Origin of the sequence: Halorubrum vacuolatum, assembly GCF_900188065.1 — an archaeon.
In the GTDB taxonomy this organism is placed as follows: domain Archaea; phylum Halobacteriota; class Halobacteria; order Halobacteriales; family Haloferacaceae; genus Halorubrum; species Halorubrum vacuolatum.
Map to the genome: position 1 here is coordinate 163,164 of NZ_FZNQ01000004.1, position 57,180 is coordinate 220,343.

53 protein-coding genes, 1 tRNA gene and 3 pseudogenes (2 of these 57 running past the window's edge) are annotated in these 57,180 nt (G+C 61.2%); 29 read left to right on the top strand and 28 right to left on the bottom strand.

Annotation, left to right across the window (positions count from 1 at the left end; genetic code table 11):
• The 3 genes from CHB65_RS06360 to CHB65_RS06370 all read left to right on the top strand — a co-directional run.
• On the top strand, positions 1–2,757 hold the 3' portion of the coding sequence (locus tag CHB65_RS06360) for a glycosyltransferase (protein WP_089384217.1). 123 nt of this gene lie to the left of the window's left edge; only the last 2,757 of its 2,880 coding nucleotides appear in the window; its start codon lies beyond the left edge, outside the window; it ends in the stop codon at positions 2,755–2,757.
• Between the two features lie 111 nt (positions 2,758–2,868).
• Positions 2,869–3,378, top strand: coding sequence for a DUF5810 domain-containing protein (locus tag CHB65_RS06365; RefSeq protein WP_089384218.1), 510 nt, complete (start codon positions 2,869–2,871; stop codon positions 3,376–3,378).
• Between the two features lie 90 nt (positions 3,379–3,468).
• Positions 3,469–3,930, top strand: a complete 462-nt coding sequence (locus tag CHB65_RS06370) for a DUF5809 family protein (protein ID WP_089384282.1) — start codon at positions 3,469–3,471, stop codon at positions 3,928–3,930.
• Positions 3,931–3,990: 60 nt separating this feature from the next.
• Here CHB65_RS06370 and CHB65_RS06375 read toward each other — a convergent pair whose 3' ends face one another.
• A complete protein-coding gene (locus CHB65_RS06375; protein ID WP_089384219.1) occupies positions 3,991–4,374 on the bottom strand; it encodes an Hsp20/alpha crystallin family protein in 384 nt (127 codons plus the stop codon).
• Positions 4,375–4,581: 207 nt separating this feature from the next.
• On the opposite strand from CHB65_RS06375, the gene gap reads away from it, so the two are divergent.
• Positions 4,582–5,634 carry a type I glyceraldehyde-3-phosphate dehydrogenase gene (gene gap / locus CHB65_RS06380; protein ID WP_089384220.1) on the top strand — a complete coding sequence of 351 codons (1,053 nt, stop codon included), beginning with the start codon at positions 4,582–4,584 and terminating at the stop codon, positions 5,632–5,634.
• A 38-nt stretch (positions 5,635–5,672) separates the two neighbouring features.
• Here gap and CHB65_RS06385 read toward each other — a convergent pair whose 3' ends face one another.
• A complete protein-coding gene (locus CHB65_RS06385; RefSeq protein WP_089384221.1) occupies positions 5,673–6,938 on the bottom strand; it encodes a saccharopine dehydrogenase family protein in 1,266 nt (421 codons plus the stop codon).
• Positions 6,939–7,093: 155 nt separating this feature from the next.
• Between CHB65_RS06385 and CHB65_RS06390 the strand changes: the two genes are divergently transcribed.
• The gene (locus tag CHB65_RS06390; protein ID WP_089384222.1) at positions 7,094–8,317 is read left to right on the top strand and encodes a phosphoglycerate kinase; all 1,224 of its coding nucleotides are present in this window, start codon (positions 7,094–7,096) and stop codon (positions 8,315–8,317) included.
• Positions 8,318–8,577: 260 nt separating this feature from the next.
• Here the strand turns inward: CHB65_RS06390 and CHB65_RS06395 are convergent, their stop codons facing one another.
• The 3 genes from CHB65_RS06395 to CHB65_RS06405 form a co-directional block, all read right to left on the bottom strand.
• On the bottom strand, positions 8,578–10,251 hold the full coding sequence (locus tag CHB65_RS06395; protein ID WP_143420352.1) for an NHL repeat-containing protein: 1,674 nt from the start codon (positions 10,249–10,251) through the stop codon (positions 8,578–8,580).
• 318 nt (positions 10,252–10,569) lie between these two features.
• Positions 10,570–11,598, bottom strand: coding sequence for an AI-2E family transporter (locus CHB65_RS06400; protein WP_089384224.1), 1,029 nt, complete (start codon positions 11,596–11,598; stop codon positions 10,570–10,572).
• A 93-nt stretch (positions 11,599–11,691) separates the two neighbouring features.
• Positions 11,692–12,288: a DUF6149 family protein gene (locus CHB65_RS06405; RefSeq protein WP_089384225.1), complete on the bottom strand. Its 597-nt coding sequence runs from the start codon at positions 12,286–12,288 to the stop codon at positions 11,692–11,694.
• A 198-nt stretch (positions 12,289–12,486) separates the two neighbouring features.
• Between CHB65_RS06405 and CHB65_RS06410 the strand changes: the two genes are divergently transcribed.
• Complete coding sequence (locus CHB65_RS06410; RefSeq protein ID WP_089384226.1) at positions 12,487–13,725, top strand: NAD(P)/FAD-dependent oxidoreductase; 1,239 nt, start codon at positions 12,487–12,489, stop codon at positions 13,723–13,725.
• Between the two features lie 58 nt (positions 13,726–13,783).
• Here the strand turns inward: CHB65_RS06410 and CHB65_RS06415 are convergent, their stop codons facing one another.
• Positions 13,784–14,341: a response regulator gene (locus CHB65_RS06415; RefSeq protein WP_089384227.1), complete on the bottom strand. Its 558-nt coding sequence runs from the start codon at positions 14,339–14,341 to the stop codon at positions 13,784–13,786.
• Between the two features lie 219 nt (positions 14,342–14,560).
• Between CHB65_RS06415 and pan2 the strand changes: the two genes are divergently transcribed.
• The 5 genes from pan2 (at position 14,561) to CHB65_RS06435 (ending at position 18,732) form a co-directional block, all read left to right on the top strand.
• Positions 14,561–15,784, top strand: coding sequence for a proteasome-activating nucleotidase Pan2 (pan2, locus tag CHB65_RS06420; RefSeq protein ID WP_089384228.1), 1,224 nt, complete (start codon positions 14,561–14,563; stop codon positions 15,782–15,784).
• Positions 15,756–15,977 (top strand): hypothetical protein, encoded by a 222-nt coding sequence (locus CHB65_RS16780; RefSeq protein WP_143420353.1) that lies wholly within the window; start codon positions 15,756–15,758, stop codon positions 15,975–15,977. The genes pan2 and CHB65_RS16780 overlap by 29 nt, the downstream gene beginning before the upstream one ends.
• A 54-nt stretch (positions 15,978–16,031) precedes the next feature.
• Positions 16,032–16,409, top strand: a complete 378-nt coding sequence (locus tag CHB65_RS06425) for a DUF5811 family protein (RefSeq protein WP_089384229.1) — start codon at positions 16,032–16,034, stop codon at positions 16,407–16,409.
• A 101-nt stretch (positions 16,410–16,510) separates the two neighbouring features.
• Positions 16,511–17,803 carry a glucose-6-phosphate isomerase gene (locus CHB65_RS06430; RefSeq protein WP_089384230.1) on the top strand — a complete coding sequence of 431 codons (1,293 nt, stop codon included), beginning with the start codon at positions 16,511–16,513 and terminating at the stop codon, positions 17,801–17,803.
• Between the two features lie 104 nt (positions 17,804–17,907).
• Complete coding sequence (locus tag CHB65_RS06435) at positions 17,908–18,732, top strand: CPBP family intramembrane glutamic endopeptidase (protein WP_089384231.1); 825 nt, start codon at positions 17,908–17,910, stop codon at positions 18,730–18,732.
• A gap of 19 nt (positions 18,733–18,751) precedes the next feature.
• On the opposite strand, the gene CHB65_RS06440 is transcribed toward CHB65_RS06435, so the two are convergent.
• The 6 genes from CHB65_RS06440 to CHB65_RS06465 form a co-directional block, all read right to left on the bottom strand.
• A complete protein-coding gene (locus tag CHB65_RS06440) occupies positions 18,752–19,993 on the bottom strand; it encodes a DNA double-strand break repair nuclease NurA (protein ID WP_089384232.1) in 1,242 nt (413 codons plus the stop codon).
• Between the two features lie 61 nt (positions 19,994–20,054).
• Entirely contained in the window at positions 20,055–20,582 is a 528-nt protein-coding gene (locus CHB65_RS06445) for a metallophosphoesterase (RefSeq protein ID WP_089384233.1), read from the bottom strand.
• Positions 20,583–20,647: 65 nt separating this feature from the next.
• Positions 20,648–20,995, bottom strand: a complete 348-nt coding sequence (locus CHB65_RS06450; RefSeq protein WP_089384234.1) for a DUF4870 domain-containing protein — start codon at positions 20,993–20,995, stop codon at positions 20,648–20,650.
• Between the two features lie 12 nt (positions 20,996–21,007).
• Positions 21,008–21,898 (bottom strand): DUF7847 domain-containing protein, encoded by an 891-nt coding sequence (locus tag CHB65_RS06455; RefSeq protein WP_089384235.1) that lies wholly within the window; start codon positions 21,896–21,898, stop codon positions 21,008–21,010.
• A gap of 162 nt (positions 21,899–22,060) precedes the next feature.
• Complete coding sequence (locus CHB65_RS06460; protein WP_089384236.1) at positions 22,061–23,329, bottom strand: RNA-guided endonuclease InsQ/TnpB family protein; 1,269 nt, start codon at positions 23,327–23,329, stop codon at positions 22,061–22,063.
• A 412-nt stretch (positions 23,330–23,741) separates the two neighbouring features.
• Positions 23,742–23,812 (bottom strand) — tRNA-Gly (locus tag CHB65_RS06465).
• Positions 23,813–23,924: 112 nt separating this feature from the next.
• On the opposite strand from CHB65_RS06465, the gene CHB65_RS06470 reads away from it, so the two are divergent.
• The 4 genes from CHB65_RS06470 to CHB65_RS06485 all read left to right on the top strand — a co-directional run bounded on the left by CHB65_RS06470 (position 23,925) and on the right by CHB65_RS06485 (position 28,748).
• Complete coding sequence (locus tag CHB65_RS06470; RefSeq protein WP_089384237.1) at positions 23,925–24,335, top strand: hypothetical protein; 411 nt, start codon at positions 23,925–23,927, stop codon at positions 24,333–24,335.
• Positions 24,336–24,427: 92 nt separating this feature from the next.
• Positions 24,428–26,377, top strand: coding sequence for an ATP-dependent nuclease (locus tag CHB65_RS06475; protein ID WP_089384238.1), 1,950 nt, complete (start codon positions 24,428–24,430; stop codon positions 26,375–26,377).
• A gap of 61 nt (positions 26,378–26,438) precedes the next feature.
• Entirely contained in the window at positions 26,439–27,845 is a 1,407-nt protein-coding gene (locus CHB65_RS06480) for a M28 family metallopeptidase (protein WP_089384239.1), read from the top strand.
• 300 nt (positions 27,846–28,145) lie between these two features.
• Complete coding sequence (locus CHB65_RS06485) at positions 28,146–28,748, top strand: Rrf2 family transcriptional regulator (protein WP_089384240.1); 603 nt, start codon at positions 28,146–28,148, stop codon at positions 28,746–28,748.
• Positions 28,749–28,760: 12 nt separating this feature from the next.
• Here the strand turns inward: CHB65_RS06485 and truA are convergent, their stop codons facing one another.
• The gene (truA, locus tag CHB65_RS06490; RefSeq protein WP_089384283.1) at positions 28,761–29,732 is read right to left on the bottom strand and encodes a tRNA pseudouridine(38-40) synthase TruA; all 972 of its coding nucleotides are present in this window, start codon (positions 29,730–29,732) and stop codon (positions 28,761–28,763) included.
• A gap of 57 nt (positions 29,733–29,789) precedes the next feature.
• A complete protein-coding gene (locus tag CHB65_RS06495; RefSeq protein ID WP_089384241.1) occupies positions 29,790–30,242 on the bottom strand; it encodes a universal stress protein in 453 nt (150 codons plus the stop codon).
• A gap of 127 nt (positions 30,243–30,369) precedes the next feature.
• On the opposite strand from CHB65_RS06495, the gene CHB65_RS06500 reads away from it, so the two are divergent.
• Complete coding sequence (locus tag CHB65_RS06500; RefSeq protein WP_089384242.1) at positions 30,370–30,936, top strand: peptidylprolyl isomerase; 567 nt, start codon at positions 30,370–30,372, stop codon at positions 30,934–30,936.
• 115 nt (positions 30,937–31,051) lie between these two features.
• On the opposite strand, the gene CHB65_RS06505 is transcribed toward CHB65_RS06500, so the two are convergent.
• From CHB65_RS06505 to CHB65_RS06525, 5 genes are all read right to left on the bottom strand, one after another.
• Positions 31,052–31,852: an alpha/beta fold hydrolase gene (locus CHB65_RS06505; protein WP_089384243.1), complete on the bottom strand. Its 801-nt coding sequence runs from the start codon at positions 31,850–31,852 to the stop codon at positions 31,052–31,054.
• Between the two features lie 52 nt (positions 31,853–31,904).
• Entirely contained in the window at positions 31,905–32,459 is a 555-nt protein-coding gene (locus CHB65_RS06510; RefSeq protein WP_089384244.1) for a dihydrofolate reductase, read from the bottom strand.
• 2 nt (positions 32,460–32,461) lie between these two features.
• The gene (gene thyA / locus CHB65_RS06515; protein WP_089384245.1) at positions 32,462–33,490 is read right to left on the bottom strand and encodes a thymidylate synthase; all 1,029 of its coding nucleotides are present in this window, start codon (positions 33,488–33,490) and stop codon (positions 32,462–32,464) included.
• Between the two features lie 109 nt (positions 33,491–33,599).
• Complete coding sequence (locus tag CHB65_RS06520) at positions 33,600–34,328, bottom strand: HAD family hydrolase (protein WP_089384246.1); 729 nt, start codon at positions 34,326–34,328, stop codon at positions 33,600–33,602.
• Positions 34,325–35,113: an HAD-IIA family hydrolase gene (locus CHB65_RS06525; protein WP_218818919.1), complete on the bottom strand. Its 789-nt coding sequence runs from the start codon at positions 35,111–35,113 to the stop codon at positions 34,325–34,327. The genes CHB65_RS06520 and CHB65_RS06525 overlap by 4 nt, the downstream gene beginning before the upstream one ends.
• Positions 35,114–35,329: 216 nt before the next feature.
• On the opposite strand from CHB65_RS06525, the gene CHB65_RS06530 reads away from it, so the two are divergent.
• The 6 genes and pseudogenes from CHB65_RS06530 to CHB65_RS06555 form a co-directional block, all read left to right on the top strand.
• Positions 35,330–36,589, top strand: coding sequence for an MgtC/SapB family protein (locus CHB65_RS06530; RefSeq protein ID WP_089384247.1), 1,260 nt, complete (start codon positions 35,330–35,332; stop codon positions 36,587–36,589).
• 54 nt (positions 36,590–36,643) lie between these two features.
• On the top strand, positions 36,644–36,973 hold the full coding sequence (locus CHB65_RS06535) for a hypothetical protein (RefSeq protein ID WP_089384248.1): 330 nt from the start codon (positions 36,644–36,646) through the stop codon (positions 36,971–36,973).
• Between the two features lie 84 nt (positions 36,974–37,057).
• On the top strand, positions 37,058–37,852 hold the full coding sequence (locus CHB65_RS06540; RefSeq protein ID WP_089384249.1) for an SDR family oxidoreductase: 795 nt from the start codon (positions 37,058–37,060) through the stop codon (positions 37,850–37,852).
• A gap of 75 nt (positions 37,853–37,927) precedes the next feature.
• Complete coding sequence (locus CHB65_RS06545) at positions 37,928–38,275, top strand: cupin domain-containing protein (RefSeq protein WP_089384250.1); 348 nt, start codon at positions 37,928–37,930, stop codon at positions 38,273–38,275.
• Positions 38,275–39,111, top strand: coding sequence for a fumarylacetoacetate hydrolase family protein (locus CHB65_RS06550; RefSeq protein ID WP_089384251.1), 837 nt, complete (start codon positions 38,275–38,277; stop codon positions 39,109–39,111). Before CHB65_RS06545 ends, CHB65_RS06550 begins: the two co-directional genes overlap by 1 nt.
• A 98-nt stretch (positions 39,112–39,209) precedes the next feature.
• Positions 39,210–39,347, top strand: a pseudogene (locus CHB65_RS06555) (FAD-dependent oxidoreductase); the annotation flags it as partial.
• A gap of 670 nt (positions 39,348–40,017) precedes the next feature.
• Here the strand turns inward: CHB65_RS06555 and CHB65_RS06560 are convergent.
• From CHB65_RS06560 to CHB65_RS06570, 3 genes are all read right to left on the bottom strand, one after another.
• Entirely contained in the window at positions 40,018–40,404 is a 387-nt protein-coding gene (locus tag CHB65_RS06560; protein WP_143420354.1) for a hypothetical protein, read from the bottom strand.
• Between the two features lie 78 nt (positions 40,405–40,482).
• Complete coding sequence (locus CHB65_RS06565; RefSeq protein ID WP_089384253.1) at positions 40,483–41,304, bottom strand: IS5 family transposase; 822 nt, start codon at positions 41,302–41,304, stop codon at positions 40,483–40,485.
• Between the two features lie 255 nt (positions 41,305–41,559).
• A complete protein-coding gene (locus CHB65_RS06570; protein WP_089384254.1) occupies positions 41,560–42,567 on the bottom strand; it encodes an IS110 family RNA-guided transposase in 1,008 nt (335 codons plus the stop codon).
• Positions 42,568–42,826: 259 nt separating this feature from the next.
• On the opposite strand from CHB65_RS06570, the gene CHB65_RS06575 reads away from it, so the two are divergent.
• A complete protein-coding gene (locus tag CHB65_RS06575) occupies positions 42,827–43,057 on the top strand; it encodes a hypothetical protein (RefSeq protein WP_089384255.1) in 231 nt (76 codons plus the stop codon).
• A gap of 131 nt (positions 43,058–43,188) precedes the next feature.
• Here CHB65_RS06575 and CHB65_RS06580 read toward each other — a convergent pair whose 3' ends face one another.
• Together CHB65_RS06580 and CHB65_RS06585 are read right to left on the bottom strand one after the other, a co-directional pair.
• Positions 43,189–44,436: a pentapeptide repeat-containing protein gene (locus tag CHB65_RS06580; protein ID WP_089384256.1), complete on the bottom strand. Its 1,248-nt coding sequence runs from the start codon at positions 44,434–44,436 to the stop codon at positions 43,189–43,191.
• Positions 44,437–44,761: 325 nt separating this feature from the next.
• Positions 44,762–45,760, bottom strand: coding sequence for an IS110 family RNA-guided transposase (locus CHB65_RS06585; protein WP_089384257.1), 999 nt, complete (start codon positions 45,758–45,760; stop codon positions 44,762–44,764).
• Between the two features lie 488 nt (positions 45,761–46,248).
• Between CHB65_RS06585 and CHB65_RS17330 the strand changes: the two genes are divergently transcribed.
• The 4 genes from CHB65_RS17330 (at position 46,249) to CHB65_RS06590 (ending at position 50,117) form a co-directional block, all read left to right on the top strand.
• A complete protein-coding gene (locus CHB65_RS17330) occupies positions 46,249–46,407 on the top strand; it encodes a hypothetical protein (RefSeq protein WP_179213596.1) in 159 nt (52 codons plus the stop codon).
• A 6-nt stretch (positions 46,408–46,413) separates the two neighbouring features.
• On the top strand, positions 46,414–47,304 hold the full coding sequence (locus tag CHB65_RS16790) for a hypothetical protein (RefSeq protein WP_143420355.1): 891 nt from the start codon (positions 46,414–46,416) through the stop codon (positions 47,302–47,304).
• 392 nt (positions 47,305–47,696) lie between these two features.
• Positions 47,697–48,995 (top strand): bifunctional DNA primase/polymerase, encoded by a 1,299-nt coding sequence (locus CHB65_RS16795; protein ID WP_143420356.1) that lies wholly within the window; start codon positions 47,697–47,699, stop codon positions 48,993–48,995.
• A gap of 306 nt (positions 48,996–49,301) precedes the next feature.
• Positions 49,302–50,117: an IS5 family transposase gene (locus tag CHB65_RS06590; RefSeq protein ID WP_089384258.1), complete on the top strand. Its 816-nt coding sequence runs from the start codon at positions 49,302–49,304 to the stop codon at positions 50,115–50,117.
• Positions 50,118–50,788: 671 nt separating this feature from the next.
• On the opposite strand, the gene CHB65_RS16800 is transcribed toward CHB65_RS06590, so the two are convergent.
• Together CHB65_RS16800 and CHB65_RS06595 are read right to left on the bottom strand one after the other, a co-directional pair.
• Complete coding sequence (locus tag CHB65_RS16800) at positions 50,789–51,259, bottom strand: hypothetical protein (RefSeq protein ID WP_143420357.1); 471 nt, start codon at positions 51,257–51,259, stop codon at positions 50,789–50,791.
• Positions 51,260–52,080: 821 nt separating this feature from the next.
• Positions 52,081–53,349: a tyrosine-type recombinase/integrase gene (locus CHB65_RS06595; RefSeq protein ID WP_089384259.1), complete on the bottom strand. Its 1,269-nt coding sequence runs from the start codon at positions 53,347–53,349 to the stop codon at positions 52,081–52,083.
• Positions 53,350–53,395: 46 nt separating this feature from the next.
• Here CHB65_RS06595 and CHB65_RS06600 point away from each other — a divergent pair.
• A pseudogene (locus tag CHB65_RS06600) lies at positions 53,396–53,860 on the top strand (FAD-dependent oxidoreductase); the annotation flags it as partial.
• A 13-nt stretch (positions 53,861–53,873) separates the two neighbouring features.
• Here CHB65_RS06600 and CHB65_RS17335 read toward each other — a convergent pair.
• Together CHB65_RS17335 and CHB65_RS06605 are read right to left on the bottom strand one after the other, a co-directional pair.
• Positions 53,874–54,020 carry a hypothetical protein gene (locus CHB65_RS17335; protein ID WP_179213597.1) on the bottom strand — a complete coding sequence of 49 codons (147 nt, stop codon included), beginning with the start codon at positions 54,018–54,020 and terminating at the stop codon, positions 53,874–53,876.
• Positions 54,021–54,080: 60 nt separating this feature from the next.
• On the bottom strand, positions 54,081–54,311 hold the full coding sequence (locus CHB65_RS06605; RefSeq protein WP_245809915.1) for a hypothetical protein: 231 nt from the start codon (positions 54,309–54,311) through the stop codon (positions 54,081–54,083).
• 446 nt (positions 54,312–54,757) lie between these two features.
• Here CHB65_RS06605 and CHB65_RS06610 point away from each other — a divergent pair.
• A pseudogene (locus CHB65_RS06610) lies at positions 54,758–57,180 on the top strand (LAGLIDADG family homing endonuclease) (its annotated part continues 3,013 nt past the right edge of the window); the annotation flags it as partial.

The following is a 57,180-nucleotide window of genomic DNA, read 5'->3' on the forward strand; positions in this document are numbered from 1 at the left end:
GTCGGCGGGGGTGTATTGGTCGCCTCCGCGCTCGCGACCGCTTGGCGGGTCACCCGGCAGCGGGCCGCCAGACCGATCGGCGGCCTCGCCACCATCGTCTTTGGGACGGTCGCCGTCCTCGCCTCGATCATCGTCGCCGTGGGGCTGCTTCCGGCGGAAGTTCCCTTCAGCGTCACCGTCGTCACCCTGGCAGCCGGGGCACAGGCGTTTCTGCTCGCGATCGACGTCCGGCTCTCGGGGGCCTCCCGGGCGGAACGCGTCGCGGTTCCCTTCACCGGCCACCTCGCCGTCCTCGCCGCCTCGGCGCTCATGTTGGAGCCCGGGCTCCACGAGCCACGGGCCGCCTACCTCGCGTATGCTACCGGCTTCGGGGCGCTTTCGCTCCACGCGTTCTGGATGTACCAGCGATCAGAAGGGATCTCCCCGCCGCTCCCCGGTACGACGCCGGGCTACTGGGAGGGAATACTCCTCGCGGCGCTCACCGCCGGCGTGCTCGCGACGGCCGTCGTCGCGCTCACGCTGGGCCCCGACCCCTTCGTCGCGATGCCGTGGGCGCTCCTCCCTGCCTCGGTGGTCGTCGGGGTCGCCGCGATCCTCACGCTCGCCGTCCTCTCGACGGCACCCAACCCGCCCGTCGCCTTCGGCTTCCTCTCGGGGGAGGTGGCGACCGCCATCCAGCACGCCCTCGTCGCCATCGTCCTGTTGAATACGCTCGTGATGTCCGGGGTCGTCGTCGATCAGACCGCTTTCAGCGTCGTTCTCGCGGTCTATCTCGGGTTGCTCGTGATCGGTGTCGGACAGGAGTACTGGATGGTCGCACACGCCCGGCGTCGGCTTCGCCGCCGCGACCGGGAGGAGCCACCTGAGCCCACCGTCGACCCCTTCGGCCCGGAGCCGACGGTGACGGTGATCATCTCCGCCGCGAACGAGGCGGGTGTCCTCCCCGAAAGCCTCGATCACAACCTCGAATCGCTCCCGGACGTCCCCGTCCTGTTGCTGCCGGCCGCGAACTCGACGGATGGAACCGTCGAACTCGCTCACGAATATGCCGCCGACTACCCCGAGCGTGTGCGGGTCATCGAGGGGACGAGCGGATCGAAGGCGGGCGACCTCAACGCCGCATGGGACCACGTCGACACGCCGTTCGCGCTGCTGCTCGATGCCGACGAGACCGTGGATTCCGACTTCCTCACGCGGGCGATGGCATATCTCGAGGAACATCCCGAGGTCGGCGTCGTGCAGGGGCGAAAGGTGGCGAAATATCCGGACACTGGCCGATTGGCGCGGTTCGTCACCGCCGAGCGTCAACACAGTACGTGGGTCGAACACCCGTTCCTCGCTGACGTCTTCGGTGCCGGTCACTTTGCGGGCTCCGCGGCCGTGTTCCGGCGGGAGGTTCCCCCGGCGGTCGGTGGGTGGTCGACGAGTCGGCTGACGGAGGATATCGACCTCACGCTTCGGCTCCTCACCCGGACGGACTGGCGGGTCGGCTACGACCCGTGGATGGTCGCCCGCGAGTTCAACCCGGACAGCACGGGTGCGCTTATCCGCCAGCGTGTCCGCTGGGCCCGCGGGTGGGCACAGGTGACCGCCGCACACCTCCCGCGGGTGATCCGGTCGTGGCGCACGCTCGGGGTCCGTCGGGTCGTCGGGCTCACGTGGTTGCTGTTCACGGCCGTGAGCGCGCCGTTTTACACCGTGTTTCCGGTGCTGTTCGTTCTGGCGGCCGTCGGGTGGGGCGTGTCGCTTCCGACCCTTCTCGCGGTCGGACTCGCGGTCGTCCTCTTTCCGGCGCGTGGGATATCCATCGGCTATGCGACCCTCCGCGACCCCGAGATTCACCTTCCGCGGACGCCCCGACGGGTCGGCGGGATGCTGTTTAACGCATACCTCTGGATCCCTGTCGGTTGGGTCATTCAGCTTCACTCGCTCTATCTCCAACTCGCCGGCGCACCGACCCGGTGGCACGTGACGAAAAAGCAGGGTCAACAGGAGTACGTACGAAAGAGCCGTCGACCTCCGGCCTCGTCGACCCCTGTGGCGTCCGAATCGGCGCGGGCGGACACGGTACAGGAAACGCAACCGGCGGACGCGTTGCAAGCGGCTAACGGCTCGGCCGGTGATCCCGAGACGGTCCCCGAACCCGCCGTCGCCGACTCGGGTGAGGGATACGCCTCCCGGTCGAACGCGCGACGCGCCGTTTCCAGGGTTCGGAAACACGCGGAGATGGCGGCGCTCCTTCGGCCGGACCCGGCCGGGTTCGTGATCCACCGCGAGGAGGGTCGCTGGCGCTGGCGGTTGGTTTCCCGCAACGGCCGGATCCTCGCGGAAAACCCGGAGGGATACGCCGCGCGGGCGAGCGCCGTCGGGTCGGCGAAACGGTCCCGTGAGGGGATCGACGCTGACACCGTCTCGGTCCTCGAGTCGAACGACGGCACCTATCGCTGGCAGGCCCGCGCGAAAAACGGTACGCCGCTCGTCCGTTCTGTTCGGCGGTTCGGGACACCGGCGGCCGCGTTGGACGCCGCTGAGCGTGTTAGTGCGCGGATCGTGGAGGCCGACCTCGTCGTTGCGGCCAACGCGACCTTCGAGGTCTATCAGGACGCGGGCGGGGAGTGGCGCTGGCGACTCCGCCATCGAAACGGGAACATCCTCGCCGACTCGAGTGAAGGGTATGCCTCCCGGTCGAACGCGCGACGGGCCGCCGAACGACTCCGGACCATGGCCCCGAACGCGTCCGTTCAAGTGCTGGCGTAATCCGCCGATCCGATCGGCGGTGGACCTCGGCCGATCAGTGTGTTAGGCGTGATCTATTTTGTCCGACGCTCCGACGCAGATTTAGGATCCACCGCCCTACGGACGGCCGTCATGGGATACGCCTGCCCCGTCTGTGTCACCCCCCAGCGCGACGGCGAGCACCTCGCACACCACCTCGCATTCACGGCGATGCTCCACGGCGACGACCACGAGGAGTGGCTGGACGAGCACGTCCCCGGCTGGGGGGAGATGGACCCCCCTGGGCTCGCCGAACGGGTCGTTCCCCACGCCGAGTCGGCCGAGTATCCCGAGGTCTTCGAGGACACCGTCGACCGCGGCCGTCCCGACCTCGGAGTTGCATTCGACGGGCAGGACGGGCACGCCGGCCACGGCGGTCACGCCGGACACTCGGGGGCGGCTCACGGGGGCGACCGACACGGTGTCGACCCGGCCGCGCTCGATCCGGAGGCGGCCGCCGCCGTCCGCGAAGCACGGGAACTCACCGAACGGATGATCGACGACGCCGCCCCCGATGACCCGGACGATTCGGAGGGCCCGGCGGACTCGGAGGGCCCGGAGGATCCGAACAACTCGGACGACGCCGACGCCAGCGACCGCTGACCCCCAACGCAACTCCCTTGTCCGTGCCCTCCCCACGACGCACACATGACCGATGAAGCGCCCACCGAGGGATCAGTCGGCGACCTCGCCATCGAGACGCGGGGTGTCCTCGCCCCGTCGACGGCCGAAGAGGCGGCTCGCGAGTATGGGGAGGCCGGCCCGGCCGCGCAGGTCGTCGTCCGCGAGACGGCGAAGGCGATGGCGTTCGACGCCGCCGAGTACGACGAGCGCGTCACCTCGGACGTTATCGAGACTGCACGTGACGCGATCTTCGCCGAGTTACTCGTCGTCAACGTCGCCGACCGCTCGACGTTCGAGGCGTGGCTTGAACGGAGTCAGTTCGATCCGGACGACGTCGTCCTGCTCGGCGGCGAGAACGTCGACGGGGTGGTGTGGCATCCGGTCCCCTTCGCGGAAACCGTGATCGCGGCGACGTATCACGAGGCGGTCGACGCCGCGGTGTCGACGCTTCGTCGGAACGCGTTCGGGCGGGTGTACCGGGGGGTATTCGCGGAAGCGGATGGCGGCGAGAAGGGTTCGCGTGTCGACTGAGGGGATATAAACGTAGCCGGTGGAGAGCGAGGGACCTGTCGACGCCGTCCCGATCGGTAGTTAAATAACGTCGATGGAGGCGGAGTCGTCGTCGCGGTCGAACTCGACCTCCAACACGCCGTTGTTGAACGTGGCGCTGCCGGAGTGTTCATCGACGGGCACCGGGAGGTCGACGGTCTCGTCGTATTCCCGCCGGTCGGACGCCGCGGAGATGGTGAGCGACTCGCCGTCACACTGGAGCGAGAGCTGCTCTTTCGAGATGGCCGGCAGGTCGGCGACGAGCCGCACGGATTCCTCGGTGGTGTACGCGTCGACGTGCGTCTCCGAGCCGAAGCCGGCGTCCTCGGTTCCCGCGGCGGGACCGCCGCCCGCCATCTCGTTCATCATCCGTTCGATCTCCTCGAAGAAGTCCCCGAACGGATCCTCACGGTCGTCTCTATCCATGCTCGTCGGAACGAGCGTTGTCCGGATAAGCCTTCTGTCCGTGTTATCAGTTACCGATATTTCCGTCGCCAGCGGCCGGTCGCACGGTCCACGCGTCGGATCGGTTTCACCTGTCACCCCGCTCGCGCGGACGGATCGCGAATCGTCGATAGTGATATACGCGCTCAGCCGTCCGAATTTAAATAGTTGGGATGCACTTATCCGAATATGAGTAAATCGTATCTCGCAGCGGGTGACGACGTAGCCGACGACGAGGTCGTCCGCGTCGGATTGAACGGTTTCGGACGGATCGGGCGAAGCATCCTTCGGGCGGTGTGTGAGAGCCCGCGGATCGAACTCGTCGCCATCAACGACGTGATGGACTTCGAGGACATGGCGTACCTCGCGAAGTACGACACCGTGATGGGTCGTTTCGACGGCGTCGAGCTCGACGGCGACGCCTTGACCGTCGGCGGCACGTCCGTCGACCTGTTCAACGTGCAGGACCCCGCCGACCTCCCGTGGGGCGAACTCGACGTCGACGTCGCGCTCGAATGTACCGGCGTCTTCCGGACGAAGGCGGAGGCGAGCGGTCACCTCGACGGCGGCGCGGACAAGGTCGTCATCTCCGCCCCTCCGAAGGGCGAAGAGCCCGTCAAACAGCTCGTCTACGGCGTCAACCACGACGAGTACGACGGCGAGGACGTCGTCTCGAACGCTTCCTGTACGACCAACTCCATCACGCCCGTCGCGCAGGTGCTCGATGCGGAGTTCGGTATCGAAGCCGGGACCCTCACGACCGTTCACGCCTATACCGGCTCCCAAACGCTCATCGACGGTCCCAAAGCGAAGAAGCGCCGCGGCCGCGCCGCCGCCGAGAACATCGTCCCGACCTCGACGGGCGCGGCGGGCGCGGCGACGGTCATCCTCCCGCAGCTGGAGGGGAAACTCGACGGGATGGCGATGCGCGTCCCCGTCCCGAACGGCTCCATCACCGAGTTCGTCGTCAGTCTGGAGGAGTCGGTCGACGCCGAGACGGTCAACGCGGCCTTCCGCGACGCCGCCGATTCCGGCCCGCTCGCGGGTGTGCTCGGCTACACTGACGACGAGATCGTCTCCAGCGACGTGATCGGGCTACCGTTTTCGAGCTACGTCGACCTTCAATCGACGAACACGATCGCGGACGGGGAGCTGTTGAAGGTGCTCACCTGGTACGACAACGAGTACGGCTTCTCGAACCGGATGCTCGACATGGCCGCGTTCCTCGTCGACGAGTCATAAGCGAAGTCACCGTCCCGAGCGACCCACTCGGGCCAGTTTTATTCCCTCCCCTCAGCGGCCTCGCGTACATCGATCGTGAACCCGACCGCGCGGAGCCGTTCGACGAGCGGCAACCCGATCCCGGCGGCGGGCGTCATCACGCCGCCGTCGAGCGGCGAATCGACTTCCTCGCGCGCGAGACACATCGCGGCCTCCCCGAGCATCTGCCCGGTCGCGCCGTAGCCGGGGTCCCGGTCGGCACCGAACTCGGCCTCCACGGTGAACGTTCCCTCCGGTGCCGTCCCCCGCCCACGGAGGCCGACCGTGAACCGGCCCGCGTCCGCCTCCGCCCTCGTCGGTCCGGTCCCGGGCTCCGGGAAGACGAATCGCCGGATCCCATCACGGAGGGGACCGACCGACATCGCCCCCGAAAAGAGGCCGAGGCCGCCGGCGATAGCCCCGGCGGTGACTGCCCCGACCGGGCCGGTTCCGGTCGGTACCGTCTCCGTGCAGTCGAACTCCCGCCCCCACGGGTAGCCGAGCAGGGCGTTGCTTCGCCTGAGGACGCGCTCGTTCACGGGGGCCATCGGCGACGGCGCGGTCCATGCCCCGCGAAGCGGATCCCACCGTGGAAGGCGCTGCTCGCCGGGGTCGACGCCGCTCCGCTCGCCGGCCGGCGCGAGCGAGTACGGATTTCGGAGCGTCCGCTCGGCGAGTGGGTCGGTCGCGACGGCCTCGAACAGCTCCCCGAAACTCGCGAGCGTTCCGCCGCTGACGCCGCCTTCACCCTCCTCCAAGTAGATCCGAACCGCCTCACAGGGCGCGCCGAATGTCTCGACGGCGAACGACTGGAGCAGAAGCGTACCGAGGTCGGCGGGCACGGAGTCGAACCCGCAGCTGTGGACGATCCGCGCGCCCGTTTCGGTCGCGACCTCGTGAAACCGGTCGATGCTCTCGCGGACCCAGTTGACCTCGCCGGTCAGGTCACAGTAATCGGTCCCGACCTCGGCACACGCCGCGACCAGGGGCGTGCCGTAGGTCGTGTAGGGCCCGACGGTCGTACAGACGACCCGTGTCTCCCTGGCGATCTCCCGCATCCGGTCGGGATCGGTCGCATCGCCGATCACGGTGGGGATCTCCTCCCACGCATCCGCCCGCTCCGTGAGGTCGTCGACGAGCGTCCCCAGTCGCTCCCGGCTACGCCCGCCGACCGCCAACGAGAGCTCATCCGGCGTGTAGCGCTCGGTCAGATGCTCGGCTACGAACCGGCCGGCGACGCCCGTTGCGCCCCATACCACGACGTCGTGCGTGCGGTCGTCCGACATTCGATTCCCCGTAGGACCGGCGGACGGGTAAACGACGCGGGCGAGCCGGGACGAACGCCGGACGTCTCACCGATGGTGGGTGGAACCCTCACGGACGATGGGTGCTGATCGACCGTCTCAGGGCCTTTTTGTAACCTGCCGACGATCGGACGGGTATGTCCACCTTTAGGACCATCGACGACCTTCCCGCCGACTCGCGGGTGCTCGTCCGGCTCGATCTCAACTCGCCGATCGAGGGCGGCGAACCGCAGGACAACCGCCGGTTCGAACGGCACGCCCGAACCGTCCGCGAACTGGCCGAGGCTGGCCACCGCGTCGTCTGTCTCGCCCACCAGGGTCGTCCCGGGAGCGACGATTTCACCTCCCTGTCGGGTCACGCAACGATCCTTTCCGGACATCTCGACCGCGACGTGGGGTTCGTCGCCGACACCCACGGCGAGGACGCCATCGCGGCCATCGAGGCGCTTTCCGCCGGCGAGGTGCTGCTGCTCGAAAACACGCGAATGTGTGACGACGAACTGCCCGAGGCGGAGCCCGCCGAGAAGGCCGAAACCGCCTACGTCGAGGCGCTCGCGCCGTATTTCGACGCGTACGTCAACGACGCCTACTCGGCGGCCCACCGCAAACACGCCTCGCTCGTCGGGTTCCCACTCGTCCTCCCCGCCTACGCCGGACGCGTGATGGAGACGGAGTACGAGGCGAACACCGCCATCGCGCGGAAGTCGTTCGACGGCCCCGTCACGATGGTCGTCGGCGGGACGAAGGCGACGGACGTGATCGGCGTGATGGACGCGCTGGAGGGCACGGTCGACCGGTTCCTGCTCGGTGGCGTCGCCGGCGAACTCTTCTTGCGCGCGGCGGGGCACCCGGTCGGCGTCGACCTCGAGGGCATGGACCTCTTCGACGACCAGTGGGAAGCGAACCGCGAGCTCGTCGAAGGGATTCTTGAGGAGCGCGGCGAGGAGATCCACCTCGCGGTCGATCTGGCCTACGAGGACGACGACGGCGAGCGTGCTGAACACACCCTCGAGGAGATCGACGAGAAGCGGGTGGGTTATCTCGACGTCGGTACGGAAACCGTCGAGGCGTACGATCCCCTTATTAGGGAGTCGGATGCGGTCTTCGTGAAGGGCGCACTCGGCGTCTTCGAGGACGAGCGCTTCTCTGTCGGCACGGTCGGCGTGCTCAAAGCGATCGCCGAGACGGACTGTTTCTCGGTCGTCGGCGGTGGCGACACCTCACGAGCGATCGAGATGTACGGTCTCGATGAGGCCGACTTCTCACACGTCTCCATCGCCGGCGGCGCGTACATCCGGGCACTCACCGGAAAGTCGCTTCCGGGTGTCGAGTTGCTTCAGGCGTCGGCGGACGGAGACTGATCAGCGGCGCTTTCGAAGGCCTCCGGCTCCGGTGAATCGCCTCGGGGTCAAGCCCCGGGGCATTCTCCTTGTATTCTGTAAAAGTGTTCGTGGTCGCCGGGTATCGCGTCCGCATTCCGGGGCGCGAATATGGCACGACCCTGGGTCGATCGATCGCAGCGATGACCGCTGATCGATCGCGGCGATGATCGCTCGAACCGGGGTCCGCGCCGCCGTGAACGAGCGTCGGACCGTCCCTCCCGCTCACGTCACTCGACGGACTACTTCGATTCGCCGAAGGCGTTGATCGAGCAGCCCTCGTTGTTGAGCCCGTCGAGCTCGTGTGCCAGCGCGAGAATCTCTTCGCGGTCCTCGGTCGCCAGCGCAGCGTTCACTTCCGCGATCAGCTGCGGGGCGGTCTTCGGGTAGTTGACGTCCTCGTGCTGGATGTTCAGCAGGCCGGCGGTCGCGGCGCGGAGCAGGATCTGCTGGGCACCGGGCACGCCGGGGCCGCCGCCGCCGCCGAGCGCCTCGTAGAGCGTCATCTCGGTGAAGTCGACGGTGTTTCGACCGCGTCCACCTTCATCGACCGCCAGCTCGAAGACCTCGGAGACCAGATCTGACGGCCCGTAGGTGTCGTCGTCGGTCCAGACCTCGTTGCGGTAGGCTGGCTGTTTCCAGAAGCCCGGCGTGCACCCGGACGGGTCGCGCACCTCCACCTGGATGGTGAAGTCGCCGTACGCGTACGGTCGTTCGCCGACGCCGATCCGTGCTCCCGCGTCGTCGCCGATGACCTGTCCGAGCGAGCCGTTGTCGAGGCCGTCGCTCCGGAGGATCGACCAGACCCTGTCCTCGGGATCGACCGCGAGGCCGATCGGCGGGGTCTCGTCGCCGTCCGCGATGGAGACGACCTGGTCGACCTCCTCGTCCTCGGGGTCGAAGCCGACGGCGAAGCCGTTGTCGGCGGTGACCCAGACGAGCCCGTCGTACTCGACGATGCCGCGGAACTGCAGGAGGTCCTGGTCCGTTTTGTCGTTCAGGTCGTAGTGGAGCCACTCGTCCCCGTCGAATTTCGACAGGAATCGTTCTTGGCCAGCATTGCCGAAGTTCGTCATCGCCGAGACCCAGACGTAGCCATTCGCGTCGACGAAGACTGAGTAGGGGTTGCTGTCATCGCCCTCTGGCTCGTATTCGAGGTTTGTTACCTCGCCGCTCGAGGCGTCGATCGTCAGCACGGCAGCGACCCCGTCGAACGGACTCGAGTCGCGGCACGAGAGGTAGAGCGTCCCGTCCTGGTAGTCGGCGTCGTACGGCGTGTACGGGCTGACATCGATCTCGTCGCCATCCGGCTGGAGGCCGTCCGTCTCGTCGTAGGTGTACTTCTGGACGTACTCGCCGCCGTAGAAGCCGACCCAGATGTCGTCGTTCTCGTCGACGGTGACCGTCCGAGGCATGTCACCCTCCCCGCCGATCACCCAGGACTGCGTTCGGACCTCGTCGTCGAAGTCCAGGATCGTGTCGTGGTCGTCGGAGGTCGTGACCCCCGGCTCGCCGCCCTCCCTGGCGATCCGCACGAGGCTCGACTGCAGGTCGCCGCCGCCCGCACCGGTTCCCGAGTTGGGCACCCAGGCGTTGCCCTCCGAATCGAGGTCGATCCGCGAAACACGCCAGGCGGAAGGACTGGCCGCGCCGGCCTCGTCTCCCGTGAGCGTGCTATATCGGGCGATCGCCGTCTGAGCGTCCAGATCCACCTTTGAGACCGTCGCCTCCTCGGAGTTCGGGATGAAGGCGATGTTCCCGATCACGACGATCTCGTTGTCGCCGTTGGTGGCCATGGCGCTCCCGGTCAGTCCCGTCCCGAGCGCGCCGATCGCGCCCATCGCTCCGATACCTTTCAGCACCGCGCGCCGGTCGATTCTCCCCCAGTGTGTGTCGTTTTGTTGTCTCTGCTGCATATTATGTCCCCTCCACCCCAACGGTGAGAAGCGAGTGATAATGGTTTTCAAAATATATAAATTAGTATGTATAAATCAACTGTAATTTGTCATGTGGAGATGCTCGTAACTCACGGACCGGTACGGACCCACGACGCTAGCACACGTATCAATAATCGGATATTCCTCGTCGCGTTCGATCCGATGCTGCCGATCACACGCCCATGGTGGCGAGCGCTGCCGATCACAAGCCCATCGTGGGATGGATCTCGATGGGGTGACTCTTCCACACGACAGTAGCGCCCGACACGTCCCGCGGGATTCGGCGGAGCCGAACGCTCACATCGCGTCGTAATCCTCCCGGAACGTCTCCAGCGTCGCCGCGAGCACGCCGATGACGATCGGGCCGACGAAGAGCCCGGTGAAGCCGATGGAGTAGATCCCGCCGAAGACGCCGACGAGGATGATCCCAGGGTTGAGGTGTGCCTGTTTATCGATGACGATCGGCCGGGCGTAGTTGTCGACCATGGAGACGACCGCGATCCCGTAGAGGGCGAGCAGCACGCCCGCGGTGGTCTGGTCGACGACGACGACGAGGTAGATCGCCGCCGGGCCCCACACGAGAAACGCGCCGATGAGCGGGAGCAGCGCGAGCACCGCCATCACGAACGTCCAGAAGACGACGTTTGGGATCCCGGCGAGCCAGAGGCCGATCCCGGCGACGACGGCCTGTAGCAGCGCGACCGAGATGTGGCCGATGACGACCCCCCACGTCGTCGCGTCGATCTTCGTGAACAGGTCGTCGGTGACGTCCGCCGGGAGGGGGATGATCGACCGAAGCCACGCGACGAACTCCGGGCCCTCCTGCAGGACGTAGTACACCAAAAAGAGGACGAGCGCGATGCCGAGCGACGCGCGCAGTGCGCCGGAGAAGAAGCCGCTGACCCCGCCGAAAAGCGTCTCGAAGAGGACGTCACCGGCCTGGGTGAGCCACGTGGTGATGTCGACCTCCTCGCCGGTCACCTCCGCCAATCGTTCCTCGATGGCGACGATGTCGAGGTCAGTCTCGCCCGTGGCGATAGCCGTGAGATCCCGGACGAACACCAGCGAGATATACACGAGTGGCAGGATCACGGCGATAATGGAGGCAAGAATGAGCGTGATCGCCGAGATCATCGACGCCATCCGTTCGGAGATCCGTGTATCGGTCCCGTCGATCCGATCAGTCAGCCGGGCGTGTAACGGATAGAGCACGTACCCGAGGATCACCGACGCGATCACGTACTCGATGAACGGAAGGATGATAAAGAGGGTGAGGAGGGCGACCGCGCCGATGAGCAACAACAGGAACGACTGTCCGCGGTTCATGACGGTGGGTCAGCCGCCGCCGCCAAAAGGATGGGTGCTGTGGAACGGTCGGCCGATCACTGTACGTCTCGTCCGCGGCCGTCCGGCTCGGCTTCAGGCGGACGCCTCCTCCTCGTCGAGGCCGGGTGCCGCCGCCGGATCGACCTCCTCGGGCTCCTCCAGACCGCCACCTACGAGGGTCTCGCCCTCCTCGGTCTCGACGTAGACGTCGTCGGCGAATCCCGCGATCGCGTTCTCGTACTCCGGCGTCTCCAGTTTCTCCGGGGTTGCGGGCGCAGCGGCGATCCCCTCGGCGGGTCGGAACTCCCCAAGCGGATCGTCGATGGTGATCCCGTAGCCCGTAAAGAACTCCTCGTATCGTCGGTAGTGTGGCTCCAGCTCGTCGCCGGGGATCTCCATCATCTCCGTCCAGCCATGGTTGAAGAAGTCGAAGTTCGCCTGCACGTGGGTGATCTCGCGGGCCTCGGCCTCCGGGAAGCCGGCCTCCAACGCGGCGACGTAGGTGTCCATCGTCGCATCGAAGAACGAATCGAGGTGGGCACGGCGTTCCTCGCGACGCGCCTCGTCCGCCTTGTTCAGGAATATGCTCGTGTGGAGATCGACGAGTTTGTCGTTCGCGACGTCGCCGATGACCGGCGTGGTCAACGCCTTCTTTGCGGCCCAGTGGCGGATGTTCTGCCGGATCTTCATACCACCGTTCGGGCCCCGAGACTATTGAATGTGTGGCGAGCGGGTCGGGTCCAGGGTGTGCGCTCGCCGGCGTTCAAGCGGGACGCCGCCGGCGAGGACGACCCCTTAAACGATCGGGGAGACCCCGCATGAGGATGATCCTCATGATCGTCCGCGCGGATGACAATCCACATTACCCCTCGATTCAAACGGCCGGATATGAGTGAGTCGTACGTGATCGTCGGCGACGGTATCGCGGGGGCGTCCGCGGCGGAGACGCTCCGTGAACGGGCCCCGGAGGCCGAGATCACGATCATCACCGACGAGGGCGAACCCCTCTACAACCGGATCCTGATAAAGGAGTTCGCCAAGGGGAAACTTCCCGAAGCACCGATCTCGATCCACGACGAGGACTGGTACGCCGACCACGACGTCGACCTCCGCCTCAACACCGTCGTCGTCGATGTCGACGTCGAAAACGACGTCGTCACGACCCATGAGGGCGAGGCGATCGCCTATGACAAGCTGCTGCTCGCCATCGGGGGGACGCCACAACAGCTCCCCGTCGAGAACGCCGACGCCGACGGTATCCACCACTTCTGGACCTTCCAGGACGCCCGGGGAATAAAAGAGAGCGTCGAGGCGGCGGAACGAGGTGTCGTCGTCGGCGCCGGGCTGCTCGGCATCGACTTCGCGGCCATCTGTGGCGCACAGGACGTCGAGGCGAAGTACCTCATGCGCGGGGAGGCGTGGTGGCGCTACGCCCTCTCGAAGGAAGGTGCGTCGATCATGCACGACGCGATGTCCGAGCGGGGCGTCGAGCCCGTCTTCGGCTCCGGCGTCGATCGCTTCGAGGTCGACGACGACGGCCACGTTACCGCGGCCGTCGATCCCGACGGAAACCGCTATGAGTGTGACTTCGCCGGCATCGCCATCGGACTCGATTTCAACACCGAGCTCGTCGAGGACACGCCGATCGAGGTCGACAACGGCATCGTCGTCGACGAGTTCATGCGCACCAACGTGGACAACGTCTTCGCCGCCGGCGACATCACCCAGTTCACCGACCTCATCCTCGATGAACGCGGGCAGAACGGCGCGTGGGGCTCGGCGAAGGAGCAGGGCACCATCGCGGCGCGGAACATGGTCGAGTACGGCTCCGAGCCGTTCGTGTGGGTCTCCTCGTACTCGATCACCCACTTCGACTTCCCGTTCCTCTCGTTTGGCCACCCGACGCTCGGTGACGACTCGGTCGAGGCGACGACGGGCGAGGGCGAGTGGCGTCGGGTCGCGTTGAAGGACGGCCGGATCATCGGTGGCGTCCTCATCGGCGACCTCTCGCCGCAGTCGGCGTTTAAAAAGTTGATGCGTGAACAGCGCTACGTCGGCGACCAGACCGACGTGCTGATGCAGCCGGGGTTCTCGGTCGACGACCTCGCTCCCCAGACGGAACCGTAACTCCGATACCTCAAACCGGACCACGGTCAGGGGCACGCAAAACGGAACCGTCGCGGCGTTAACTCAACGCTTCCGCGAACGCGTCACGGGCCGAGAGCCGATCGAGCGTCTCATCGACCTGCTCACGCACCGCCTGAAGCTCATCGGTGAGCCGATCGTACTCCTCCGTGCCGGTGTTACCGGCGGCCTCGAGGGCTGCCTTCTTCGAGGCGAGCGCGAAGAACCGCTGGCTCCGTTCGTCGTACTCCGTTCGCTGGAGCAGGACCTCGATGAGCGTCACGAGGTCCTCTTTGGTGACGGGTTTGGTCTTGTAATCGTCGAAGGGCATCTCGACGATGTCGCCTGCCGGTTCGACGGCGGTCAACATCGCCACTCGGGCGTCGTATCCCTCGTCCCGAAGCGCTTCGAGCACCTCGTGGCCGGACATCTCCGGCATTCGACGGTCGAGCAGGACGGCGTCGACGTCGTCGTCCATCCGTTCGAGCGCCTCCTCGCCCCCGGTGGCAACCCGCACCCGATAGTTGCTCGAGAGGTAGACACGATACAGCTCGGCGAGGTCCGGCTCATCGTCCACGACGAGAACGGTCGCGTTCTCGCCATCACCGGAATTATTCATCGCCTTCCGTGTGCTGTCAGCCCGTTTCCGTCCCGTTGATCGAGGACCGTCGACCCGGGCGCGATCCGATCGCTCATGTCTCCCGTTACGGTATTCACAATATAAATCCCTGCGATCCGATTATCGCATTCGATATCTAGAGGATGTCAGGCCGGCCCGCTCGGCCGGTGACGTGACCCAAAGGCACATTTAGCCCGGTGTCCTATATCGGTTCAACGAATGTCACACAGCCCCTCACTGCCGGACCGCCCCCGTCTGGAGCTCGATCCGGAGATGAGCGAGGCGGAACGGCTCGAGGCGATCCGCCAGCACTACCGCCGGATCGTCCAGGTGAACGACGAGCTGCAGGCTCGCCTGGAGGACGCACAGGGGCGCCGCGGCGACCTCAAATCCGACGTCGACAAGTTGAAACGCGAGAACGAGGTGCTCAAGACCTCCTCGCTGTACATCGCATCCGTCGAGGAGGTCTTAGAGGACGGCGTCGTGATCAAACAGCACGGCAACAACCAGGAGGTGTTAACGAAGACGGCCCGGCGGTTCGACGCCGATCTCCGGCCGGGAGACCGGGTCGCTATCAACGACTCCTTTGCCGTCCAGCAGGTACTCGATGACGAGACGGACTCGCGTGCGCAGGCGATGGAAGTCACCGCCTCCCCGGACGTTACGTACGCCGACATCGGCGGCATCGACGAGCAGATCCGGGAGGTACGCGAGGCGGTCGAGGATCCGCTCGAGAACCCCGAGCAGTTCGAGGCGGTGGGCGTCGACCCGCCGAGCGGCGTCCTGTTACACGGCCCGCCGGGGACGGGCAAGACGATGCTCGCGAAGGCGGTCGCCAACGAGGCGGACGCGACGTTCATCAAGATGGCCGGCTCCGAGCTCGTCCGCAAGTTCATCGGCGAGGGCGCCCGGCTGGTTCGTGACCTCTTCGAGCTCGCCGCCGACCGCGAGCCGGCCGTGATCTTCATCGACGAGATCGACGCGGTCGCCGCGAAACGGACGGACTCGAAGACCTCCGGGGACGCCGAGGTCCAGCGGACGATGATGCAACTGCTCAGCGAGATGGACGGCTTCGACGAGCGCGGCGAGATCCGCATCATGGCCGCCACCAACCGCTTCGACATGCTTGACGAGGCGATCCTCCGGCCCGGCCGGTTCGACCGCCTCATCGAGGTGCCCGAGCCCGACGCCGAGGGTCGCGTGCGTATCCTCGAGATCCACACGTCCGAGATGAACGTCGCCGACGACGTCGACGTCGCGGACGTCGCCCGCGAACTGGAGGGGTACAGCGGCGCGGATATCGCCGCGTTGGCGACGGAGGCGGGGATGTTCGCCATCCGCGATGACCGTACGGAGGTCCACCGCGTCGACTTCGAACAGGCTCGCGAGAAGCTGCAGGACGCCGAGGCGACCGATGACCTCGTCCTCAACTACCAGTACTGAGTCCGATCGCTTGGTTGTCACGGAGCCCTGTGCCCGTCCGATCGGTCGGCACGTCCGCGGTCCGCGTCGCGAGCGGCGTCGGGGCCGCCGATACGGGATGGCCTCGGATGGAAAGACGACGGCGGTCGTCATCGCCGCCTACGGGGAGTCGAAGCCGATCCTGTCGGGTCGCGACGATCGTCTCCGGCAATAGCCCCGATCGCCGACGCCTTTTTGAGGTGGCTTCGCATATAGTGGGTAATCCCTTATGAACGGCAACAACCCGTACGCTGGGCCGCCGGGCGTTATGGATGCGGGCGAGCCCGCCGCCGTCGACCTCACGCCGGAACAGGAACAGCGGCTCCGGCGGACGGTCGCCGGCATCGTCGCACGCACGGAATCGTACCTGCCCGACAGCTACGCGGTCGGCTCGGAGCTGTCCGTCGGCGCCGACGGCCCACAGGCGACCGTCGCGGTCAACCCACCTGCCGGCCACCCCGTCTCGGCCGGCTTCTCGCCCGATGCCGACGAACTCGACGCGGGGATCGCCGACAGCGACGCCGACGAAGTCGCTCGCGGGCTCGCCGCCAGCGCGGCCGTCCAGGTGATGAGCGCCGTCGACGACGTGACGCCGACCGCGAAGTGACCGTCCGACCGACTTCCTTCTCCTGTCCGTTATCCGACCTCCCTCCTCTGCCCGTTGTCCGAGTGACTACCCTTAAGAAGCCATCGCCCGCGTGAACGGGTATGGACGTCGACATCGGCAACGCGCTCGGGACGACCCCCGGGCTCACGGAGGAGACGTTGGAGCGACTCGACGACCGGGTTGCGAGCGCCCACGAGCGGATCGCTCGCGGGATGGACGCCGACGAGTTCGGCTACGCCTCGTTGACGCTTCCGGAAACGACGGATCCGGAGGCGATCCGCGAGGCGACCGACGCGTTCGAGACGCCGTCCGCCGTGCTCACGGTCGGCATTGGCGGCAGCGCGCTCGGCGCGGGAACGCTCTCGGATGCCCTCCCGAGCGACGTCGACGCGTACGTCCTCGATAACGTCGACCCGGACGACGTGAAGCGACTGCTCGGGAGCCTCCCGCTCGATGACGTCGTGATCAACGTCGTCTCACGCTCGGGGACGACCGCGGAGACGCTCGCGAACTTTCTCGTCGTCCGCGACGCGATGGACCGCGCGGGCGTCGACTGGACGGAACGGACCCTCGTGACGACCGGCGAGGAGGGGAACCTCAGACGGCTCGCCGACCGCCACGACCTGCCGGCGCTCGACGTTCCCGAGGGCGTCCCGGGCCGGTTCTCGATGCTCTCGACGGTGGGGCTCGCGGTCGCGGCGCTACAGGGGTACGACGTGGAGGCCGTCCTCGCGGGCGGCCGAGACGGGATGGACGCGCTGTCAGGGTCACTTTTCGAGTCGCCGGCGTACGCCTACGGGGCCACGACGTACGCGCTGGCCGAGCGCGGCGCGCTGACGAACGCCGTGATGCCGTACGCGGAGTCCTTAGAGACGTTTGCCGAGTGGTTCGCCCAGCTGTGGGCCGAGAGCCTCGGGAAGGACGGGCTCGGCCAGACCCCCGCCCGCGCATTGGGCGCGACCGATCAGCACTCCCAGCTCCAGCTCTACCGCGCCGGTCCACGCGACAAGCTCGTGACGGTGATCCGGCCGACCGAGCGCGCCGAAGTCCCGATCCCGGAGACCGACCTTGAGGGACTCTCGTATCTCGGCGGGTCGTCGCTCGGGGACCTGCTGGACGCGGAGTTCGACGCGACGGAGGCGAGCCTCGCCGAGGCGGGCGTCCCGAACGTCCGGATCGAGGTCGACCGCGTCGATGAGCGGGCGCTCGGCGAGCTGTGTTACGGGATGGAGGCGGCCTGCGTGCTCTACGGCGAGTTGGCGAACGTGCCGACGTTCACCCAGCCCGCCGTCGAGTGGGGCAAGCGGGCCGCCCGTGGGCTGCTCGGTGGCGGCGAGTTCCCCGAGGCCGACGCGGTCGCGGAGAAACGCGAGTTGCGGATCGAACGCGGCTGAACTGGAGCGACCGCGGTTGCACCGACTCGAACGCGTCACGGCCGCTTCACGGACCGCTTCACCGTTTCGGAGCGTTAAAACGGCCGTGTGCGGTATAGTAACCGATGAGCGACGATCCCGGTGTTCGGCCGTCCGACACCGACCGGCCGACCACCGCCGAGAACGCGGCGGACGCCAGCGGCGGCGCTGCCGCTGATGCCGACGCCACGGCCGATCCGGACACGCCCGTCAACGGCTTGGTCCGGCTCGCCCTCGCCGCCTTCGCCGTGGTTTTCGCGCTGCTCGTCGCCTCCGCGGTCACGAACCCCGTCTCGTCGCTTGCGGTGTCGTTCGGGGTCGTCAGCGAGGGGACGAACGCGTTTCAGATCCTCCAGACGGTCGTTCAGTTCGGCGGCTTCCTGCTCGCGACGCTCGGCTACCTCGCGCTCACGTCCGAGTGGGGGCTGCTTCGGCTTGACCGGCCGTCTGCGCGTGAGGGTGGGCTCATCGTCACCGCCGCGATCGGGTTGCTCGCGTTACAGTATAGTGCCCTCTTCGTGCTCGCGGAGATCGGCGTCACCACCGGACAGAACGTGGCGGTGGTGCCGGCCGGCGACCCGGCGACGTACTATCTCGCCATGATCGTCGTCTCCATCCTCGTCGTGGGTCCCGTCGAGGAGTTCCTCTTCCGCGGCGTCGTCCAGGGCGGGCTTCGCCGGGCGTTCGATGCGGCTCCGGCCATCCTGCTGGCCAGCCTCATCTTCGGGTTGATCCACTTCCCCGCGGTCGCCGGAACCGACATCGAGCGGCTCGCGTACGTCGGGGTGGTGATCGGCCTCGGCTGTGTGCTCGGGTACCTGTATGAACGGACCGACAATATCCTCATCCCCGGGCTCGCCCACGGCCTGTACAACGCGGCCATCTACGCCGTGCTCTGGGCGGGCGTTTGAGATCGCTCGTGCAGTCCGCTCAGTACGGCTCTTTCCCCCACCGGCGGTCGTCGTAGGTCGACTGTTGTTCGCTGTCGAACCGCTCCTCGAACTTTCGCCGGAGCGCCGCCTTCTCCTCGGCGCTGATCCGCGCCAACGCGTCGGCCTTCGCGACCGCCTCCGGCGGCCCGCGGGTCGCGGCGACCTCCGAGAGGACCTGCCGGGTCAGCCGGTCGCGGGTTTCCGCGTCCCGCGTGAAGCCGTAGGGTGCCTCCAACTTGTAGGTCACGTCGGTTCGGGGGTCATACAGGACCATGAACGTCGGCTCGTAGACCGCCGGGTCGTGCTCGCGTGCGACGCCGAGGGCGTCCGCGTCCGCGGCCATCGTCCCGTCCGCCCCGCCGCGGCTGTGAAACCACGTGGTGAACGTGAACGCGTCGTCGAGCCGTTCGCCGTCGGCGCGGCGTTCGAGCAGCGCGGTGAACAGCGCGGTGTCGTCGGGCCAAGGCGGTTCGAGCCCCTTGCGGGCGAGCGTCCGAACGATCGTCCGGCTGGAGGGGTTCTTCACGAAGCCCGCGAGCGGCACGTCGCGGTCGAGGAACCGCTCGACGAGGCGGACGTAGTTCTCGACGATCGCCCGCGGCTTCGCCTCCCGGGCGATCTCGCCCAGTTCGGCGTCGCGTTCGCCCCACGTGAACAGCTCCTTCGGATAGATCGGCCCGTCGAGGACCAGCAACTCCTCGACACGGTCTGCGTGATCGAGCGCGTGGGTCCCCTCGGCGAGGTAGAGCGCGAGCGCGTGGACGACGCCCTCGGCGTAGCGGTTCACGCGCGGGGCGTGCAGCACGCGCTGGCGGGTGTGGCCCGCATCGCGGCGCGTCCAGTCGCGGTCGAATCGGACGCTCGAGTCGCCCGCGTGGACGGTCGCGACGATCGTCCGATCGCGGTGGCACTCGAGGTCGCTCGGGCTCACGGCCATGGCCGCGTGGGCGACGTCGACGACGAGCCCGTTTTTAAACGTCGTCGGGTTGATCGTCCCGGAGTCGAGGCCGTGGACCGTTCCGAACGGTCGCTCCGCGAGCGCAACGTCGTCGATGTCGGCGATCCGGCGCTCGTGTTCGCCAACCGGTTCGATCACGACGCGTCCGTCGTGGTACAGTTCCGGGATCCAGTCCTCCCAGACGGTTCCGACGAGGTCCGTGTGGTCCGTGGCGTCCACGTCCGTCGCGATGTCGTACGCGAGTTGGGCGATGTTCTCGACGTGGATCGGGTCGAGCGTCACGTCCCGATAGCCGTCCCCGGCGCACAAAAACGGGTCGGGTGGTCCCGTGGCTCGATGTCGATCATGGGAGCTCGTGATGAGTCACCGCATCGGCACCAGCCTCGCCCGTCTCAAGCGTGGCGACCCGAAAGACGTCGTCGGCGCCCGCGACGGGGATGGGGAGTCCACCGGGATTCACGCGGACCGTCCCGTTTCGCTCCTCGACGCCGTGAGCGTGCGTGTGTCCGTGAAGGACGTAGTCGTAGCTCCCGCAGTCGACGAGCGCGTCGACGACGAGGTCGCTCGTGCCGTGGACGACGGCGATCTCCACGGGACCGTCCGCGTCGCCGTCAGTCCCGAACGAGAGCGCCGCCGCCTCGCCGTGATACGTGCCGAACGATTCGACGGCCGACTGGACGTTCCACTCGCCGTCGTTGTTGCCGCGGACGGCGTGAAACGCGAAGTCGGCGTCGAACGGTGCCACCGAAAACGGCGCGACGAAGTCGCCGCAGTGGATGACGGCCTCGACGCCTTCGGACTCGAACAGGTCGACGGCGGCGTGAACCGCGTCGAGGTCGTCGTGCGTGTCGGAGACGATGCCGATCTGCATGATCGGTCGTGCGTTCGGCGGCCGTGTTGATAAGTGACTGCGTGGGTTCGGCGCTCGCCGGGATCTCAGATCAGATCGAGCGTGATCGGGTAGCTCCACGCCTCGCCGTCGGCGGCTTTGACCGTCGCGATGATGATAAAGATCAGATCGAGGATCGGAAAGAGGATCAGCCCGACGATCCCGATCACGGCGATCAACAGGATCAGCGAGATGACGATGTAGATCGTGAACATGATCTGCCAGTTGAGCGCGTTGCGGGCGTTCTCCTTGACGAACGCGTCGTCGGTGACGAAGTAGACGACGAGCGGGCCGAATACCCAGGTGAACAGCGCGAGCACGTGCGTGATGGCGGCCATCGTCGTGTTCCCCGACGTCGTCGCGGCGGGAGCCGCCGTGGAGGGCGTCTGTGACATATCACGCACGAATCACGACGAGTATATAAAGCCGTCGTCCGATCCGGTCCCCGCACGCGATGTCGGCTCGGCGGTATCCGTTGTATCCGGATCCGCACCCTCCGTATCCTTCGCATCCGCGTCGATGAGGGCCCGATAGAACAGGACCGAGAAGACGAAAAAGACGGTCACGAACAGCGTCGTCCAGACGACCGACACCCCCGAGATGAGCAATATCGACTCGAAGTCGGGCATCGGAGCCGGCTCGCCGGGTTCGGGAGCCGGCGGAAAGACGGCCATGATCAGCGCCCCGAACAATCCGCCAAATACCCCGCCGAAGACGATCGAGACGAGGGCGTATCCGACCATCGAGCGCAGATTGTGTCGCACGACGTGAACGCTTCGGGAGAGGCCGTCGACGGCGCCGACGCCCTCGATGACGATCGCGTGTGCATAAAAGTGGAGCGCGAACAGCACGATCAGAAACAGGAGCACGAGGCCGATGACGACGATCCCCGCCATGATCGCGCCGGCACCGCCGGCTCCGAACGCGACGATGAACCCGACGATCGCCGTGATGGCGATGAGAAACCCGAACCCGAGGCTGATCGCGAAGAGGAACAGGTACGCGAGCAGCACCGAGACGTAGAACTGTTTTGCGTGCCGGAGGAACCGTCCCATGGACGTTCGGACGCCGGTCGCGGCGTCGTTCGCCATGCCGATCGTCCCACCGTAAAAGAACGGGGTGACGAACGCGAAGATGACCGTCCCGAGCAACGAAGCGACGATCGAGAGCGATGGCTCAAGCGTCTCGGTGAACAGCTGTGGTAGCTGGAGGACGCCGAAGATCGCCATGGGGACGAACAGGATCGGTTGATCACGAAGCAGCCGTGGCGTGGCTCGGAGGGCTTGGCGGAGGGCCATGCACGAACCTCTCCGGCATCGTATATAAGTGTCCGTCCTCGGGTGAACCGGACGCGTCAGCGGGGGTGTCGGGGCAGCGCGGCGAGCACGACGAGCAGCGCGACGAGTGCGTATTGACATCCTCCCGCGCCTGAAGACGCGGGAATCCCGAGCGTTGGGATATTACGGTTCGCAACCCACCTGTTCGCTCGGTGCGAAACGCCCCGAGGTTTGATTGAACAGATAGGCTACTGGCCGTGCCAAACGGCCGTTACTCATATCCCCCGTTGGAGGACTCTGAGTTATCTTTCTGCGAATGTTCACCGCACCGTTCACATCTGCGTTCATCGTCGCTCCGCACGACGCGCAGACGTACAATCCACGCTCCACACGATTCGCCTCACGCTTCCGTCCACAGCACGAACACGTCTTTGACGTGTCCCGCTCGCTTGTTCGATCAACGAGGATACCGTGTTCTTCGGCCTTGTATTCGAGCAACCGAGTGAAGCGGTCGAACTCCCATCCGTGGAGTTTCTTGTTTCCACGTCTCCCCCAGTTCCGCGAATCGCCGTTCTCGTCCTCACGAATCTCACTCAACTCACCGATGGCGATCCGACCGATCTCGTGGTCGATGCACTGATCTACGACGTGTTTGGCGAGGGCGTGGAGAAAATGGTCTTTTCGACGAGACAATTTCTGTCGGGCGCGGAGCGCACGACGTGATGGACCGTTCTCGCCCTCCGTGTCGTACTCATCACGGGTGAAGTAGTGCTTGTCTTGCTTCAGCACGTTCCCCGGATACAACTCGGTCTCTCCGTCATCGTAGGCTATGGCAAGGTAGTTCTTGATACCGAGATCGATTCCAGCCGTGTTGTCACCGGGGGCGTCCTCAACGGGGATTTCGACCTTGCAGACGAGGTGGAGTTCCCAGCGGTCGCCGTTCCAGACGGCTCGCACTTGCTGGATGTTCTCCACAGTCACGTCCGGTCGTGTTTCATACTCTACAAGGATGAAATCCGAGCGGTGATTCTTCAGGTTGAACCCCTTGCTCAGACGGAGCTTATTGTGTTTGGAATCGTGCTTGATGCCGTTCTGCTTCCACGTCACGGTGGAACGCGGGTGGTTGTCACCTCGCTTTCGGTATCCCGGCGGATTCGCATTCGAGTCGCCGTTCTTGCGCTTTCTGAACCATCCGGTGAACGACTCAGCAAGCTCTTCAAGAAATCGCTGACTTGACTGCGAATGGAGGTCACTATATCGTTCGTGGTCTTTTAATTCGCGCTTGAGGTCGGCTTCGGACGGGATCTCGCCAGTGTCATCCCATTCTTGGCGGATGTAGTAGCGGGCGACGTTCCACAGTTTCGAGGCTGAGTGCCCGCAGTCATCGAGGTCGCCACTCACCTGCTGATGATTGACGATTTTCGCTCGATAGGTGCGGGTGGTTTCCAGCATCGGACTGTGTCTTTAAACACTTATGAAGAATAGCATATTAAAAACAACGACCGAGACGGGGAATATCCGGACTTGCTATCAACGGTGGATGGAGTAGAATAGTGTCGGATTCATCCTGCGTTAACGAGACCGAAGGTCTCGTTCGCACACCAGAAATCAAAGATTTCTGGGGACGCCTGAAGGCGCAGGTATTCTCCTTGTTTTCGTATAAATGCGCCGTCAGGGAATCACGCGAACGAAGTGCGTGTGAGTACGGACGGGGAACGACTGAAAGGAGTGCGCCGTCCGGGAATTGAACCGGAGGAAGCCGTTCCGGGCGTGCGGCCTCGCTTCGCTCACCCGTTCCGGGGCTGCGGCTTCCAGGGTTCAATTTCCATGGCGATTTCACTCCCCACGTTTGTTCGTCGTGAAATGCGCCGTCCGGGAATTGAACCCGGGCTAGTGGCTTGGGAAGCCACTGTCCTACCACTGGACCAACGGCGCGCACACGACCGTATTGGACCGCTCCACTTCAACGTAGCGCTTCCGGGGTCGGACCATACCTTACAGAGTTGGTGTATCACTTATGTTCATATGACCTCCATTTTCACCCTGTATGCAACGAATCGCTGACGATCGACGTGAGATCTACGTCCACCCCGGAGCAACCGTCGACGACCTGCCGATCACCGACGAGGTACCGATCCCCCCGGTGGCGAAGGCGGATCCGTTCGTCCCGGACAACATGCAGGACCCGAAGATCTACACCGGCGACGTGATCGCCGGAGTATCGAACGGGGAGGTCGCCTTCGTCGAACTGATCGTGGATAAGCTCGAGGACGGAGTGATCGTGGCCCCGCTCGACCGTGGGATGCCGACGTACATCCCGGACAACCTGTTCAGCGCGCGGATATTGCGTGCCGACCGGATGCACATCTTCGAGGCCATCGGGACGGAGGTCGAACCGCCGGATGTCGAATTCGACATCACGAAGCTGGAAACGCCCACGGAGGAGCGCCCGCGATAACCCGCGAGGGACGGCGCTGATCCGTCCCCCGAGCGGCCGGCTGCCGCGTCCAGTCGCGCCGTCGACCCTTCGATTCATCAGATACGACACCAATGGACCTCCAACACGTTCGCGTTCGAAACTACAAAAGCATCGACGACACCGGATGGGTCGAGATCGACGATCTGACCTGTCTGATCGGCAAGAACGAATCGGGCAAGACCGTCTTCATGGAGGCGATCGAGCGGCTATCGCCCGCCTACGGATCGGCCACGTTCGATCCGGCTACCGAGTACCCGAAACATCGGTGGCCGACATATCGCCGGCGACACGAGTCCGATCCCGACCCGGTGGTGAGCGCGCGGTTCGCCATCGACGAGGAGGAACGCGACCGGCTGCAGGAACGACACGCACGGCCGGTGGATGGGACCGTCACCGTGACCAGGGACTACGACGGTCGGCTGCGGTGGGACCTTGCGGTCGATGAGGCCGCCTACATCGACGACTTCCTCGCCGAACGGGAGCTTCCGGACGCGGTGCGCAACGAGGCGATGGAGGCGGCGTCGATCGCCGAACTCGAGGCCACGCTTCGACGGATCGACCCGGAAACCGCCGGGATCGACGAATCGGCACTCGAAGCGGTGATCGGCACCGTCCCGTCGACCGCCGATGAGTTGGCCGACCGGATCGGTTCCGACCTGCTCGCCGAGTCGCTTCCGGCGATCCAGTACGTGGGTGAGTACGCGACGTTGGATGCGCGGATCGATCTCGACGCGTTCGCCGAACGAGTCGATTCGGGGGACCTCACCGCGTCCGATCGGGCGTTCGAGGCGCTCTGTACCGTCGCGAACCTCGACCGCGAGACGGTGCAGGAGGACGACCCGTCCGAGGTGCTCACGGAGTTGGAGTCGGCGTCCCGGGAGGTCAACGAGGCCGTCGCCCGCTACTGGAGTCAGTCGGATGATGTCGGCGTCAGGCTTCGGCTGGCGGACGAGGGGGAGGTGATCGAGCTCCGCGTCGAGAACCTCGATCACGGCGTCACGGTTCCGTTCGACCGGCGCTCCCGTGGATTCCGGTGGTTCTTCTCGACGGTCTGTACGCTCCTCGCCACCCGCGATCTCGACGACGACCGGATCCTGTTGCTCGATGAACCCGGGCTTCATCTCCACCCGAAAGCGAAACGTGAGTTCCGTCGGTTCCTCGATTCGGAACTCGCCGGCACGGGAACGGTGATGTACAGCACGCATTCGCCGTTCATGATCGACACCGATCGGGCCTATCGAACGAAGGCGATCGTGAAGGATCCGGATGGGGGGACCCACGTGGTCGAAGCCCCGGGGACGGCCGACGACTACACGCGGTTTCCGCTCCGAAGCGTGTTCGAACTGGACGTGATGGAGACGGTCGTCGCCCGGTCCGAGCTGCTGTGTGTCGAGGATGAAACCACGTACGAATACCTGTACAACGGCTTCGAGCTGCTCGAGGGAACGGACGCGACCGTTCTCGACAGGCGGTGGACGACGCTGCCGATCGGGTCGCTTGAAAACACCGATACCGTCCGAGCCGTGTTCGACGCAAGCGACGGCGAGGTCGCGGTCCTTCACGACGGCCGGTCGATCGACGGCTGGAGTCCCCCGGTGGACGCGAAGACGGTGCCGCTCGGATCGTTCGTGAACGTCGATGGCACGGCGACGATAGAGGACCTGCTTTCGGAATCGTTCTACCTGACGGTGGTGAACCGTGCCTATGCCGCTGCGCTCTCCGCGGCGGACTGTCCGGAGCGGCTCACCGCGGAGGAACTCGCGTCGGTTCGATCGACGGGGCCGATCGTCGAACGCCTCTCGGCGTACTTCGAGGCGCACGACGTCGCCGGCGGGACGTTCGACCGGGCCGTTCCGTCACGGTATCTGCAGGCGAACCGTGAGGAGTTCGTCGACGTGGTCGATATGGACACACGGAAGACGTTCAGCTCGCTCGCCCGACGCCTCAACGGCGAACTCGAGTCGATCGGCCGGCCCTCACGCCGGAGCGGTTCGTTCCTCGATTCGCTGCTCGGTCGGTGACCTCCCGGGCACGGGTCACCGCCTCCCGGACGTTTATTCGACGTGACGCGAATCCGTATCCATGAGCACGGAGACCGACGTGTTGCGGGACCGGATTCGAACGCGGGCGACGACGCTTGCGGCGCCGCTGGGCCGAGCGTGGACCGACGATCGGCCGTGGCGGTTGCTCACCGACCTCACCGCGATCGGGAGCCGAATGGCCGGCAGCGACGGGGAACGTCGGGCGGCCGAGGTCGTTGCGGCGGCGATGCGGGAGGCAGGTGTCCGGGACGTGCGAATCGATCCCTTCGAACTGTCGGCGTGGGAGCGCGGCGGAAGCGACCTCGAGCTAACGGTGCCGCGGGAGACGGACGCGGGATCGGCGCCGACGACCAGGCGGTTCGAGACGGTGGCGCTCCCGTACTCGCCGGCGGGCGCCGTGAGCGGCGAACTCGTCGACGTCGGCTACGGCACGCCGGAGGAGATCGACGCCGTCGATGTGGCCGGACGGATCGCCGTCGCCTCGACCACCACGCCACCGGGTTCGCGGTTCGTCCACCGGATGGAGAAGTTCGGCTACGCCGTCGAGCAGGGTGCGGTCGGCTTCGTCTTCGTCAACCATCTCGACGGGCAGCTACCGCCGACCGGGTCGCTTACGTTCGGGGCGGAGGCCGACGCGGTCGCCGTCGGCGTCTCGAAGGAGAGCGGCGCGTGGCTTCGCGAGTACGCGAGCAATACGTCCGGGCCGGTCGCGACGGTCGACCTCTCGGTGTCGGCGCGCACCCGACCCGCCGAGAGTCGGAACGTCGTCGGCCGTATCGGCCCGGATACCGACGAACGACTCCTTCTCGTCGCACACATCGACGGCCACGACATCGCGGAGGGCGCGCTGGATAACGGCTGTGGGATCGCGACTGCGGTGACGGCGGCCGGGATCCTCGCCGACGCGGAGCTCCCGATCGGCGTCGACGTCGTCGGGGTCGGCGCCGAGGAGATCGGCCTGCTCGGGGCCGAACGGCTCGCTGAGACGGTCGATCTCGAGACGGTGAAAGCCGTGATCAACGTCGACGGGGCCGGGCGCTTTCGGAACCTCGTCGCGCTCGCACACGACTCATCCGCGATGGAGCGGGTCGCGGACGCGGTCGCGGAGGCGATCCGCCAGCCGATCGAGACGCGGATCGAGCCGCATCCCTTCTCGGACCATTGGCCGTTCCTTCGGCAGGGGGTCCCCGCCGTCCAGCTCCACAGCGACTCGGGTGAGCGTGGCCGTGGCTGGGGACACACGCACGCGGACACCCGCGACAAGATCGACGACCGAAACGTCCGCGAGCACGCGATGCTCACGGCGCTTCTCGTCGCCGAACTCGCCGACCCGGACCGGGAGGTCCCGCGACTCGATCCGGAGTCGCTGATATCGTCCTTCCGCGAGGCGGAGTTCGAGGTCGGGATGCGGGCCGCCGACCTGTGGCCCGCGGGGTGGGATGGGTGATCCGTGGCCCGCGGGGTGGAGGCTGAACTGACCGAGGGGGATGGATGAAGCGGGCCGACCCGGATACCTGACTGCATGGCGAACGCGACCGGTTTCGAAGGACCGAGGCGTCCCCGTCCCTCGTGGTGCATGGATGATCACCGCTCGTGCGCCGGGAATCCACCTTTACGACAAACGTTCTCTGAAACCCCTCATAACTTGATGTTTTTGTTCTTTTGAATCAGAAAAGAACACTACTACACCATATAAGGCATTTTAACCAAACGTTTATACACGAGAATCGGTTCGATCGGATCACGTATGTCGACGCTTGAACTGAGTGCGAGTCAGAAACGTATCCTCACGGCGCTCGTGAACCGTTCGGACGGGGAGGAAGTGGTCCGTGGGAAAGACATCGCGGCGGCGATCGATCGGAACCCCGGCACGGTACGGAACCGGATGCAGTCGCTCACGGCGCTCCAGCTCGTCGAGGGGGTTCCCGGCCCGAAGGGCGGCTACAAACCGACGACGAAGGCCTACGAGACGCTCGACGTCGATCGGATGGAGGATCCGGCGCGGGTACCCATCGAGGTGAACGATCGTCCGGTGCCGGGCGTGAACGTCGAGGGGATCACCTTCGGGGCCGTCCACAACCCCGACGTCTGTCGTGCGGAGGTGAGCGTTCGCGGCGCGCTGGACGGCCTCTCGGAGGGGGATCGGATCGCGCTCGGACCGACGCCGACGGTCGGGCTCCGCCTCGATGGCGTCGTCGACGGCGTCGACCCCGTCGATAACGTCCTCGTGATCGAGATCGTCGGGATGGCGCTGGCCGACGCCGATGTCGACGAACGGGGAGCAACCGACACCGCCGTCGAGACGACCAGCTACGCCGACGCCGACGTCGTCGCCGGCGACGCCGACTGACCGAGCCCTCGATCACTCCCCGCCGCGGTCGGCCATCACGTCACCGATCCGGGACCGGATCGCGCCGGAGACTGCGGCCGTACGGAGCGCTTCACGTCGTCGCTCGCGGAAGGCCGCACGGGCGGCCTCGGCGGCCTGCTCATCGAGTTCGAATCGAACCCCTTCGTAGGCGACGTCCCACAACACAAGCGGCTCGGGCTCCGCCGGCCCGACCCCGAGATGCCCGGGAAGTGGATCCGGATCGAGGACCCGGTCGAGAAACGGGAGATCCGCCCGGCCGGTGGCGACGAGGCGTGCCACAGCGACGAGACGACGGACGAGCGCGCGCGGGAAGCCGTCGGCGGTCACCTCGATCACGAGAAATCGCCCCTTCCGGGTCGCGCTCGCGTCGATCGTCCGAACCGTGCCGCGTTCGTCGGTCGTGAGGTTTCGGAAGTCGTGGGTTCCAGCGAGCCGCGACAGCGCCGCCCGGAGGCGTTCCGGGTCGACGACCTCCGTCTCCTCCACGTTGCGGTGGTCACCTTCGACCACGTTGCGGTGGTCACCTTCGACCACGTTGCGGTGGTCTCCACCGTTCACGTTGTGGTGGTCGCCACCATCCCCATCCCGTGGCGCGTCGAGGTAGTACCGATACGTGCGCTCGACCGCCCGGTGGGTCGCATGGAAGTCATTGGGCACGTCAGCGGCGGCCCAGACTCGGATCGAATCGGGAAGCCGGCTGTTGAACGCGCGCGGACGCAACCAGTTCGGGGCGTCGAACGCGACGGTCTGTGCGACCGCGGAGACGCCGGCATCGGTCCGGCCGGCGGCGGCGTAGCCGTCCGGGGTCGCGTGGGTCGGTCCCGAACCCCGATCGACGACCCCGAGGTCGGCGAGCGCGCCGAGGAGCGTTCCCTCGACGGTCCTCGCATGGGGCTGGCGCTGAAAGCCGGCGTATCTTCGGCCGTCGTAGGCGACGCGGTAGGCTCGTCGTCCGTCCGCGATGGTCCCCGGATCCGGTGGGTCCTCCCCGCGGGTGGGTGTACGGCTCACAGTTCCCGCTCACGCGTCCGGGTCATCCACCGTTCGGCCCTCTATCGGGACCGTCACCACCGGCACGGGCGAGATTCGAACGATCCGCTCCGTCACGCTCCCGAGGAGCACGCGTCGGAGCCCCGTCTTGGCGCTCGTCGACAGTACCACGAGGTCGGCGTCCGTCGCGTCGATCGCGTTCTCGATGGCGTCGACCGCGCCGTCGTGAACGATGCCCCCGGTTACCTCGATGTCCGACACCTCCAGCGCCTCGACGACCGACTCGACACGCTTCCGGGCCCGTTTTTCGACCCGCTCCGCGAACGAGCCGCTTCGGCGTCCCTCCTCGGTCCGTTCGAGCGTGTCGACTGCACACACCACGTGGACGGTGGCGTCGTATCGTTCGGCGAGGCTCCTCGCGTGCGGGATCGCGGCGGTCGATTCGCCGTCGGGAGCGACCGGCAGGAGAAGAACGTCGTACATGCCGGTCAGTGAATCGCGGACGGCAAAACGGTACCGGCCATCATCGGCGACTCGATGGCGGCCGCGGATCGTCCCGTGGCCGACACGGATGCGCAAGGTTTTCCGGGCGCCTCCCGTGAGTCGAGGTATGCCACGTTCCGTGCAGAACCCGGAGAACCCGCAGGTAACCCTTCATACGAACCACGGCGACATCACGATCGAGCTGTTCGCGGACCGTGCGCCGCGAACGGTGGAGAACTTCCTCGGACTGGCCCGACATGACCCCGCCGCGGACGACGACCCCGCCCCCGACACGAACACGTGGGAGGACCCCGAGACGGGCGAGATCCGCGGCGACTCGCTGTATCAGGGCAACGTCTTCCACCGCGTCATCGACGACTTCATGATCCAGGGCGGCGATCCGCTGGAGAGCGGACGCGGGGGCCCCGGCTACCAGTTCGACGACGAGTTCCACGAGGAGCTGACCCACGACGGCCCCGGGATCCTCTCGATGGCGAACGCCGGCCCGAACACGAACGGCTCGCAGTTTTTCATCACGCTCGCGGCGACGCCCCACCTCGACGGGAAACACGCCGTCTTCGGGCACGTGATCGATGGGATGGACGTCGTCGAGGAGATCGGCAGCGTGCCGACCGACAGACGTGACGCCCCGCGTGACACCGTCGAGATCGAGCGCGTCGCCGTCGAGGAGTAAGCCGCTGGGGACGTATCGGTTCAATCGGTTCAACCGGTTCAACCGGTTCAATCGGTTCAATCGGTTATTCGTCCGGTTCGTACGAGGACCCGTCCACGAGCGCGAGCGATGACCCTCACTGACAGCCGTCCGCGAACCTGAGGAGCGCGTCGGTGAACGCGTCGGGTTCCTCAAGGAACGGACAGTGGCTGCTGTCGGAAAACCGCTCGATCGTCGCGTGCGGCGTGGAGTCGGCGATGGACACGACGCCCGCCGGGTCGACGAGCGCGTCGTCCTCGCCCACACAGATCAGCGTCGGGACGTCGACCGAATCGAGGACGTCGCGGTAGTCCCGTACCGACTGGTCGAAGAGGATGGCGCTTTTGATCGCGGGCGGGACGCGAGCGATCTCATCGAACATGAGCCGCTCGTGGTCCGGCTCGGGGTCACCGTGGATCATCCCGTCGATGAATGCGTGTGCCAGCGCGTGGTGGTCGGTCTGTGCGAGTTCCATCAGGTCGATCAACTCGGCGAGGTCGAAGACCCCGTGCTCGTAGCCCTCCTGCTGGAGGTCGGCGGGCTGCTGGTCGACGACCACGAACCCATCGAGGCGATCCGTCCCGAACCGATCGACGTACTCCCAGCCGACGAGCGCCCCCATCGACCAGCCGACGAGGACGACGTGTTCAAGCTCCTGATCGTCGAGGAACGCCTCGAGGTCCGCAGCATACGTCGGGAGCGTGTGACCCGTCTCCGACTTCGCCGAACGCCCGTGACCCCGGAAATCGAGGGTGATCGATTCATACTCCTCCGGGAGGGTCCGCTGTTCGAGGAAGAAACGCGAACCCATCATCACCCCGTGGAGGAAGACGATGGGCTGGCCGTCGCCGGTGCGTTCGTAGTACAGATCAACGTCGTTGACCGTCGTCGTAGGCATGCAGAAATAGGATATCCGAACCGACATATCGGTTGGGGTCAGCTGTCGACGCTCACTCGTTTCCATCCAACGACTGCGATCCTCCAGCCGTCCGCTCGTAGGTAACGAACGCAAGCTCATCCTCGGGTTTTCGATCGACTTCCTGCCAGACGGCTGGATCCCATTCCGGAAACCGAGTATCCCCCTCGGGGGACTCGGGGATCTCCGTGATCTCCATTCGGTCCGCGCGGTCGAGAAACGCCTCGTAGACGGCCGCGCCGCCGATTACGTGGACAGTGTCGACGTCGAGGTCGGCCGCCGCCTCACGAGCCACGTCGATCGCCTCATCGAGGTCGTTCGCGAGGGTCGCGCCCTCGGGCAGATCGAGATCCCGTGTGCTCAAGACGACGTTGACGCGGTCGGGAAGCGGACCGCCGACCCACGAGACGATGCTCTCGTAGGTCGTCCGCCCGACGATCACGGGGTGGCCGGTCGTCAGCCGTTTAAATCGCTTCAGATCTGCCGGGTAATGCCATGGCATGTCCTCGTCCGCGCCGATGATCCCGTTCTCGGCGACCGCCGCGACGAGGACGAACTCGAGGTCGCTGGATCGATGCCGTCCCGACATGCTCACTCCGCGACCGCGAACCGGAGGCCGTCGGCACAGTCGTACTCGACGAGTTCGATGTCGTCGTACGTTAGCTCATCGAGCGGGACATCAGCGATCTCGATCCGTGGCCGATTGCGGGGCTCCCGCGAGAGCTGTTCGAGCAGGCCGGGCACATGGTCGTAGCCCTCCTCGCCGTCGGCTTCCGGAGGAGTTGTCGATTCGAGCCATTCGCGAGCCGCGAGGTAGTCGGCCCGTTCCTCGACGGCGGCCAGCCGATCCTGAAGCGTCGAGAGGTTGTCCTCGTACCACGCGCCGCGGTCGCCGGTGCCGCAGTAGACGTGCGCGTCGACGATGGTGTGGCCGAACTCGCCGACCTCGAAGCCCGTCCGTTGTGCGAGCACGTTCGCGAGCAGCGCGTAGGCGGCGACGTTGAAGGGAATGCCGAGCGCGATATCGCCGGACCGTTGGGTCAGATGGAGGTTGAGCCGGCCGCCCTGGACGTTCACGACGAACGTGTAGTGACACGGCGGCAGCGTCGAGACGGCGGCGTTCGCGGGGTGCCACGCGTTCACGACCATCCGGCGGGTGTGGGGGTTCTCACGCAGTTGGTCGATCACGTAGGCGATCTGATCGAACGTCCGGCGAGTCGTCCCGTCGGCATCCTCCTCGACGGTCACCCAGCGGTGGGCGTCCTCGGGCCACGTCTCGCCCGGCAGCGCGGCCTCCTCTTCGGGGATCGGATATCGTCGCCAGAATCGGCCGTAGGCGGTATCGAGACGACCCTCCGCGTCGGCCCATGCGTCCCAGATCTTCGTCTCCTCGCGGAGGGTTCGGATGTGCTCTTCGCCGGAGAGATACCAGATCACCTCGTGGATGAGCGAGTTCCAGCGGTAGCCATCCATCTTTTTCGTGGTGAGTAGCGGGAATCCGTCCGCGAGGTCGACGGTGTAGTGTCCGCTGAACCCCGCGATGGTGTCGACGCCGGTTCGGTTCGGCTTATACGTCCCCGTCGAGAGCGTGTCGTCGACGAGATCGAGGTACTGTTTCATGGGTGGGGTGCGCCCGCGGGGACGGGCGTTGGAGTCTATCGAAAGAGGGGTGAGAGACGCACGAAAAGCTTTCTACCTCGCTGGAGCTCGGGACCGATGGCCTCGACGATCACTGAGATATTTCAGCAACCGCCGACGGCAACGAGGCGAGCGAGTCGATCCACGCCGCCGGCGTCGCGTCCACGTCGGCCGGATCGAGCGTCGTGTACGGTCGTTCGATCAGGATCGGTTCGAGCCCCGCACGGCGGGCCGCGACCACGTCGCTCCCGCGGTCGCCGACGTAGATACCGGCAGCGTCCCCGGCGGATCCATCCCCGTCACCCGGGTCGCCATCGCGGGTGCAACCAAGCTGATCCAGCGCGCGGTTTATAAACGTCGGATCGGGTTTCCGACGCTCGTAGTCGTCGATCGTCGGATGACGGCCGACGACGACGTCGAAGGTGTCGGGGAAACAGTAGTCGGCGACGAATCGAACCGTCGCTTCGCGATTGTTGCTCACGAGCCCGAGACGATGCTCCGAGCGTAGCCCCGCAAGGACGGCCCCCGCATCCGAAAACACGGCACGGTCCCCGGAGCGGACCCGGGCGTTCGCCCGCCGCGAGGCGTGTCGCTCGCGGGCCGCCCACCACGCGTCGATGTCGATCCCGAGGGAGTCACACGCGTCCGCCATCGCGGGGTCGTACCGGAGCGCTTCGAGAACGTCGGCGGTAGACGGCGATGGGTCGTCGATTCCGACATCCGAGAGCGCGTCGTGTGTGGCGGCTCGATACACCCCGGGATGGGTCGTCGGCCCGACCAACAACACCCCGTCCATGTCGAACAGTACGGGCGGGATCATGGCTCCAGCACCCCTCCGATGTCGCCGAGCGAATCGAGGATGTGGTCCGGTTCGACGTCGGCGTCGGCAAGGTCGTCCCGATCGGTCACGCCGGTGAGCACGAGCGCGGTGTGCATCCCCGCCCGTTCGCCCATCAGGATGTCGGTGTCGAGCCGGTCGCCGATCATGACGCACTCGTCGGCTTGGAAACCGAGTCGTCCGAGCGCGACGTCGATCGTCACCCGGGAGGGCTTGCCGAGCACGCGGTCGATCGTCCGCCCGAGCAGTCCCTCGATCGCGCCGATCACGGGCCCGCAGTCGGGCACCTCGCCGTTCTCGACGGGGCAGGTCCGGTCCGGGTTGGTCGCGTAGATCGGCGGCTCCCGGAGCCGATCGGCGTTCAGGACGTCCTGGAAGACGGCATAGTCGAACCCGAGGTGCATCGACGCGAGGACGACGTCGGTTGCCGCCGGATCGGTCGCGACATCGAGGTCGGCGTCGCGCAGTTCGGCTTTCAGTGCCGGCTCGCCGATCACGTACACGCCGGCGTCGGGATGCTGCTCGGCGAGGAAGTCGGCGGCGATGGCCGCGGAGTTGCAGATCGACGACAGCGGGACGTCGATGCCCATCCCCGCAAGGACCCGCCGATAGTCGGTCGGTCGCTTCGTCGCGTTGTTCGAGAGGAAGACGACGTCGACGTCGGCCTCTTCGAGGGCCCCAAGGCCATCGAGCGAGCCCGGCAGCAGGTCCCCGCCCCGGTAGACGGTTCCGTCGAGGTCGATCAGCGCGCCACGGATCCGCGTCACGGATCCATGGCCGGGAGCCGAGGACTTAACTCCCGGCCTCTGGAGCGTTTCGCCGGCCGCGCTTAAAAATATAGTAATATAGAGTAGTATATAGATTATTGTGACAAACAGTGTCGACAGCAACCCTTATCACCGGGTCGGCACTTCCCCCGACATGAACCGATCCGACGACCGTCCGGGCGTCACGTCCCGCATTTCACGTGGCGAGCCACGGCGATGACGGGCGTCGGGTTGGAGGGGTACCTGATCGCGGAGCTGGATTCCCCGGTGGTCAAACTCGTCCTCGCAACCCTGCTCGGGATGTTCCTCGGGTTGGAGCGTGAGTGGTCACAGAAGACCGCCGGGATCCGGACGTTTGCACTGATCTGCCTGCTCGGTACCGTCTTCGTCCTCCTCGACCACGATGGATTGCTGGTGGTCGGCGGCGTGCTCGTCATCGTCCACGCCGTGTTGCTCGCGACGCGGAGTTTCATTCTGGAGGCCTACGACGGCCTCGCGCTCACGACCTCCGTCTCGATGCTCGTCGCCTACGGGATCGGCGCGCTCGTCGGTGCCGGCCTGTTCATCGAGGCGGTGACGGTCGCCGTCCTCTCCTCGCTGTTGCTCGTGTTGAAACGCGAGCTCCACGAGTTCGCGTGGGGGCTCTCACGGGAGGAGGTTCGGTCCGCGACGGAGTTCGCCATCCTCGCGTTCGTCGTCTTTCCGATCCTTCCCAACGAGACGATGGGGCCGTGGAACGCGATCCAGCCCCGCGTCATCTGGCTGCTCGTCATCGCCATCAGCGCCATCGGCTTCGTCAACTACGTCCTCGTCAAGCGGTATGAGGGCCGTGGGATCGCCTTCACCGCCTTCTTCGGCGGGCTCGTCAACTCGACGGCGGTGATCGCCGAGATGGCGAAGCGTGCGAGCACCGATCGCTCCCTGATGGGGCTTGCGGTGGGGGCGATCCTCCTCGCGAACGCCGCGATGGCCGTCCGCAACGCCGTCGTCGTCGCGGCGTTTATCCCGTCCGAGGTGCTCACGGTCGGGCTTCCGCTCGGCGCGATCGCTATTACCGGTATCCTCCTCTCGTTGTACGCGAGCGACTGGTCCGCGTCGCTCGAAGCCGAGCTCACCTCGCCGTTCAGCCTCCGGAACGCGCTCACGTTCGGGGGGCTGTTCCTCGTCGTCCTCCTGGCGTCGGCGGCCGCCCAAGCGACGCTCGGCGATGGGGGGTTCATTGCGACCACGTTCCTCGCGGGGCTCGTCTCCTCGGGGACGGCCGCGACGACCGCGGTCACGCTCGTGGCGACGGGACAGATATCGCCCGAAACCGCCGTCTGGGGCGTGATCGCCGGGACGACCGCCTCGATCCTCGTGAAGGTGTTCTTCGCGGCGACGGTCGAGCGGGAGCTGGTGAAGCCCGTGCTGATCTACAACGCCGTGCTGATCGGCGTCGGTATCGGGGTTGGAGTGCTCTACATGACGCTCGGCTGAACGGCGGCGCGACGACGCCACCGAGTTTTTATACAGACGACCTAAGGACAGAGTATGAGACGGCGTGACGCACTCTCCCGTATAGGAGCGATCGCCGCTATCGGAGCCACGGCGACGCTTTCCGGACGCCTCACGGATCGGAACGACGAAGCGAAACGCGGGGATGACGGACAACCCGAGAATGAAGAGGATGGTGGGGAAAGCGACGGCAACGTGGATGGTGGGCGCGAGGTCGGCGGCGTCAAGCACGATGGGAACGAGGTCGACAACGACGACACTGCCGAAGACGAGAGCAGTCGGACGGCCGAAGACATCCGTGCGGTCCACGCCTCGCGCTGTCGCTGTCCGCTCTGTGGTGGCGGTTCAATGCCAGGACGACCCTGAACGACCCTGTTTAAAATCCCACCGGCGACGGCGTCGCGCGCCGGGGCACCAACGGTTAAGCCATCGTCGGGAGTGTCCCCGCGTATGGATCTCGAGATCGACGGAAACGTAGCACTGACGACCGCATCGAGCGGTGGCCTCGGATTTGCCGCCGCACAGGCGCTCGTTCGCGAGGGAGTACACGTCGTTATCAACGGACGCGACGCGGATCGCCTCGCCGACGCGAAAGCCGACCTCGAAGCGGAGGCCGCGGGCGACGCCCGTGTCGTCGCCGTCCAAGGCGACCTCACCGACGAGGACGACATCGACGAACTCGTCGAGACGACGTTGGACGAGTTCGGGCGGCTCGACCATCTCGTCACCTCCGCCGGGGGACCACCCTCGGGCGCGTTCCTCGACACCGATGACGACGACTGGGAGCACGCCTACGACCTGCTCGTGATGAGCGTCGTGCGGCTCACCCGCCGCTGTGCGGAGCCGTTGGCGGCGGGCGACGGCGGCACCATCGTCAACATCACCTCGCGGTCGGTGAAGGAGGCGATCGACGGCCTCGTGCTCTCGAACGCGGTTCGGATGAGCGTCATCGGACTGGAGAAGACGCTCTCGAAGGAACTCGCCCCCGACGTCCGCGCGAACGCCGTCCTCCCCGGCCCCCACGAGACGAGCCGTATCACGGAACTCGTCGAGCAGGCGATCGATCAGGGCAAGTACGACTCCTACGAGGAGGGGATCGCCGATTGGGCGAACAACCCGCTCGACCGCGTCGGCGACCCGATCGAACTCGGAAACACCGTCGCGTTCCTCTCCTCGCCGAAATCCGGCTTCATCACCGGCCAGTCGATCGTCATCGATGGCGGCGCCGGCAACGCGAACCTGTAGCTGGGTCCGATCGATCCACCGCGGTGAACCGCCGGTATCCCAACCCCTTTTTATCGGCCCGCGGATCCGTCGCGCATGGAGCACGTTCCGTTCGACGACGCCGAGACGTACGAACCCGAGGAGGGATGGGGCCGCGCCGCCCTCGCCGGCAGCGAGAAGTTCACCTTCGAATGGTTCGAGAAGCCCGCCGGCCACTCCTCGCCGATGCACGACCACGAGAACGAGCAGGTCTGTGTCTGTCTTGAGGGCGAGTTGACCGTGCACACCGAGGAGGAGACCGTCGTGCTCGGCGAGTACGACTCGGTCCATCTGGAGAGCTGGGAGGCCCACCGCGTCGAGAACGCGACCGACGAGCGCGCCGTCGGCCTCGACGTCTTCGCGCCGGGCCGCGGGTTCGACTTCTGGACCGACCGCGAGGAGTGATGTCCGGGGAGACACACCGGCTGGCGCGGACCGTCGAGGGACGGCCGCTCGTCGGCGACGAGGGCGGATTTGCTCCGCTGTCGGCGACCGGCTACCGGGGGACGAACGACGCGCTCGGCGCGCTCGTCGAGGGCGGCCACGGACTCCCCCCGGTCGAGGAGTTGCCGGCGTCGCGGACGCCGGCCGAGCACCTCCGGTTCGAGACGCCGTTCGACCCGGGCAAGCTGTGGGGGATCGGGCTCAACTACGCCGACCACGCCGGCGACCTCGACGAGGAGCGTCCCGAGGAGCCGGCGAGCTTTATGAAGCCGCATACGACGCTGACCGCGCCGGGCGGGCCGATCCGGCTGCCCCCGGTGGAGGAGTCCGCCCGGGTGACCGCGGAGGCCGAGTTGGGCGTCGTGATCGGCCGGACCTGCAAGGACGTCACGGAGGCGGACTTCGCCGACGTCGTCGCTGGCTTCGTCCCGATAATCGATATGACCGCCGAGGACGTCCTCCAGCGTAATCCCCGATTTCTCACCCGCGCGAAGAGCTACGACAGCTTCCTCGTCGTCGGTCCGTGGGTCTCGTGTCCAGCGGATCCCGCGCGGCTCGATGACGTGACCGTCAGAACCGTGGTGAACGACGAGGTCATCGCCGAGAACACGCTGGAGCACATGCTGTTTTCGCCGCCCGAACTCGTCGCGTTCCACTCGTCCGTGATGACGCTCGAACCCGGTGACGTGATCTCGACGGGGACCCCAGGTGCCGGCGTCATCGAGGACGGCGACAGGGTCCGAGCCGAGGTCGACGGCATCGGGACGCTGACAGCGGACGTCGTCAGGACCGACTGAGCGCCGCCACCGTTATCGATGCGGGAGGGACACCAACACGACCGGTAACACCCATGTCCCATCCGTATATATACGGCTTGCGAGCGAACGGATGAACGATGACCGAAACCGATACCGACGTGATCGTCGTTGGGGGCGGACCGGCCGGATTGAGCGCGGCGCTTTTCGCACGGAAGAACGGCCTCGACACCGTCGTCTTCGATGCGGACGGGACGTGGATGCACAAAGCCCATATTAGCAGTAGTTAACGTTGCATAAGTAGACCACAATTCAGCATATGGATTGTTATCCGGGGTTGTAGGACTATACCCTAAAATCGCTAGAAGGCATAGGGATTTAGCTTAATTTACTGCTTAAATTCTCTAAAAATAGCCTGCAATAGCATACAGAACCATACTCAATATGATACAAAGACAAATTACAGGCTTTGTGTTGTTTGTGAAAAGTCTATTTGGGTGATAGTCCCCCACAATCCTGAGTCAAAATCAGAAAGGGGGTTGCACCCGAAGCAAAGGGGTTCAATCAATCAATTCGATTTGAGAGTAGATTATCTGCATATTATGAAGCTCTCTGCTTTTTCTATCTCACAAGGGGTATGAGTCATATATCGGATCCTATCCTCAATACTGCTACTTTATTAGAGTATAGAAGATACAGGGTGACTGTATGAGTAATTGAGCGTATAGAGAGACAAAGACAGAGAGACAGAGCTACAGGCTGTTTAGAATTGATTGTGAGACAGAGTGAAAAGAGAATCAGAGACAGGATCAGCAAAGAAGTGAGATCGGAGAAGGAAAACTAAGAATCGGGAGAGACAGAGATGGCCCTGTTGAAATCCTATTCTTCAGTCACTATGTAGAATGAGACAGACGGTAGGTAGAAAAGTGAATGGAGTATTAGAATCGATTACTCTGTTGTTCCGTAGTTGGTGTACTGTAAGAGTAAGTGAGGGACAATAACTCCGAGTATGAAGACGATACCAAAGACAATCTCTGATGAGAGAGTAGTAAACTCGTAGAGAGCAAATAGCAATCCCATCGCTAACAGAACGAACACACTAATAACCTTGTTCTCGGCAGTTACCAGCCCTTCGCGCCCGATAATAATAACCAGCGAGACGATAATCAAACCAAGAATCCCAACAGCAACTGCGGTGAACAACTGTATTGAATCCGTTGCAAGACTGACAAAGAAGCCAACACCCACCAACAGGTACGCAAGCCCAAGAGCTGTGATTTTCATTTTGTCAGTAACGCTCCTGTCCTGCTTAATTTCTCCTTGAGATGAACTCATGCTCTGAAAGTAATTTCATATTGGTAAGTATTTGTTCCTCGGAGTGTTACCGCTAGATCTGCTCCCTGTGTTGACCGCTCAGAGTGATCGGTCGAGATTGTGAATGACGCAGGCGATGGTAAGCTCACGGAACTGTTTCCACCAGCGACGTGAGCGAACGAACGCACCGTACTTCCGCTTGAGCGTTGAGTTGACGGTCTCTGATTGACTCCGTTGGCCGTAGAGATCAGTATCTAAGCGTGCATTCCATGCCTTGTGAAGCGGTGTGAACTCACGATGTTTGATCAGTGGACGAACTTCGTGTTGCCGGGCAAGTCGCCTGATTTTCTGGTCGTCGTACCCTTTGTCACCGAGCAGGATGTTAATGGTCTCGGGGTTGCGCTTGATCAACGACGGAGCAATCTGGCTATCGTGTTTTCGTGTCGTCGTCACGTGTAGATCGAGGATTGCGTTCATCTTTGTATCGACCAGTAGTGTCACTTTGAGCTGCTGAATCGTGAGTTCGGCTCGTTTCGTGTAGTGTTTTGAGGCGTGACTGCGGTCGAAGCCCGAGGCGTCGATTCCGATAACACCGTTGGTCGGGAGCAGTGAAGCAGAGAGATTGAGAAGCACTCGCCAGACGGCCATATCGAGTCTATCAAACGCTTTACACAGCGTTGATGGGGCGGGAAGTTCGGTGAGGTTGATCGCGTTCCGAATACGGGGCATTTCAATGAGTTCGTCGAGGAGTGTACGATAGGTCGTATTCTTCCGAACTTTGAGACAGAGGAGAACGATGTGTTGATGAAGTGTATAGCGTTGCTTCGAGAACTTCGAGGAGTATCGAGCTACGGCACGTTGCGCTAACTGAAATGCTTCCTCGACAAATCGGAGCAACCGAGACTTTGGGAGGGTCTGCATCTACTCAAACCACCGACTGAAACTGTAACTCACTAAGGATTTCAACACCTATGAAAGCCTGCTAGCGCAACAAACCACGCCTGCGATACTATATTTTTCGCCGGGATCGATGCCGAGCTTGGTCACGAGAGAGAAACCACAAGCAGGCAAGGTGATAGCTCAGGAACCAGCCGGCAGGCGGTCAGAACGTGAACGCGTAAGCTGTGGCTCACACCCGCTGCGACCGGCCGATGAGGGCCGCCGAGCCGGCGGCCCTCAGGCACTCACCTCCGGTGGATCGTACACCTCCTTTCGGTCGAGCATGTGGAAGATCGACACCAGCAGTTTTCGCGCTGTTGCGACGATCGCTATCTGATGGTTCTTCCGCCGTTTCAACCGTGCGTAGAACCGTCCAAGATACGGATCGTTACACCGGTGAACCGCCGTTTGAACACACTGAACGAGGATCCAGCGTAAGTCTCCACTTCCGCGCTTCGAGATAGAGCCTTCTGTCCGCGAGTCACCTGACTCGCGGACGACCGGATCCAAACCTGCGTAACTCACCACCTGCTTTGCCTCGTCAAATCGGTCGATCTCACCGATCTCCGAGGTAATCAGCAACGACGAGTAGAAACTCACGCCGGGAATCGTCATCAACAGCTGCGTCTCCTCAAGAGACGCAGCGGTTTCTTCGATCAGCGTTTCGAGTTCCTCGATCTGAGCGGTTAACTCGTCGATGATCGAGAGGAACGACTCCATCAACTGATCGCCGACGATACCGAGCGAGAAATCCTCGCTGGCGAGGATTTCGCGCCCGTTCACGCTGAACGGATCCCAGTCGTAGGTGATCCCGTGTTTGTCGAGTAAGGCATGGACTTCGTTTTTGAAGTCGGTGCGCTTTTCGACCAATCGCTTCCGGCCGCGCACAAGTGCGCGGCGCTCCCGGAGCTCTTCGGACGGAACGTAACTCTCAGCGATCATGCCAGCTCGGCGAAGTTGCGCGAGCAACTTCGCGTCGAGCCGGTCGTTTTTCACCTCAGCATAACCGATTGCCTTGGTTTGAGTGGGATCTGCGACAACCACGTCGAGGTGTTCGTCGAGGGTGTCGTAGATCGTGTAGTAGTTGCTGGTTGCTTCGAGCGCCGCTTTGGCTCCAGCGTATTCTTCGGCGACTTCGTCGAGATTCGCGTTTGCGACGCGAATCTCTTCGACAACCTCGGCATCGTCGTCCAAAACAGCGACGTGCGACTCATCTTTATGAAGGTCGATTCCGAGGTAGTACATGGTTCCTGTGGAGCGGTTTGTGCGTGAAGGGAGCCACACCTATTCGGGCTCGCCGCCCGGATGCTGGCGGCATCCGGGCGGCCTCCCATGATAGTGCGTCCTTGGCAGGTAGGCCAATCAGAGCCACGCGTTCGGAGACGCTGTTGAATCATCGGCCTTTGACCACCCCAGTACCTCTTCACGCACGCTGGGGACTTAGCAGGCTTTCATTCCATCAGAGCCGATGGTATTGTAATCGTTGAGTAGGAATCAGAGTGTAATGACTTTAACAGAAGATGAATTGAACGAGCTTGATGAAAAAATCCTTAACGTGCTAACAGATGGGAGAGCAACTCCTACCCTGATAAAGAAGATCCTGGAGGATAGAGGTACTGAGGTTTCTCGACAGTATATTAATCAACGAATGAAACGCCTATCCGAACACGATCATATCGAGAATGTGTTTGATACCGGAGTATATGAATTGGTAACTGATCCACGGTTTAGTTGATGAAATATCCCAGCGGACTCTGTTAATATCCTTCAGAGCTGATACGAACTGCGTGCTAAAAACAACGCGCGAATGTGCCACGATCATGGAACTCCATACAGTACCAAACTGACGCTTGAACATCCATGCTCTCAAATCCGCTCACGTGAACCGAGGACATAGCCGAGGAAAATGATGGCTGCTGTCCCGGCGAACGTTTCAATTCCCGCCACGATGCTCGTTATATAATTAGGAGGAGTCTCTGGGGGAGCCGTCGTGAATGTCACAATACTATAGTACAGGCTCCGATCCCACGCCATTTCGCCCGCATACCAATAGACACCAGCAGACAAGAAGTACAGTGCCAGCATCCAGCCGATGACTGGTCTGAGGTTAATTCCATATCCGGTGAATATACTTGATAATCGCGATAGTAGCCAACTCCGACTCCGCCATCCTTCATCAGCATAGATTTCTTTCCGTCGAGCCCGCCGTAATCGGGCTCGGGCCTTTCGTCCTCTGGAAAGCAGGCCATTTGTACTGTACGCCGCTTGAAGTTCACTATTCGCTCGGGCAATCAGGTCTTCTATTCTCTGCTCCGAGATGTCGTTATCTTGAGACTCCTCAATTGTATCACGCGGAGGATCGATCTCAGTTTGGCGAGAAAGTGCCACACCGGTGAGCGTGACTTCGGTGAGGACTGCTGCTGAGAGGTCGGCATGTTTGAGATTCGCCCCCGACAGGTCGGCATGTTTGAGGTTCGCCCCCGATAGGTCGGCACTGGAGAGGTTTGATCTTAAAAGGTCGGCATAAGAAAGATTTGCGTCAGATAGGTCGGCTTTGCAGAGATTCGTCTCCGATAGATCGGCCCCAACAGGTTCCGCGCCCGACAGGTCAGCATCAAATAGGTCTGCACTCGACAGGTCCCCCTTGTGTAGATTCGCTTCCGATAAGTTGGCACCAACTGGGTCCGCGTCCGAGAGATTGGCATGAAAGAGATCCGCGCCCGACAGATTGGCATGAAAGAGGTCCGCGCCCGACAGGTCGGCACTGCGTAGATCCGCACCTGACAGGTTGACATTCCGTAGATCCGCACCTGACAGGTTGACATTCCGTAGATCCGCACCTGACAGGTCGGCACTCCGGAGGTTTGCTCCTGGCAGGTCCGCACTCCGGAGGTTTGCTCCCGGCAGGTCGGCATGTAGTAGCTCCGCACCCGACAAGTTGACATCACTGAGGTATGCCCCCGATAGGTCGCCCTGGTTAAGATTTGCCTCCGACAGGTCGGCATTATAGAGGTACGCCTCCGACAGGTTAGCCTTTGTCAGATCTGCTCCTGGATGAATGTCAGTAGGCGACACGATATCATCGTTCGGGATTTTGTACTCAGGATCACTCATGCTATATGCAGTGGCGGGAACAGATTAAATAATAACACTTACTGAAAGAAGACAATCGGATATGATGACCGGCATATCCTCTGTATCTTGCACGACGCCCGAAACTTATCACCGATTGGGGATTTCACCTATGGAAACGCTGCTGGCCGAACAAACCACGGCTGACGATAAAATGATTACGCCGTCTGAGGATCTGCGCTGACACAGCCGGCAGGCGGTCGGAACGTGTCCTGCGGTGCGGTCGCTGTCTCGCGATAGCTGTGGCTCACGCTGGCCTCGGCCGGCCACTGAGGGCCGCCAAGCCGGCGGCCCTCAGCTCCCTCCTCTACGCACTCACCCCCGGTGGATCGTAGACCTCTCCCCGATCAAGCATGTGGTAAATCGATACCAGCATCTTCCGAGCGGTTGCCACGATTGCTTTCTGTGAGTTTTTCCGACTTGCGAGCCGATCATAAAATCGGCTCAGATACTCGTCATTACAGGTGTGAACGGCTGTATTCGCAGCTTGGACGAGCAGCCATCTAACACGGCCTGATCCACGTTTCGATATGCTTCCCTCGATCCGCGAGTCGCCAGACTCGCGGATCACCGGGTTCAAACCGACGTAACTGACGACTTCCTTATCCCGATTAAACCGACTGATGTCGCCAACCTCCGCGTAGATCGTTAGCGCCGTAAAGTAACTCACGCCGGGAATGCTCATCAGCAGCTGGGTCTCCTTCAGAGACCCAGCGCGCTCTTCAATCGTCTCCTCCAGCTTCTGGATCTCCTCGGTGAGCGACTCGATCAACTCGAGGTACGAATCAAGCAACGCATCCCACGGCATCGGGATCGAGAGTTCCCGCAGGAACTCTCGTCCCTCCACGCTCAGCGGTTTCACGTCCTCGGTAATTCCGTGATCGGAGAGTAATCCGTGGACTTTGTTGGCGTATTTGGTGCGGTTTTCGACCAATGTCTGTCGCCCGCGCACGAGTGCGCGGGCTTCCCTGACCTCCTCGGAGGGAACGTAGCTTTCAGGCACCGAATTTAACCGGAGCATCCGCGCGAGTTCTTTGGCGTCAACGCGGTCGGTTTTCTTGTCGGTATCTGCGATTTGATTGATCTTCTTCGGATGGGCGACGGTCACATCCAAGTATTCGGACAGCGTATCGTGGATGTGGTAGTAGTTGGAGGTCGCCTCAAGCACGGCTTGTGCGCCGGCGTACCGCTGGGCGAGCTCGTCGAGGTTCGCGTTTTCGACGCGAACCTCTTCGACGATCTTCCCAGCTTCGTCCATTACTGCCACCTGTGCGTACCGTTTGTGGACATCAATTCCGAGGTACATGGTTTGTTCACCCGGGACGCCAGTGCGTGAAGCAGAGATTCACCTATTCGGGCTTTCCCGGATGCCGCGCCGCGCGGCATCCGGGCTGTGACGCCCATGACTCGACTTCTTTCGCACACGGACCAGTCAACAGAACGTGCTCTGTGGCACGTGAAATCCGTCGGTCTCTTGCGCCCCATATCTTGTTTCACGCTCGCATGGAGTAGCAGCGTTTCCATCGAGTCAACAGAGCCACAGAGATATAAATTAGAGAGACAGATTAGAATATTCCTACTTGATTTACAGTTTAATTACGAGCAAAAAGGTGCGAATATTTCTTAGAGAGTAACAGGGTGAATTTATGAGAACAATATTTCTAAACAGCATTTGCAAAATCGGATTGAAAATCACAAAATTATTTTTCTAAAGGTATATACCCGACATTCGTTCAGTTTTCTCATTAAAAATGAAAAGGTTTAAATAGTTAGGGATATAATTCTTAATCGAAGATGAGTGAAAATAAGTTTACTGCGGTTTCGGTCAAGCCGGAGACTAGGCGGGGATTAAGAATCCTCAAAGCAGAGAAAGGATTTAGATCCTATAATGAGCTAATTGAATCAGAGATTTTTGAAAAGCAGGACGTTTCTAGAAAATACATCGGAGAGTGATTTATTATGTCTAAGAAAGTACAAATATATTGGGATTCGTTCGGCCCAGCCATTAATAAGAGCGTATCCGTAGCAGAGCTAGAAGAATACAAAGAAAAGGGTTGGAAAGTCGCCGGGGGACAAACCCACGGGGGGAGAGAAGTAGCAGAGCTATCTAAACAAGAAGCCTTTGAGATTGTGGGTACTAAGCCGGATCCTAATTCCGAAACTGTAGCAGAGCTACAAGAGGCTCAAGAAGTATTCTCTCGGCGTGGGGGGGTATGGGAAGAATTTGCTCAAGAAGAACTTGGAGCTACCCCCGAAAAAGAGGAAAAATCTCTCGATTCAATGTGGCAAGAAGCAAGATCCGATTTTGAGGATATGGTCGATGAGGCCCGTGAAAAAGAGAAGGAGGAAAGAATTGAAAAGCTGAAAGAGGAATACGGGGATGTCCTTCTTCCCGATCATTTATCGAAGCCAATTGGAGAAATGACCGGAGAAGAATACCTGAAGCTTCAAAATGAGATTGAGGATACTTCTTACGCAGAACTAGAAGAAGAACTAGAAGCAGAAATTAGAGAAATTGAAGGCCTTGAAACCGAAGAAGCAGAGGCTAATGAAGAAGAATCAACCCCCGATCTCGATGAAGAAGTTATTGAAGAAATGGAAGCGGCTTGGACCCATAGATCGAATTCTGCATGGGCTACTTCTCTGGCGGAATTGAAGCCAAATGGAGAAGCAGATAAGACCCATGTAGAAAAAGACGGTAAGAAGGCTACTGTTACAACCCGAGATAGCCAACTAAAACAAGAGCTACTTAACAAAGCAGAAGAATACCCTGATTTAGTCGATATTACCGAACTTTCTAATGGTGATTTTATTTCAGCAGATATTGAAGATAGATTAGAAATCCTATAATGATAGAATCTAACTCTCTTAATTGTCCCAAATGCGGGGAAGAGGCTTCTACTAAGCCGATCTCTCGATTCAGGGGTTCTGCTAAAATTGAGTATGGGATACTTCTAGATTGTGATATATGTGGCTATGATCGCAAATACACCACTAGTCTAACCTAATAACTCATAGTAATAATAAGATAAACTAGAGTAATTAAAAATTGCTAGTGTATAACTATCTGTAATTATATTACTCTGACTTATGGACAAATATATAAGTGTGTAGATACTAAACTTTATCAAGCAAAAACTAAACGAATCTCAATTTGCAAGCCCCCATCCCGCGAGGGAGTTAAAGATTTATCTCTAAATCTTGAAAAATAAACCCGTGTTGGCGCACGGGGGAGATGGACTATGACTATATCCAATTTACAATTCGAGACTGAAGTTAATAAGGCTGTCGGTGTTAGTAACGAAAATAACGATGTTTTTGATCGAATAAGTAGTTATCTAGAAGATTCTAATATCTATGTTCCACTTGAAGCAGGTAAGAAATACCCTGTTAAGAAAGGTTGGAACCGAAAAAGAAACCTGATTACTCAAGAAGAAGCCAAGAGACACTTACAATCCGGCGGTAATGTCGGGTTGATTCTTGGTAAGTGGTTTAATGGTAATACGTATGTGCTATTCGACATCGAAGAAGCGGGGATCTTACCTGCTGATTTGAAATCAGTAATCGATAGCCATACTGTAATCACACATAGAAGCCCCCACGGTGGATTAAACCGGATTGTTCGGATTGAAGATAGGGAAGCGTATCAGCTGTTACATTCATATGATACGGAACACACCGACTTTAGAGAAGGCCCTGATGCAGATCTTGAATTAATCACTAGTGGAGAAACACCACTACCCCCAAGCGAGATACACCATCGAGATTGTAAGGATACAAAACCCTGTAATGGGGTTGGATCCGACCGATATATCCTAGATTCAATCAATCCCGAAGCTCCAAGTCTAGACATCGAAGCAGTAAGACTGATTGGAGATCTACTACACCAAGAAGAAAAAGAAGAAGATACTGAACCCAATTATAACGAAGAAATAAGCGGTAATGTGCCTTCTCCAAGTCCTAGATTCAATATTGAAAAAGAATTTAATGAAAATGTCCCAAGTGTTAGGCACACATTCAAAAATCGGATGGATTACATGAAAAAAGGAGATTGGGAGGGGCAAGAATTATTTGATAAGCTCTATCATGGGAATTTTGAGGATGTTTCTGGTTCAAATAAACAAGGTAGAGCCGAATGTAAATTAGCGAATTATATTGGATTCTTCTTCGGGAATAATGAAAAGTTTGTTCGATTGTTCATGGATTTGGCTCCATTTGAATCATACTATGAAAAATATGAGGATCATAGAAAATTCCTTCTTGAAAATGCTACTTCAGTAGATTGGGTGTATTGTGAGGGTGTGTCATTTTTCAAAAAATATGATGTTGCTTTCGGTATATGGATTAAAGAAGAAATGACTACTAATGAATTAATCGAGTATGCTAGTGTTGAGAAGGATTCTGTATATCGGATTCTGAAAGTTCTTGAAGCAGAGAATATGATCGAAAAGGATGGTAACAAGATTATAAATCAGAGAATAACCGAAGGCTATCTAGAACGATTATACAATGTTATTGAAAAATATGAGGGTGAAATATGATCTATAATATAATTCTTCTTCTTTCCTTTGTTAATGTGAGAAAATCGGGTGAAATCGCATGAAGGCAGGGGTTCCATTTATAAGGGGGTTTTCCCATGATTAGTATGAGAACGATTAACAGAGAATTAGCAGAGAAAGCACCTGAAGGGTTCCAACTAGGAGCGATTAAGATAGATCTATCACACCACACACCGGATATAACTGAGGATGAAAAGTGCCTTGTTGCGGGTCCGATCAGCGGGCTGTGCAGTCGGTCTGCGGGTGATTTCGTGAAATTGACGGCTGAATTGGACGCTGTCTTGCGGTATGAGGTCGAAACGACCGCTGGTGAAGAAGTGTAAGCACCTTGGCAAACAGCACGCTGACAACCCAGACGAACCCGCTGCGCCGGATGGCGACAGCGGGTTCGCCGAGTGGGTTCAGATCGCCTTGATTCTCATGCACGCTGAACTCGACAAAAGCTTCCGCGAGACCGAAGCGTGGTTTAACGACTCTCTCGCCATCCGTGAGGAACTGAATCTCAAAGCCTCGCCAGACCATACGACCCTCTGCCGGTGGGAGAAAGAGTACCAGATGCGTGAACTCCGTCGCCTGCTCCGCGCTTCGGCGGAGCAGGCGGGCTGGAGCGGTGAAGCCGCAATCGACGCCAGTGGCTTCCAACGCGATCAGACCAGCTACCACTACCGCGGCCGCGCGAACTACTCGTTCCAGTCGATGAAGACGACGATCTTGATCGACGTGAACTCACTAGCGATCAAAGACGTTCATATCACCACGCAGAAGGCGTGGGACGGCCATATCGGGATGCAGGTCTTCCGCCGGAACGCGGAAGACCTGCGGGTCCTGTCCGCTGATGCGAACTACTCGTGGGGTGAGCTCCGCGAGGAGTGTCACTCCAATTCGACACGACCGTTGATCAAACACAGAGAGCAGACACCGCTTCAGAAGGCTCACAACGCCCGGATGAACGAGGACTACAACCAGCGGTGGATGAGTGAAACGGGCTTCTCGCAGTTGAAGGAAGACGACGGCGAGAAACTACGCTCCCGGACTTGGCACGGCCAGTTCCGGGAGCTCACGCGGAAGTGCATCGTGCATAACCTCACGCAGGCGGCGAGTTAAGGGCTCGCCGCCTGCTCCCTTTCTCCGGACGTATCCGGGAGAGGCATCGCCGTCGTCAGTGACACAACGAAACAAGATACCATAGTTCTGACCCTTTGATGAACACTGCTAGCGACAGCTACTGCAACTTCTGAATCCGAGAACAGGGTTCTGACAGCGTGAAGGTGTGAATAATCTACCCCACCCCGACGCTGTCTTGCGTTCAACAAGGCAATGAAAAGCCAAAAGTTGCTAATCAATGGCAGAGAATCGCCCGTAATCAGCTACATGACTCTATCACCGTGGAAAGGGTGGAAAACTTGAGTAGCTTAACTGAACCCGTATATTCTTGTTTGAAATGCGATTCTACCCCGATGTATGATCGAGAGATTGGAGAACACTACTGTATAGTTTGTGAGACTCAAGAACCTAGCATTATGGATTACTGACTATGGCTGAAGACATATATTTACAGATTAGATTACAGCTACTTACTGAAAAGTGCAAAGAAGTTAATCAAAAGTTAGATGATATTTTAGAGGAAAATGATGAAGAATAATAAAATCGTTCGGGGTACTATCTCGGATCCGGATTTAATCGAAGCATATGAAGATTACCTCTATCACTCTCATAAGGACGAAAGACAGGTTTTGACCGAAGCTCTTAGAATGTATCTTGAAGAAGAAAACCAACTAAAACAGCACGTATACAAACAATAGTATAGCTACAAATATAGTTCCCCAAAAGGCTCCCTCTTTTCTTCTGCTCCACGTGTTTTTTCTCTCGATTTTAGCAATGAACAAATTAATGTCTTCTATGAGGTCTTCTTTGTCTTCTTGAGCCACTTCTACTCCATAGTGCCTTTCAAAGTCATTATAGGATTCTCCGCTTATGTGCCTGTATGTTTTATCAAATGACTTTAATTTACCATTTTTATCTGCTGATTGTATTATTTTCTTTTCAATTCTCCGATGCATATCTTCTAAGTCGTTCCCTAGGTATTCTTTTTTATATCCGTGCAATGTTCTGAACTCATTATCTGTTTCAATATCTCTCAGAATATTCCGATATTCACTTTTTATTTTATTCCGCTCTCTTGTAGCCTCTCGGAAATTTGGAGAGATTCTAGATAATGCGTCAATTATTAACTCAATAGCGTTCATTATACCTGCTATATGCTGAAGAATATACTTAAAAACCGGTGATATGACGTATAAAAAATTGTATATTAGATGTTAGAATAGCACGTACACAGGTCTTCTAAACCTAAAATCAGGCTAATGAATACCATCAGTTACCGGTCATAAACTTGTAATCAGGAGATCTAAATCTGCCGTATCATGGGTATGAGAGCTATGTTCTGCTTATTTAGGACTGAATTTCATGTGTTCTTCAGGTAAGCGAGATTTTCTTTAATCCCCTATCCATATCTGATTAAGCAAATCACCTAGTCATAATCCCTATTTCTTCACATCCAACCGAAAGATATTTAAACTTTGGTAACGAATGTAAACTTAGGGCGTAACTATTCGTCCTTTTGTCCGGTAATCGGGCAAAAAAATAAGCTCAAACTGAAGATCCTTGGCATACCTCTGCTTCAAATCTTTCAGTCAATTACTGATTTCAGTAATATCACTTGGGGTTTTCATACATGACCCCATGTCATTGATTCATCCGGGGGTTTTTCGTTTATTCAGCCCCCATTTTTAGGGTGCGCACCCAATCTTTAAGACTATCATAATCGGACGAATAGCAGTATGGCTGATTTGTCTCAAGATACGATCCAATCGCTCCAAGAAAGCCGAGAGGATTTGATTATCCTAGCTGAAAGCGATCTCCCTGTATCAGGTTATGCTGATAGCCTTCTCTCTCTGATTGAAGAGGATAGGTCCGATAGCACTAACGAACCCACAGAATTGACCACAAATGAAGCAGAGCCTTCTCAAATCGATTCTAACAACGACCCAAGAAACATATTAGCCTATTAGTCTGTTAGTTCTTCTAGAAGCTCCGGGTTTTCTTCGATTAGATTCTTCAATTGGTCTAAGGCTGATTGGTCTTTCTGTGTCGTTGTTTGTTTAGCAGATTCGTAGATATCAGATTGAACCCTTCTCTGTGTCTCTTGAGCATCGAGAGCGAATATCTCCCCACAATTAGAGCAGGCTTTGTCACTTGGATCCAAGTTCTCATAACAGGTAGGGCAAATGTCGGGGGTTAGTGTCTCCGAACTAGCTTTCTCTTTGATACCGGCGGCTACTTCAGCTTTAGAGATATGATCATCGGCAGATAGGTGCGAATAAGTCGTTTCCATAACGGTACTATCCGGTGAATGACCAATTATGAATTTAATTGTAGCATCGTCTAAATCATAGTCTCTCTTTGCGATAGTCACAAATGTATGTCTAAAATTGTGTGCATTTGTGGGTTTTCGTATTCCCGCATCTTTACCTATTCTTTTCAGCCTTCGATTGATATGGGCACCTGATAGAGGTTTTCCGAATATATCTCCATATCTTGTTTCTTGAGAAGGTAAGTGCGTTATAAAGGCAGATTCAGGATCCTGTTTTGTCGGGTGTTTTTGCAACCAATCTAAGCAGGCTTTCCGGGCACCTAGCAACGGACGCTTTCGAGATTGTTTATCAGCCCCCTTCAGCCCCTCTGCTTCAGTATTCAAATAGAAAACCCCCTCTTTTGGTTTAATGTCCTTAATCCGTAGTGACTGTATGGCCCGTATCCTTTGGCCCGTATTCAATAATAATTCAAAGATAGCTCTATCTCTATCGTTCTGAATAACGTTCCGCATTTGCCTGATATCCTCTCTTGTGAATACATCATTTTCATCAACTTTGGTAGTTTGGTATTTTATTATCACTATCTTATCGGGGTCAACTGAATCAATATCGTGATATCGATAGAAGCTAATCAGGGCACATTGATACAGTTGAACCGTAGATTTAGACAGATTCTCTAGTTGAGAATCCATAAATTCGTTAATCTCCTTAGTGGTGCATTCGGTTAATTCGGGTTCCAATCGCCGAGCACATATCCTGATATGATCTCCATACGTTGCTAGAGTCTGCTTCTTCAATGTACCCCCTTCATGATCGGATATGCTAACGATATCGGGATTTTTGGCTAATATATATTCTTCAATTGCTTCTAGCTCTTTTCGAGATAGTGTCTCATTTATCAGATATTCTTTTACTATTCTTCGGACGGTCCGATCATACTCTGCCTGTGGATCGTTTCCCATGATAGCCCCGTAGTTGGTTCTACTTATTCAATGTTCAAGGTCATGTAGAGCCCATCTGTTCAATTACTTGGGGATCGGCTCGGTGGACGGCTCGGCGTTTATGAAGACCGCCCGCGAGCAGGTCGATAGCTTCGGCGTGGAGCGGCACGAGGCCTCGGTGACCGACGTCGCCGAGGGCGACGAGGGTGGATTCGTCGTCTCGACGGAGGACGGCGAACACGCCGCCGACTACGTCGTGCTCGCGACGGGCGCGAAGCGGGACCTGGCCGAGTCGCTCGGCTGTGCGTTCGACGGCGACCTCGTCGATGTCGGCGTCACGATGGAGACGAGCGTCGAGAACGCCTACGCGACCGGCGCGATGGTTCGCGCCGAGGAGTGGCAGGCGGTTATCTCGGCCGGCGACGGCGCGGCCGCTGCGTTAAACATCCTCTCAAAGGAGAAGGGCGAGCGGTACCACGACTTCGACGTGCCGGCCGACGCCCAGGCCGTCTTCGGCGGCATGAACAAGTAGCCGCCGGACCCGCTCACATGTGTTCTTCCTCAAGTACCCAGCCGAGGGCTCGTTTGTAGTGGGTGAACAGCTCCTCGACGCCGCGGTGTCGCATCTCCTCGTCTTCGAGCTGGTCGATCAGGAACTCGTACTGCTCGCGGACCTCCGCCTCGGAGCGCATACCGGGGGTACGGTCGCCATCGATGAGAGCCTTCGGGAGCGTGGCGATCCCGGGACCCGATCAAAAGACGCCGACCGCCGAGAGCCCGTAGATGATCGCGACGACGACGACGCCGATGGTCACCAGCCGCCACGCGAGCGAGAGGACGAACTTCCCGATGACGATGACGAGCGCGATGGCGACGAGCGCGATCAACAGCTGTGCGATCGGGTCCCCGCCGAGCCCCGCCTGCATCGCGTCCGGCGCGCCGAAAACGGACGGGAGGCCGAGGGGTGAATGGGTGAGCGACATGCCCAATCGAACGACGAGCGGCGGCATAAGCCTGTGGGAGGCTTCGGTTGGACGCAAACATGTTTGAATAATAGAACATACCTCGTCCCCAACCGCCGGTGATCCACGACGACGGATCGATTCTGGACGGGTCGCTCACCGGTAGTGCTCGGCACGGACACAAGAAAACCCCCCATCGGTTCCAGTGGGAGGCGGCCGTAGCCTATCGGTTTTCGGCGAGTATGATCACTTTCACTCCGGTCTAGCTATGCTTATGAAGACGCGTTCCCTTGCATACAAACGATTCGGCCGAACGGCCGTAGTGACCGATCCACAGACCTGTACGGGATCGAATAGATACACGCCTGATATGGGCCGGGAACGCAATCTACAAGGGTCCACTTCGCCAGTACACTACCAGCATCCATGAACCGATCCGAACGCCGCCGGAGCGGGGTGGCCGTCGAATGAGCAGCGACGGTCTCTCCGCTGACGAATTGGAACTGCCGATCAAACGAACCACGGGCGAGACGCTCAAAGAGCGACTCACGGGCAACGCCTACCACAACATCCTCCCTGCCCGATACTTCCGAAAGGACGCCGACGGGGAACTCACCGAGACACCCGAGGAGATCTTCGTTCGCGTCGCGCGCAACGTCGCGCTCGCTGACGCCGTCTTCGAGGCGGAGCGTCGGGATATCGAGATCACGGTCACCCCGGACCAGTTGAAGCCCGACCACCCGCGCCGCGACGAACTCGCCGCCGAGGTCTTCGGTGCGGGTACGACCGTCGATGACGACGCGGAGACGACGCTTTCGGTCTACAACGTCAACAAGTTCGCCTACGAGACCGTCGTCCCCGAACTTCCCGCCGAGATCCGTGCACACGTCGAGGAGGTCGCCGAGACGTTCCAGGAGGGAATGGAGTCGCTCTCGTTCATGCCGAACTCGCCGACGCTCATGAACGCCGGCGACGAACTCCAGCAGCTCTCAGCGTGTTTCGTCGACTCACCGGGCGACGACATTACGGACATCCATCAGACCGCAAAGGAGGCCGCCGAGGTGTTCCAGTGTCTCACCGAGGAGTCGACGGTCACCCTCGAGGAGGACGGGATCGTCAGCGTTGCCGACGTGGAGGTCGGCGATCGCATCGCACAGCGAACCGACTCGGGATTCCAGTACAAACCGGTCGAGGAGACACACGTCTACGAGGACGCCGAAACCCTTACCGTCACGCTGACGAACGGGCTGAGCGTCCGTGGGACGCCGAACCACCGGCTCATGGTCGACGGCGACTGGACCCGCCTCGATGAGATCCGTGCCGGTCAAGAGATCCACTACGCGCTGGGCTGGCTTCGAGAACTGGATCGGGAGCGCCCGGAACTGATGTCGGTAGCGAGCGGTGGCCAGTGGAGCGAAAACAGAACCGTCGAGAACGCGGAGATTCTTGAGCTGTATCGACAAGGATACAGCGATTACGAGATCGCAGAGCAGCTTGACTGCGGAAAATCCACGGTTCAGCGTCGCCGGAGCACCGAACTGGAACTCCCGCCGAACGGGGAGGGTGGACGCACCCCCGGCCCCACCTCGTTCGACGAGTCGACGGCACACGAACTGTACCGGGATGGACACACCGACGCGGAGATCGCCGCCGAACTGGGCGTCCACCAGACGACCGTCGGGCAGTTCCGTGCCCGTGAACAGCTCGTGCCGAACGGAACGCCGGTCAAATCGGTCCACCAACCGGAGCGACTGGACGAGGAGCTCGCGGAACTGGTCGGCCTCTGGGTCGGTGACGGGTCATGGCATCAGGACGGCGTTCGATTCCACGTCGGGCGGGAGAGCGTCGCCGAGTACATCGATCAGCTCGCCCGTCGGCTGTTCGGGACGAAAACGTCGAGTTCGTTTACTGATGGCTGCTACGAGATAGGGATCAACAGCCACGAGATCAAACGCTGGTGGAAAGCGAACTTCGACTGCAAGCCCGACGGAGCCCGATCGGCTCGGGTACCGGACGCGATCAAGCGCGCACCCGCGGAGGTCGTCGAAGCCTTCCTGCGCGGCTACTTCACGGCGGACGGGACGCTGCTCGATGACACGTACCCGAAGCTGTACAGCTCCTCCGAGGATGCGATCGACGACGTCGCGACGCTGATGATGGGACTCGGCTATCCGGTCAAGAAGTCGGTCATCCGCGACGAGGATGCCCATCCGTACTACGGTCTCATTCCGACGACCGGCGAGGGACGGAAGGCGTTCCTCCGCGACGTTGGATTCATCGACGAGCGTCGCGAGGTCGGGCTTTCGAACATCGACTCAGTCTCCGCGCGGGACGCATACCGTGTCGGCGAGGAGTACACCGTCAAGGTCGAGTCCGTGGTCGAATCCGAACCCACGACCGTCTACGACATCACCGTCGCGGACACCCACGAGTACGTCACCGACGGGATCGTCTCGCACAACAGCGGCGGCGGGATGGGCTATGCGTTCTGGCAGCTTCGGCCGTACGGCGACGCCGTCGGCTCCACGGGTGGGATCGCCTCCGGGCCGATCACGTTCATGCGGACGTTCGACCAGATGTGTGAGACGATCGCACAGGGCGGCGCGCGCCGCGGCGCACAGATGGGCGTCATGCGCGTCTCGCACCCGGACGTCATTCAGTTCATCCACGCGAAGAACAAGGACGTCTCGCTCGCGCACTCGCTGCGACTGAACGACCCCGACGACTTCACGCACACTTCCTTCGCGGACGCGTTGGAGGAGGCCCGCGAACTGATCGACGACGAGGGGCGCGTCCCCGAACACCTCCGAAACGCCGTCGAGGGGCATCTCTCGAATTTCAACATCAGCGTCGGCGTCACCGACGACTTCATGGAGGCGCTGTATGCCGA

Bases quoted from the DNA above. Each gene is read 5' to 3' on its own strand.
- CHB65_RS06365 (WP_089384218.1), top strand. From the start codon at position 2,869: ATGGGATACGCCTGCCCCGTCTGTGTCACCCCCCAGCGCGACGGCGAG.
- CHB65_RS06375 (WP_089384219.1), bottom strand. From the start codon at position 4,374: ATGGATAGAGACGACCGTGAGGATCCGTTCGGGGACTTCTTCGAGGAG.
- gap (WP_089384220.1), top strand. From the start codon at position 4,582: ATGAGTAAATCGTATCTCGCAGCGGGTGACGACGTAGCCGACGACGAG.
- CHB65_RS06385 (WP_089384221.1), bottom strand. From the start codon at position 6,938: ATGTCGGACGACCGCACGCACGACGTCGTGGTATGGGGCGCAACGGGC.
- CHB65_RS06390 (WP_089384222.1), top strand. From the start codon at position 7,094: ATGTCCACCTTTAGGACCATCGACGACCTTCCCGCCGACTCGCGGGTG.
- CHB65_RS06395 (WP_143420352.1), bottom strand. From the start codon at position 10,251: ATGCAGCAGAGACAACAAAACGACACACACTGGGGGAGAATCGACCGG.
- CHB65_RS06400 (WP_089384224.1), bottom strand. From the start codon at position 11,598: ATGAACCGCGGACAGTCGTTCCTGTTGTTGCTCATCGGCGCGGTCGCC.
- CHB65_RS06405 (WP_089384225.1), bottom strand. From the start codon at position 12,288: ATGAAGATCCGGCAGAACATCCGCCACTGGGCCGCAAAGAAGGCGTTG.
- CHB65_RS06410 (WP_089384226.1), top strand. From the start codon at position 12,487: ATGAGTGAGTCGTACGTGATCGTCGGCGACGGTATCGCGGGGGCGTCC.
- CHB65_RS06415 (WP_089384227.1), bottom strand. From the start codon at position 14,341: ATGAATAATTCCGGTGATGGCGAGAACGCGACCGTTCTCGTCGTGGAC.
- pan2 (WP_089384228.1), top strand. From the start codon at position 14,561: ATGTCACACAGCCCCTCACTGCCGGACCGCCCCCGTCTGGAGCTCGAT.
- CHB65_RS16780 (WP_143420353.1), top strand. From the start codon at position 15,756: ATGACCTCGTCCTCAACTACCAGTACTGAGTCCGATCGCTTGGTTGTC.
- CHB65_RS06425 (WP_089384229.1), top strand. From the start codon at position 16,032: ATGAACGGCAACAACCCGTACGCTGGGCCGCCGGGCGTTATGGATGCG.
- CHB65_RS06430 (WP_089384230.1), top strand. From the start codon at position 16,511: ATGGACGTCGACATCGGCAACGCGCTCGGGACGACCCCCGGGCTCACG.
- CHB65_RS06435 (WP_089384231.1), top strand. From the start codon at position 17,908: ATGAGCGACGATCCCGGTGTTCGGCCGTCCGACACCGACCGGCCGACC.
- CHB65_RS06445 (WP_089384233.1), bottom strand. From the start codon at position 20,582: ATGCAGATCGGCATCGTCTCCGACACGCACGACGACCTCGACGCGGTT.
- CHB65_RS06450 (WP_089384234.1), bottom strand. From the start codon at position 20,995: ATGTCACAGACGCCCTCCACGGCGGCTCCCGCCGCGACGACGTCGGGG.
- CHB65_RS06455 (WP_089384235.1), bottom strand. From the start codon at position 21,898: ATGGCCCTCCGCCAAGCCCTCCGAGCCACGCCACGGCTGCTTCGTGAT.
- CHB65_RS06460 (WP_089384236.1), bottom strand. From the start codon at position 23,329: ATGCTGGAAACCACCCGCACCTATCGAGCGAAAATCGTCAATCATCAG.
- CHB65_RS06470 (WP_089384237.1), top strand. From the start codon at position 23,925: ATGCAACGAATCGCTGACGATCGACGTGAGATCTACGTCCACCCCGGA.
- CHB65_RS06475 (WP_089384238.1), top strand. From the start codon at position 24,428: ATGGACCTCCAACACGTTCGCGTTCGAAACTACAAAAGCATCGACGAC.
- CHB65_RS06480 (WP_089384239.1), top strand. From the start codon at position 26,439: ATGAGCACGGAGACCGACGTGTTGCGGGACCGGATTCGAACGCGGGCG.
- CHB65_RS06485 (WP_089384240.1), top strand. From the start codon at position 28,146: ATGTCGACGCTTGAACTGAGTGCGAGTCAGAAACGTATCCTCACGGCG.
- CHB65_RS06495 (WP_089384241.1), bottom strand. From the start codon at position 30,242: ATGTACGACGTTCTTCTCCTGCCGGTCGCTCCCGACGGCGAATCGACC.
- CHB65_RS06500 (WP_089384242.1), top strand. From the start codon at position 30,370: ATGCCACGTTCCGTGCAGAACCCGGAGAACCCGCAGGTAACCCTTCAT.
- CHB65_RS06505 (WP_089384243.1), bottom strand. From the start codon at position 31,852: ATGCCTACGACGACGGTCAACGACGTTGATCTGTACTACGAACGCACC.
- CHB65_RS06510 (WP_089384244.1), bottom strand. From the start codon at position 32,459: ATGTCGGGACGGCATCGATCCAGCGACCTCGAGTTCGTCCTCGTCGCG.
- thyA (WP_089384245.1), bottom strand. From the start codon at position 33,490: ATGAAACAGTACCTCGATCTCGTCGACGACACGCTCTCGACGGGGACG.
- CHB65_RS06520 (WP_089384246.1), bottom strand. From the start codon at position 34,328: ATGATCCCGCCCGTACTGTTCGACATGGACGGGGTGTTGTTGGTCGGG.
- CHB65_RS06530 (WP_089384247.1), top strand. From the start codon at position 35,330: ATGACGGGCGTCGGGTTGGAGGGGTACCTGATCGCGGAGCTGGATTCC.
- CHB65_RS06535 (WP_089384248.1), top strand. From the start codon at position 36,644: ATGAGACGGCGTGACGCACTCTCCCGTATAGGAGCGATCGCCGCTATC.
- CHB65_RS06540 (WP_089384249.1), top strand. From the start codon at position 37,058: ATGGATCTCGAGATCGACGGAAACGTAGCACTGACGACCGCATCGAGC.
- CHB65_RS06545 (WP_089384250.1), top strand. From the start codon at position 37,928: ATGGAGCACGTTCCGTTCGACGACGCCGAGACGTACGAACCCGAGGAG.
- CHB65_RS06550 (WP_089384251.1), top strand. From the start codon at position 38,275: ATGTCCGGGGAGACACACCGGCTGGCGCGGACCGTCGAGGGACGGCCG.
- CHB65_RS06560 (WP_143420354.1), bottom strand. From the start codon at position 40,404: ATGAGTTCATCTCAAGGAGAAATTAAGCAGGACAGGAGCGTTACTGAC.
- CHB65_RS06565 (WP_089384253.1), bottom strand. From the start codon at position 41,304: ATGCAGACCCTCCCAAAGTCTCGGTTGCTCCGATTTGTCGAGGAAGCA.
- CHB65_RS06570 (WP_089384254.1), bottom strand. From the start codon at position 42,567: ATGTACTACCTCGGAATCGACCTTCATAAAGATGAGTCGCACGTCGCT.
- CHB65_RS06575 (WP_089384255.1), top strand. From the start codon at position 42,827: ATGACTTTAACAGAAGATGAATTGAACGAGCTTGATGAAAAAATCCTT.
- CHB65_RS06580 (WP_089384256.1), bottom strand. From the start codon at position 44,436: ATGAGTGATCCTGAGTACAAAATCCCGAACGATGATATCGTGTCGCCT.
- CHB65_RS06585 (WP_089384257.1), bottom strand. From the start codon at position 45,760: ATGTACCTCGGAATTGATGTCCACAAACGGTACGCACAGGTGGCAGTA.
- CHB65_RS17330 (WP_179213596.1), top strand. From the start codon at position 46,249: ATGAGTGAAAATAAGTTTACTGCGGTTTCGGTCAAGCCGGAGACTAGG.
- CHB65_RS16790 (WP_143420355.1), top strand. From the start codon at position 46,414: ATGTCTAAGAAAGTACAAATATATTGGGATTCGTTCGGCCCAGCCATT.
- CHB65_RS16795 (WP_143420356.1), top strand. From the start codon at position 47,697: ATGACTATATCCAATTTACAATTCGAGACTGAAGTTAATAAGGCTGTC.
- CHB65_RS06590 (WP_089384258.1), top strand. From the start codon at position 49,302: ATGAGGTCGAAACGACCGCTGGTGAAGAAGTGTAAGCACCTTGGCAAA.
- CHB65_RS16800 (WP_143420357.1), bottom strand. From the start codon at position 51,259: ATGAACGCTATTGAGTTAATAATTGACGCATTATCTAGAATCTCTCCA.
- CHB65_RS06595 (WP_089384259.1), bottom strand. From the start codon at position 53,349: ATGGGAAACGATCCACAGGCAGAGTATGATCGGACCGTCCGAAGAATA.
- CHB65_RS17335 (WP_179213597.1), bottom strand. From the start codon at position 54,020: ATGCGCTCCGAGGCGGAGGTCCGCGAGCAGTACGAGTTCCTGATCGAC.
- CHB65_RS06605 (WP_245809915.1), bottom strand. From the start codon at position 54,311: ATGTCGCTCACCCATTCACCCCTCGGCCTCCCGTCCGTTTTCGGCGCG.